54 protein-coding genes, 1 tRNA gene and 1 other RNA gene (2 of these 56 cut by a window edge) are annotated in these 55,950 nt (G+C 65.4%); 24 read left to right on the plus strand and 32 right to left on the minus strand.

Translation table 11 applies throughout. The features are described 5' to 3' along the window. The 3 genes in view from ACCQ07_RS01765 to ACCQ07_RS01775 are tightly spaced (at most 33 nt apart) and all read left to right on the plus strand, a layout consistent with a single transcriptional unit that may run on beyond the window. Nucleotides 1–422: the 3' portion of a SphA family protein gene (locus tag ACCQ07_RS01765; protein WP_218559961.1), read on the plus strand. The gene continues 571 nt to the left of window position 1, outside the view; the window shows 422 of its 993 coding nt (coding positions 572–993); its start codon lies off the left edge, out of view; the stop codon is at nt 420–422. A gap of 33 nt (nt 423–455) precedes the next feature. Then, nucleotides 456–1,223, plus strand: coding sequence for a coniferyl-alcohol dehydrogenase (locus ACCQ07_RS01770; RefSeq protein ID WP_014089098.1), 768 nt, complete (start codon nt 456–458; stop codon nt 1,221–1,223). Between the two features lie 31 nt (nt 1,224–1,254). Next, nucleotides 1,255–2,736, plus strand: a complete 1,482-nt coding sequence (locus tag ACCQ07_RS01775; RefSeq protein ID WP_372165014.1) for a benzaldehyde dehydrogenase — start codon at nt 1,255–1,257, stop codon at nt 2,734–2,736. 270 nt (nt 2,737–3,006) lie between these two features. On the opposite strand, the gene ACCQ07_RS01780 is transcribed toward ACCQ07_RS01775, so the two are convergent. Then, on the minus strand, nt 3,007–3,894 hold the full coding sequence (locus tag ACCQ07_RS01780; RefSeq protein WP_372165016.1) for a helix-turn-helix domain-containing protein: 888 nt from the start codon (nt 3,892–3,894) through the stop codon (nt 3,007–3,009). 96 nt (nt 3,895–3,990) lie between these two features. On the opposite strand from ACCQ07_RS01780, the gene pobA reads away from it, so the two are divergent. Continuing rightward, the gene (gene pobA / locus ACCQ07_RS01785) at nt 3,991–5,175 is read left to right on the plus strand and encodes a 4-hydroxybenzoate 3-monooxygenase (protein ID WP_218533840.1); all 1,185 of its coding nucleotides are present in this window, start codon (nt 3,991–3,993) and stop codon (nt 5,173–5,175) included. Nucleotides 5,176–5,614: 439 nt separating this feature from the next. Then, nucleotides 5,615–6,127, plus strand: coding sequence for a nuclear transport factor 2 family protein (locus tag ACCQ07_RS01790; RefSeq protein WP_372364110.1), 513 nt, complete (start codon nt 5,615–5,617; stop codon nt 6,125–6,127). 116 nt (nt 6,128–6,243) lie between these two features. Here the strand turns inward: ACCQ07_RS01790 and glpK are convergent, their stop codons facing one another. From glpK to ACCQ07_RS01820, 6 genes are all read right to left on the minus strand, one after another. Continuing rightward, on the minus strand, nt 6,244–7,743 hold the full coding sequence (gene glpK / locus ACCQ07_RS01795; RefSeq protein WP_057682097.1) for a glycerol kinase GlpK: 1,500 nt from the start codon (nt 7,741–7,743) through the stop codon (nt 6,244–6,246). 139 nt (nt 7,744–7,882) lie between these two features. Beyond that, entirely contained in the window at nt 7,883–8,704 is an 822-nt protein-coding gene (locus ACCQ07_RS01800; RefSeq protein WP_008577967.1) for an MIP/aquaporin family protein, read from the minus strand. Between the two features lie 174 nt (nt 8,705–8,878). Continuing rightward, nucleotides 8,879–10,393: a glycerol-3-phosphate dehydrogenase gene (gene glpD / locus ACCQ07_RS01805; protein ID WP_338334686.1), complete on the minus strand. Its 1,515-nt coding sequence runs from the start codon at nt 10,391–10,393 to the stop codon at nt 8,879–8,881. Nucleotides 10,394–10,616: 223 nt separating this feature from the next. Then, entirely contained in the window at nt 10,617–11,444 is an 828-nt protein-coding gene (locus ACCQ07_RS01810; protein WP_008577964.1) for a DeoR/GlpR family DNA-binding transcription regulator, read from the minus strand. 341 nt (nt 11,445–11,785) lie between these two features. Continuing rightward, nucleotides 11,786–12,769, minus strand: a complete 984-nt coding sequence (locus tag ACCQ07_RS01815; protein WP_008577963.1) for a PDR/VanB family oxidoreductase — start codon at nt 12,767–12,769, stop codon at nt 11,786–11,788. A 100-nt stretch (nt 12,770–12,869) separates the two neighbouring features. Further along, complete coding sequence (locus ACCQ07_RS01820; protein WP_372363724.1) at nt 12,870–13,946, minus strand: aromatic ring-hydroxylating dioxygenase subunit alpha; 1,077 nt, start codon at nt 13,944–13,946, stop codon at nt 12,870–12,872. 251 nt (nt 13,947–14,197) lie between these two features. Between ACCQ07_RS01820 and ACCQ07_RS01825 the strand changes: the two genes are divergently transcribed. From ACCQ07_RS01825 to ACCQ07_RS01870, 10 genes are all read left to right on the plus strand, one after another. Beyond that, on the plus strand, nt 14,198–15,061 hold the full coding sequence (locus tag ACCQ07_RS01825) for a CoA transferase subunit A (protein ID WP_029818387.1): 864 nt from the start codon (nt 14,198–14,200) through the stop codon (nt 15,059–15,061). Beyond that, a complete protein-coding gene (locus ACCQ07_RS01830) occupies nt 15,058–15,846 on the plus strand; it encodes a CoA-transferase subunit beta (RefSeq protein ID WP_014089108.1) in 789 nt (262 codons plus the stop codon). The genes ACCQ07_RS01825 and ACCQ07_RS01830 overlap by 4 nt, the downstream gene beginning before the upstream one ends. Next, nucleotides 15,843–17,051: a 3-oxoadipyl-CoA thiolase gene (gene pcaF / locus ACCQ07_RS01835; protein WP_372165024.1), complete on the plus strand. Its 1,209-nt coding sequence runs from the start codon at nt 15,843–15,845 to the stop codon at nt 17,049–17,051. The genes ACCQ07_RS01830 and pcaF overlap by 4 nt, the downstream gene beginning before the upstream one ends. Before the next feature lie 78 nt (nt 17,052–17,129). Further along, nucleotides 17,130–17,864 (plus strand): protocatechuate 3,4-dioxygenase subunit beta, encoded by a 735-nt coding sequence (gene pcaH, locus ACCQ07_RS01840; RefSeq protein ID WP_008577958.1) that lies wholly within the window; start codon nt 17,130–17,132, stop codon nt 17,862–17,864. A gap of 4 nt (nt 17,865–17,868) precedes the next feature. Continuing rightward, nucleotides 17,869–18,432, plus strand: coding sequence for a protocatechuate 3,4-dioxygenase subunit alpha (gene pcaG, locus ACCQ07_RS01845; RefSeq protein ID WP_008577957.1), 564 nt, complete (start codon nt 17,869–17,871; stop codon nt 18,430–18,432). Between the two features lie 357 nt (nt 18,433–18,789). After that, a complete protein-coding gene (locus ACCQ07_RS01850) occupies nt 18,790–20,142 on the plus strand; it encodes a 3-carboxy-cis,cis-muconate cycloisomerase (RefSeq protein ID WP_014089112.1) in 1,353 nt (450 codons plus the stop codon). 10 nt (nt 20,143–20,152) lie between these two features. Then, on the plus strand, nt 20,153–20,935 hold the full coding sequence (gene pcaD, locus ACCQ07_RS01855; RefSeq protein WP_029818393.1) for a 3-oxoadipate enol-lactonase: 783 nt from the start codon (nt 20,153–20,155) through the stop codon (nt 20,933–20,935). Nucleotides 20,936–20,961: 26 nt separating this feature from the next. Continuing rightward, nucleotides 20,962–21,375 (plus strand): 4-carboxymuconolactone decarboxylase, encoded by a 414-nt coding sequence (pcaC, locus tag ACCQ07_RS01860; RefSeq protein ID WP_008578104.1) that lies wholly within the window; start codon nt 20,962–20,964, stop codon nt 21,373–21,375. Nucleotides 21,376–21,554: 179 nt separating this feature from the next. Beyond that, nucleotides 21,555–22,481 carry an alpha/beta hydrolase gene (locus tag ACCQ07_RS01865; RefSeq protein ID WP_127171875.1) on the plus strand — a complete coding sequence of 309 codons (927 nt, stop codon included), beginning with the start codon at nt 21,555–21,557 and terminating at the stop codon, nt 22,479–22,481. Nucleotides 22,482–22,541: 60 nt separating this feature from the next. Then, a non-coding RNA gene (locus ACCQ07_RS01870) (sX9 sRNA) lies at nt 22,542–22,616 on the plus strand. A gap of 224 nt (nt 22,617–22,840) precedes the next feature. Here ACCQ07_RS01870 and ACCQ07_RS01875 read toward each other — a convergent pair. Then, nucleotides 22,841–23,701, minus strand: a complete 861-nt coding sequence (locus ACCQ07_RS01875; protein ID WP_014089115.1) for an IclR family transcriptional regulator domain-containing protein — start codon at nt 23,699–23,701, stop codon at nt 22,841–22,843. Nucleotides 23,702–23,849: 148 nt separating this feature from the next. Here ACCQ07_RS01875 and ACCQ07_RS01880 point away from each other — a divergent pair, with 148 nt between their 5' ends. Continuing rightward, a complete protein-coding gene (locus ACCQ07_RS01880) occupies nt 23,850–24,710 on the plus strand; it encodes a PA4780 family RIO1-like protein kinase (RefSeq protein ID WP_008578107.1) in 861 nt (286 codons plus the stop codon). 253 nt (nt 24,711–24,963) lie between these two features. Continuing rightward, nucleotides 24,964–25,932, plus strand: a complete 969-nt coding sequence (locus tag ACCQ07_RS01885) for an alpha/beta hydrolase (protein ID WP_136733343.1) — start codon at nt 24,964–24,966, stop codon at nt 25,930–25,932. Between the two features lie 298 nt (nt 25,933–26,230). Here ACCQ07_RS01885 and ACCQ07_RS01890 read toward each other — a convergent pair whose 3' ends face one another. The 3 genes from ACCQ07_RS01890 to ACCQ07_RS01900 all read right to left on the minus strand — a co-directional run bounded on the left by ACCQ07_RS01890 (nt 26,231) and on the right by ACCQ07_RS01900 (nt 30,099). Next, nucleotides 26,231–26,911, minus strand: coding sequence for a DUF2490 domain-containing protein (locus ACCQ07_RS01890; protein ID WP_008578109.1), 681 nt, complete (start codon nt 26,909–26,911; stop codon nt 26,231–26,233). 238 nt (nt 26,912–27,149) lie between these two features. Further along, nucleotides 27,150–29,054, minus strand: a complete 1,905-nt coding sequence (mnmG, locus tag ACCQ07_RS01895; RefSeq protein ID WP_372363725.1) for a tRNA uridine-5-carboxymethylaminomethyl(34) synthesis enzyme MnmG — start codon at nt 29,052–29,054, stop codon at nt 27,150–27,152. 571 nt (nt 29,055–29,625) lie between these two features. Next, complete coding sequence (locus ACCQ07_RS01900; protein WP_005912746.1) at nt 29,626–30,099, minus strand: hypothetical protein; 474 nt, start codon at nt 30,097–30,099, stop codon at nt 29,626–29,628. Nucleotides 30,100–30,256: 157 nt separating this feature from the next. On the opposite strand from ACCQ07_RS01900, the gene ACCQ07_RS01905 reads away from it, so the two are divergent. The 3 genes from ACCQ07_RS01905 to ACCQ07_RS01915 are packed head-to-tail and all read left to right on the plus strand — an operon-like array spanning nt 30,257 to nt 32,281. Continuing rightward, a complete protein-coding gene (locus ACCQ07_RS01905) occupies nt 30,257–31,216 on the plus strand; it encodes a pyridoxal-phosphate dependent enzyme (protein WP_011346082.1) in 960 nt (319 codons plus the stop codon). Then, on the plus strand, nt 31,201–31,818 hold the full coding sequence (locus ACCQ07_RS01910; protein ID WP_005912742.1) for a YdcF family protein: 618 nt from the start codon (nt 31,201–31,203) through the stop codon (nt 31,816–31,818). Before ACCQ07_RS01905 ends, ACCQ07_RS01910 begins: the two co-directional genes overlap by 16 nt. 43 nt (nt 31,819–31,861) lie before the next feature. Further along, nucleotides 31,862–32,281, plus strand: coding sequence for a ketosteroid isomerase-related protein (locus tag ACCQ07_RS01915; protein WP_005912741.1), 420 nt, complete (start codon nt 31,862–31,864; stop codon nt 32,279–32,281). Nucleotides 32,282–32,382: 101 nt separating this feature from the next. Here the strand turns inward: ACCQ07_RS01915 and lpxO are convergent, their stop codons facing one another. From lpxO to bioB, 7 genes are all read right to left on the minus strand, one after another. Beyond that, nucleotides 32,383–33,288, minus strand: coding sequence for a lipid A hydroxylase LpxO (gene lpxO / locus ACCQ07_RS01920; RefSeq protein ID WP_008578114.1), 906 nt, complete (start codon nt 33,286–33,288; stop codon nt 32,383–32,385). A 249-nt stretch (nt 33,289–33,537) separates the two neighbouring features. After that, on the minus strand, nt 33,538–34,422 hold the full coding sequence (bioC, locus tag ACCQ07_RS01925) for a malonyl-ACP O-methyltransferase BioC (protein ID WP_280294048.1): 885 nt from the start codon (nt 34,420–34,422) through the stop codon (nt 33,538–33,540). A 63-nt stretch (nt 34,423–34,485) separates the two neighbouring features. Continuing rightward, nucleotides 34,486–35,268, minus strand: a complete 783-nt coding sequence (locus tag ACCQ07_RS01930; RefSeq protein WP_218496766.1) for an SDR family oxidoreductase — start codon at nt 35,266–35,268, stop codon at nt 34,486–34,488. A gap of 44 nt (nt 35,269–35,312) precedes the next feature. Next, nucleotides 35,313–36,074 (minus strand): pimeloyl-ACP methyl ester esterase BioH, encoded by a 762-nt coding sequence (gene bioH, locus ACCQ07_RS01935; protein WP_014089124.1) that lies wholly within the window; start codon nt 36,072–36,074, stop codon nt 35,313–35,315. A 100-nt stretch (nt 36,075–36,174) separates the two neighbouring features. Further along, nucleotides 36,175–36,549: a DUF7079 family protein gene (locus ACCQ07_RS01940; RefSeq protein WP_209261076.1), complete on the minus strand. Its 375-nt coding sequence runs from the start codon at nt 36,547–36,549 to the stop codon at nt 36,175–36,177. 191 nt (nt 36,550–36,740) lie between these two features. Beyond that, nucleotides 36,741–38,114, minus strand: a complete 1,374-nt coding sequence (gene bioF, locus ACCQ07_RS01945; protein ID WP_031420792.1) for an 8-amino-7-oxononanoate synthase — start codon at nt 38,112–38,114, stop codon at nt 36,741–36,743. Further along, nucleotides 38,038–39,072, minus strand: coding sequence for a biotin synthase BioB (gene bioB / locus ACCQ07_RS01950; protein WP_005912728.1), 1,035 nt, complete (start codon nt 39,070–39,072; stop codon nt 38,038–38,040). The genes bioF and bioB overlap by 77 nt, the downstream gene beginning before the upstream one ends. Before the next feature lie 49 nt (nt 39,073–39,121). Between bioB and ACCQ07_RS01955 the strand changes: the two genes are divergently transcribed. After that, entirely contained in the window at nt 39,122–39,847 is a 726-nt protein-coding gene (locus ACCQ07_RS01955) for a ComF family protein (RefSeq protein ID WP_011346085.1), read from the plus strand. 331 nt (nt 39,848–40,178) lie between these two features. On the opposite strand, the gene ubiA is transcribed toward ACCQ07_RS01955, so the two are convergent. Beyond that, nucleotides 40,179–41,084: a 4-hydroxybenzoate octaprenyltransferase gene (ubiA, locus tag ACCQ07_RS01960; RefSeq protein ID WP_372363726.1), complete on the minus strand. Its 906-nt coding sequence runs from the start codon at nt 41,082–41,084 to the stop codon at nt 40,179–40,181. Nucleotides 41,085–41,561: 477 nt separating this feature from the next. On the opposite strand from ubiA, the gene ACCQ07_RS01965 reads away from it, so the two are divergent. Continuing rightward, nucleotides 41,562–41,638 (plus strand) — tRNA-Arg (locus ACCQ07_RS01965). A 173-nt stretch (nt 41,639–41,811) separates the two neighbouring features. Here the strand turns inward: ACCQ07_RS01965 and ACCQ07_RS01970 are convergent. From ACCQ07_RS01970 to ACCQ07_RS01985, 4 genes are all read right to left on the minus strand, one after another. After that, nucleotides 41,812–42,000 (minus strand): hypothetical protein, encoded by a 189-nt coding sequence (locus ACCQ07_RS01970; RefSeq protein ID WP_162470870.1) that lies wholly within the window; start codon nt 41,998–42,000, stop codon nt 41,812–41,814. 47 nt (nt 42,001–42,047) lie between these two features. Beyond that, nucleotides 42,048–43,499 carry a type III secretion system effector XopAE gene (gene xopAE, locus ACCQ07_RS01975; protein WP_372364111.1) on the minus strand — a complete coding sequence of 484 codons (1,452 nt, stop codon included), beginning with the start codon at nt 43,497–43,499 and terminating at the stop codon, nt 42,048–42,050. 550 nt (nt 43,500–44,049) lie between these two features. After that, the gene (locus ACCQ07_RS01980) at nt 44,050–44,283 is read right to left on the minus strand and encodes a hypothetical protein (protein ID WP_372165035.1); all 234 of its coding nucleotides are present in this window, start codon (nt 44,281–44,283) and stop codon (nt 44,050–44,052) included. A 258-nt stretch (nt 44,284–44,541) separates the two neighbouring features. Next, entirely contained in the window at nt 44,542–46,974 is a 2,433-nt protein-coding gene (locus tag ACCQ07_RS01985) for an HrpF/NolX family T3SS translocon protein (RefSeq protein ID WP_372363727.1), read from the minus strand. An 888-nt stretch (nt 46,975–47,862) separates the two neighbouring features. On the opposite strand from ACCQ07_RS01985, the gene hap3 reads away from it, so the two are divergent. Continuing rightward, complete coding sequence (gene hap3 / locus ACCQ07_RS01990) at nt 47,863–48,309, plus strand: Hpa3 family type III secretion system protein (protein WP_081711028.1); 447 nt, start codon at nt 47,863–47,865, stop codon at nt 48,307–48,309. Continuing rightward, the gene (gene xopF1 / locus ACCQ07_RS01995; protein WP_372363728.1) at nt 48,306–50,318 is read left to right on the plus strand and encodes a type III secretion system effector XopF1; all 2,013 of its coding nucleotides are present in this window, start codon (nt 48,306–48,308) and stop codon (nt 50,316–50,318) included. The genes hap3 and xopF1 overlap by 4 nt, the downstream gene beginning before the upstream one ends. A 619-nt stretch (nt 50,319–50,937) precedes the next feature. On the opposite strand, the gene ACCQ07_RS02000 is transcribed toward xopF1, so the two are convergent. From ACCQ07_RS02000 to sctP, 9 genes are all read right to left on the minus strand, one after another. Beyond that, nucleotides 50,938–51,408 carry a CesT family type III secretion system chaperone gene (locus ACCQ07_RS02000; protein ID WP_008575425.1) on the minus strand — a complete coding sequence of 157 codons (471 nt, stop codon included), beginning with the start codon at nt 51,406–51,408 and terminating at the stop codon, nt 50,938–50,940. A 54-nt stretch (nt 51,409–51,462) separates the two neighbouring features. Further along, on the minus strand, nt 51,463–51,744 hold the full coding sequence (hrpE, locus tag ACCQ07_RS02005; RefSeq protein WP_136733337.1) for an HrpE family protein: 282 nt from the start codon (nt 51,742–51,744) through the stop codon (nt 51,463–51,465). Between the two features lie 80 nt (nt 51,745–51,824). Continuing rightward, nucleotides 51,825–52,067: an Hrp regulator HrpD6 gene (gene hrpD6, locus ACCQ07_RS02010; protein ID WP_031420799.1), complete on the minus strand. Its 243-nt coding sequence runs from the start codon at nt 52,065–52,067 to the stop codon at nt 51,825–51,827. Nucleotides 52,068–52,078: 11 nt separating this feature from the next. Next, nucleotides 52,079–53,017 carry an HrpD5 family protein gene (gene hrpD5 / locus ACCQ07_RS02015; protein ID WP_209261074.1) on the minus strand — a complete coding sequence of 313 codons (939 nt, stop codon included), beginning with the start codon at nt 53,015–53,017 and terminating at the stop codon, nt 52,079–52,081. After that, nucleotides 53,014–53,841, minus strand: coding sequence for a 4-hydroxyphenylacetate catabolism regulator HpaA (locus tag ACCQ07_RS02020; protein WP_372363729.1), 828 nt, complete (start codon nt 53,839–53,841; stop codon nt 53,014–53,016). The genes hrpD5 and ACCQ07_RS02020 overlap by 4 nt, the downstream gene beginning before the upstream one ends. Next, a complete protein-coding gene (gene sctS, locus ACCQ07_RS02025; RefSeq protein ID WP_008575435.1) occupies nt 53,838–54,098 on the minus strand; it encodes a type III secretion system export apparatus subunit SctS in 261 nt (86 codons plus the stop codon). The genes ACCQ07_RS02020 and sctS overlap by 4 nt, the downstream gene beginning before the upstream one ends. Before the next feature lie 4 nt (nt 54,099–54,102). Next, on the minus strand, nt 54,103–54,747 hold the full coding sequence (gene sctR / locus ACCQ07_RS02030; RefSeq protein WP_003485742.1) for a type III secretion system export apparatus subunit SctR: 645 nt from the start codon (nt 54,745–54,747) through the stop codon (nt 54,103–54,105). Further along, nucleotides 54,734–55,687, minus strand: coding sequence for a type III secretion system cytoplasmic ring protein SctQ (gene sctQ / locus ACCQ07_RS02035; RefSeq protein WP_372364112.1), 954 nt, complete (start codon nt 55,685–55,687; stop codon nt 54,734–54,736). The genes sctR and sctQ overlap by 14 nt, the downstream gene beginning before the upstream one ends. Nucleotides 55,688–55,779: 92 nt before the next feature. Then, on the minus strand, nt 55,780–55,950 hold the 3' end of the coding sequence (sctP, locus tag ACCQ07_RS02040) for a type III secretion system protein SctP (RefSeq protein WP_372363730.1). The gene runs 468 nt beyond the window's last position; the window shows 171 of its 639 coding nt (coding positions 469–639); its start codon lies off the right edge, out of view; its stop codon occupies nt 55,780–55,782.

Below are 55,950 nucleotides of genomic sequence, written 5' to 3' on the forward strand. Positions count from 1 at the left end.
ACTGGTCGCTCATTCCAAGCTACGCATTCACGGTACTGCCCACGCCCAATTGGGAACTTAGCGCACGCATCAACTACATCTATAACTTTCGCAGCGAGCGCCGTCCGAACTTGCCGCCAGGCTTCGACTTCCGCAATGGTCAGGCCGGCGATGCGGGATGGATCAATTTCGCCACCTCCTGGGAAGTGGCATCGAAGCTGCGGCTGGGCATCAATGCGTATTACCTGACCCAGTTCCGCGACAACCGCACCAACGACCAGCGCGTGCCGGACAGCCGTCAACGCGCGTTCTATGCAGGGCCGGGTGGCGTGTGGCGCTTTGATGCAAACAACATCCTGTTCGCCAACGTCTATCTACCGGTGGAGGTGCGCAATGCCGCGTCCGGCAACAATGTCAATTTCGAGTATGTCCATGTGTTCTAGCGCCGGCACGGCTGGCTCCTTTGGAGGATGGCGATGAATTTGCAGAACAAGACGATCGTGGTGACCGGCGTGGCGTCGGGCATTGGCGCGGAGGTCGCACGGCTGGCGCGGTTTCATGGTGCCAAGGTGATCGGGGTCGATCGCACGCCCGTGCAGATGACCCTGCACGGCTTTCACCAGGCCGATCTCGGCGACCCGGCATCCATCGATGCCCTGGTGAAGGCGTTGCCGGACCACATCGATGCCCTGGCGAACATTGCCGGCGTGCCGGGCACCGCGCCGCTGGATGTGGTGGCGCGGGTGAACTATCTGGGCTTGCGCCATCTGACCCAGGGGTTGCTGCCACGCATCGTGCCGGGCGGTTCCATCATCAATGTCGCCTCGATCCTGGGCGCCGAATGGCCGCAGCGTCTGGACCTGCACAAGCAGCTGGCGGCAACCGACAGCTTCGAAAGCGGCCGCGCGTGGCTGGCGGCGCATCCGGTGGCGCACGACACCTGCTACCAATACTTCAAAGAGGCCTTGATCGTGTGGACCTTGCTGCAATCGCGGCCCTGGTTCGCCGACCACGGCGTGCGCGTGAACAACGTCTCTCCGGGCCCGGTGTTCACCCCGATCCTGGGCGATTTTGCTGCCATGCTCGGCGAGGAACGCGTCAAGGCAGACGCCAAGCGCATGACCCGCCCGGCCTATGCCGATGAAGTGGCCGAGGGCATCGTGTTTCTGGCATCCGACGCAGCCCGCTGGATCAACGGCATCACCCTGCCGATCGATGGCGGGCTGGCTTCCACCACGCTGTAATCCCCACACGTTTTTAGCAGGAGGCTAGACCATGAATGCCCTTACCAGCGCAACCGCCGCTGCGACCGACACGCCCGCGTGGCATGGCTGCATCTTCAATGGCGACTGGGTGCCCGGTCGCGGTGGCAGCGTGCCCATCCATGAGCCGGCAACCGGCGCCTTGCTGCATGAAGTGGGCAAGGCCGACCTGACCGATGTCGCCGCTGCCATCGCACAGGCCAAGCAGGCGCAGCGTGCCTGGGCTGCAACACCGCCGCGCGAACGCGCAGCCGTCTTTCATCGTGCTGCGCAGGCGATGCAGGCACGCAGTGCCGAAGCCACGTTGCTGATTGCGCGCGAAACCGGCGGCATCCTGCCCAAGGCCCAGCGCGAGGTGGACGAATCGGTGGTGTTCTACCAGCAGGCTGCCGCAATGCCGTTGCAGGCCAGCGGCCAGATGTTGCCGACCGCATCCGGTCAACTCAGCCTTGCGCGTCGCCTGCCGTTGGGCGTGATTGGGGTGATTTCGCCGTTCAATTTCCCGTTGATTCTGTCGCTGCGCTCGGTGGCGCCGGCGCTGGCGATGGGCAACGCGGTCATTCTGAAACCCGACCCGCGCACGCCCTACACCGGCGGCGTGATCATCGCCCAGGTGTTCGAAGAAGCCGGCCTGCCCAAGGGCCTGCTGCACGTGTTGCATGGCGATGCGCAGATTGGCCAGGCGCTGGTGGAATCACCGGATGTCCCGATGATTGCGTTCACCGGCTCCACGGCCGCCGGCCGCCGCATCGGCGAAATTGCCGGCCGCCATCTGAAGAAAGTCTCGCTGGAACTGGGTGGCAACAACGCAGTGATCGTGCTCGACGACGCGGATCTGGACAAGGCTGCCTCGGCGGTCGCGTTCGGCGCCTACATGCACCAGGGCCAGATCTGCATGGCGACCGGGCGTGTGCTGGTGCACCGCAGCGTGGCGCAGGCACTGACCCAACGGCTGGCCGAAAAAGCGCGCCATTTGCCGGTAGGCGACCCGGTCAGCGGCACCGTGGCATTGGGCCCGATTATCGATCAACGCCAGCTGCAGCGCGTCGTCGACATCGTCAACGATAGCGTTGCAGCCGGCGCGGTCGTGGAGGCCGGCGCCACCCATGAAGGCCTGTTCTATGCGCCGACCGTATTGTCCAACGTGCGTCCTGGCATGCGCGCGTTCGACGAAGAAGTGTTCGGCCCGGTGATCAACATCACCGTGTTCGACACCGACGACGACGCTGCCGAGTTGGCCAACCAGGGCGAGTACGGGCTGGCGGCCGGCATCCTGTCGGCATCGGTCTCGCGCGCGCTGGCCCTGGGCGAGAAGTTGCACACCGGCCTGCTGCATATCAACGACCAGACGGTGGCCGACGAAGTCGTCAATCCATTCGGCGGCACCGGTGCGTCGGGCAACGGCACCAGCGTCGGCGGCCCCGCCGATTGGGAGCAGTACACGCACTGGCAATGGCTGACGATCAAGAGCGAAGTACCGCAGTATCCGTTCTGATCGCAACGGCTTGGGGATGGGGCGGCTGGCTCGGCCTCTCCATCGCTGTATGGATGGCGGTCACGTGCCCGGCCATTGCCTTGGATTTTTGGTGCGGTGTTGCATCAGTTCTGGATGCAGGCAAAGGCTTCACTGGTCGAGCGCGCGGTGCCCTCGCCACGTGCAGCGTGTCCTGCGATGGTGGGTGGGCAAGGACCCTGCAGCTGGTCTGCAGAACGTTCTCCCTGCTACGCGCGCAGCGAGTGAGCGAAGTCGTTCTGCTGGTCGCTCCTACTGACCGGCCCGAAAGCGCGTCGGCGAGCAACCGGCGTGCCGTGCGAAGTAGCGACTGAAATAGGCGGCGTCGAAAAATCCAAGGCTGGCGGCAATCTGTTGCACGCTCAGGCTGGTGTAACGCAGGGTGCGGCGTGCTTCCAGCATGATCCTGCGCTGCAACAACTGCAGTGCGGAGGCGCCAGCCAGGCGCTGGCATAACGCGTTTAGGTGACCGGGCGTCAACCCGAGTTGATCGGCGTAGCGGGAAATCGGCCAGTGGGCGCGGTAGTGCTGGTCGATCAAGCCTTGATAGGCGCGCAGGTGGCGCAGCGCCGGGTCTGCCTGCGGGCTGATCGCTGCGGCATGCCGGGCCCGCTCCAGTGCCGTACGCGCCATCCAGATGACCAGCTGCGCCGCTGCGGCCTGCGCTGCGAGGTCATCGCCGATCGACCGGCGTGCGTGTTCCTGCGCAATGCTGCCAAACAACACATCCAGCCATTTGCGCGCATGCTGGGCGTGCACAACGGCTGGCGCGGCCATGACCTGTTGCAGTAACGGCGCAGCGTTCAGCGCCGTCCTGACCAGCGGCATGCACATGGTGATGACGTGGCCACGCACTGCCGGGTCGAAGGCAAAGCCATGCACGCAGAGCGGCGGAAGCCACACCACGCTGGCACCGCGCAGGCGTTGGGTGCGCCCATCCAGCTGCAGGGTGGCCGGTCCGCGCTGCACATAGACCAGTTGCGCCAAATCCTCGTGTCGGTGCGGCACGATCTGCCAGTCGTGCAGCCGGCTGCGTGCGGCAATCGATTCCCAATGCAGCAATTCGGCGGCATCGGCGTGTTGCTCGCCGTACAAGCCGAAGGCAGGGACTGCGGCAGTGTCGGGCACGGATGTGGCCATCGTCGAAAAGTCCAAGGACTGCACGCAATCATCCCTTCAACGCAGTGCTTTGGCTACCGACACTGCACGCATCGCCATCCAGGCCAGGAGCAGTGCATGCGAACGCAGGTTGCGATCATCGGCGCCGGGCCATCGGGCCTGTTGCTGGGAGAACTGTTGCGGCTCGCCGGCATCGATTGCGTCATCGTCGAGCGGCAGACGCCCCAGCATGTGCTGGCGCGCATCCGCGCCGGGGTATTGGAGCAGGGCAGCGTGGAACTGCTGCAGCGCGCCGGCGTCGGCGAGCGGTTGCAGCGCGAAGGCTTGCTGCATCACGGCTTCGAATTGTCCCTGGACGGTCAGCGCGAGCGCATCGATCTGCTGCGCGGCTGCGGCCGCGGCGTCACCGTTTATGGGCAGACCGAGGTCACCGCCGATCTGATGCATGCGCGCCAGCGCAGCGGGGCACCTACCCATTACAACGCGCAGGACGTGGCCCTGTGCGATGTGGAAGGCACCACGCCTGCAGTGGAGTTCACGCAAGACGGCCAGCGCAGGCGTCTTGACTGCGACTACATCGTCGGCTGCGATGGGTATCACGGCGTCAGCCGTGCCAGCATCCCCGCCGAGCGGCTGCGCCTGTTCGAGCGCGTGTACCCGTTCGGTTGGCTCGGGGTGCTGGCCGATACGCCACCCGTGCACGAAGAACTGGTCTACGCACGTCACCGGCGCGGGTTTGCACTATGTTCGATGCGCTCGCCCACCCGTACGCGCTATTACATCCAGGTGCCGGCCAGCGCGCAGGTGGAGGCCTGGAGCGATCAGGCGTTCTGGGACGAGTTGCGTGCACGGCTCCCGCCTGCGTTGGCGGCGCAACTGGTCACCGGCGCATCGATCGAGAAGAGCATCGCACCGCTGCGCAGTTTCGTCGCCGAGCCGATGCAGTATGGCCGCTTGTTCCTGGCTGGCGATGCTGCACATATCGTGCCGCCCACCGGCGCCAAGGGGCTGAATCTGGCGCTTGGCGATGTCGGCTTGTTGGCGCAGCTGTTCGAGCGTTGGGAGACAAGCGGCGATGCCGGTGTGCTGGAACAGTATTCGACCTTGGCCTTGCAGCGTGTGTGGAAGGCCGAACGGTTCTCGTGGTGGATGACCACCCTGTTGCACCGCTTCGATGACGAAGACGCATTCACTGCGCGGCTGCACGGAGCGGAGCTGGACTATCTGCTCGGTAGCGAGGCGGGCCGCGCGACGCTGGCGGAAAATTATGCAGGTCTCCCGTTGGCCGCGCTATCGGACTGATGGCGCATTGGTGATTGCGAACTAGCAGACGCCGCGGAGCGGATTTCTAGGTGGACATCCTGGTTCGATGTCGCCTCGGCTGCGCAAGTGCGATGCGTGCGCACAACAGCGCTTCCCCAAACCGGCTTGAATGATGCGCGTCAGCGCACATGCATTGCTTCCATTGCGGTCATCGCCTGCTCGACCGCCACACCCCGGGTCCATTCTGTACACGGTGCAGCAGCACGCTGGCGCTCACCACATGGTGATGTTTTTCTCACCAACGGTTGCACAAGTGCCCAGGTGCATGCTCAGGCGGCTAGCGGGCCGGTGAACGGCACCGGTAGGGTGGCGATGACGCGTTAATGCAGCTGTGCGCACGCGCGTCTTCCCCCGCTCAACGGACACGTTGCTGGCATCCCCGATGAGCGCACTGCCACTCTCCACCCAGGAGTACTCCATGAAGAAATTGCTCTCCCGTGCCTTGTTGCTGGTCATGCTGGTTGCGCCAATGGCTGCGTTTGCGCAGACCGCGGTAACGGCCAATCCCGATCATCAGAAGATGCTGCTCGGCAGCACCTGGTATGAAACTGCAAACAAGCGGCTGGTCTACGATTTCTGGCGCACCGTGTTCGAGGCTGGCCAGGTGCAGTACGCGCCGATGTACATGGACAAGAACTACATCCAGCACAATCCGAACGTGGCCAATGGGCGCGATGCGTTTATCGCCTTCCTGACGGCATTCGTGAAGCCGACGCCAGTGCAGCCGCGGGTGCGATTGCCCTTGGTCGCCCTCACCGCCGATGGCGATCTGGTCACCCTGGTGTCGGTGCGCACCTTACCCAACCCCAATAAGCCCGGCACCACGTACACCACCACCTGGTTCGACATGTTCCGGATCGAGAAGGGCCTGATCAAGGAACATTGGGACCCGGACACCATCGCCGGACGTGCCAGCACCGGCAGCCAGTAACCACCGCTGCACACCAGGCTGCGTTGCGTGGCCCTGCGTGTGTCCTCGACGCTCGAAGATGAGCTCATCACAGCGCCCACCTCACGGTGGGCGCTGCCGTGTTGGCGGCCCCAGTGTCAGCTGATGCGGAATCCCATCGTCGCTTCCACTGCTTGCTGCCAGCCGGCGTAGAGCGCTTGGCGCTTGTCGTCGGCCATGGCCGGCTCGAAGCGACGATCCACGGCCCACTGTTTGGCGATTTCTTCGCGGCTGCCCCAGAATCCAGTTGCCAGCCCTGCCAGATACGCCGCACCCAGCGCAGTGGTTTCCGCAACTTCCGGGCGGAGTACCGGCACATTGAGAATGTCACTCTGGAACTGCGCCATGAAGTCGTTGGCGATGGCGCCGCCGTCGGCACGCAGTTCTTTCAGCTCGATGCCGGAATCGCTTTGCATCGCGGTGAGCACGTCGCGGGTCTGGTAGGCCATCGATTCGACTGCTGCACGCACGAAGTGTTCCTTGGTGGTACCACGCGTCAGCCCGAACACCGCGCCGCGGATGTCGCTGCGCCAGTACGGCGCGCCCAGGCCGACGAAGGCCGGCACGATGTACACGCCATCGTTGTCGCCGGCACGCTCGGCATAGGCTTGCGAGTCGCTGGCCTTGCCCAGCATGCGCAAGCCATCGCGCAGCCACTGCACCACCGAGCCGGCAACGAAGATCGCGCCTTCCAGCGCGTATTCGACCTTGCCGTCGATGCCCCAGGCAATCGTGGTCAGCAAACCGGCCTTGGACGCCACCGCCTTGTCGCCGGTATTCATCAGCATGAAACAGCCGGTGCCATAGGTGTTTTTCGCCATGCCCGGTTCGAAGCAGGCCTGGCCGAACAACGCGGCCTGCTGGTCGCCGGCGATGCCGGCGATGGGCACCTGTTCGCCGTAGAAGTACTGGGTCTGGGTCATGCCATAGATCTCGCTGGACGAACGCACGTCCGGCAGCATCTGCGCAGGCACGTCCAACATGGCCAGCAGTTCAGCATCCCACTCAAGCGTGTGGATGTTGAACATCATGGTGCGCGAGGCATTGGTGTAGTCGGTGACGTGCACCTTGCCGCCGGTGAGATTCCAGATCAGCCAACTGTCGATGGTGCCGAACGCCAGTTCGCCTTTCTGCGCGCGTTCGCGCGCGCCTTCGACGTGGTCGAGAATCCACTTGACCTTGGTTCCGGAAAAATACGCATCGATCAGCAGGCCGGTCTTCTCGCGCACCATCTGCTCATGCCCGGCCTCCTTGAGCTGGGTGCAGATGTCCTTGGTCTGCCGCGATTGCCACACGATGGCGTTGTAGATCGGCTGGCCGGTGGCCTTGTCCCACACCACCGCGGTCTCGCGCTGGTTGGTGATGCCGATCCCGGCGATCGCGCGCGCATCGATCTGCGCGTTGTTGAGCAGTTCGGTGATGGTGGTATAGACGCTGGTCATGATCTCGCGCGGGTTGTGTTCCACCCAGCCCGGCTGCGGAAAGATCTGGCCGAATTCGCGCTGCGCCACGCCGGCCACCTTGCCCTGGCGGTCGAACAACATCGCGCGTGAGCTGGTGGTGCCTTGATCGATCGCAAGGACGTACTGCTTTTCCATCGAAAATTCCTCGAACAATGCCGGCATTGGCGCACGGCGAGAAAGGTCGGTGCAGGCGATGACGCCGCGTGGCCATCAGGGTTTGGCCACAGGTAACTTCACGCGTCGTCAGCGTGATTGTTGGCTTGGCGCAGCACCATCACAGTGGATCGAGCGGTTTGCTGCCGCCTTGCAGATGGCGCACCCGCGCCGGCAGGAATGGCAGGATCAGCCACTGATAGGCCAGCGCGCCGATCGGCCCGCCGATCAACGGGCCAACGATCGGGATCCACCAATAGTTGTCCTTGGCCGGCAACGCGGCCTCGCCCCAGCCGGCGAAATACGCGAACAGGCGCGGGCCGAAGTCGCGCGCCGGGTTCATCGCCCAGGCCTCCAGATAGCCCATCGACGCGCCCAGCGTGGCGACCAGCAAGCCGATCATCAACGCGCCGGAGTTGGCAGTGGGTGCGGCCTCGTTGAACTGCTCGGTGATGGCGAAGATGCCGAAGATCAGGAACGCCGTGATGATGATCTGGTCGACCAGTGCATGCATCGGCGTGACCGCCAGCCCCGGTGCGGTGAAGAACACCCCGGCTGCGCCGCCGGCTTCGCGGGTGAGCTGCTGCACCTGGTTGAAGTGATCGATCACCGGCCCGTACAACTGATAGACGATGGCCGCGCCCAGGAATGCGCCGACCACCTGCGCAAACCAGTAGGGCAATACCTTCTTCCAGGAAAAACCGCGGAACAGTGCCAGCGCCAGCGTGACCGCCGGATTGGCGTGCGTACCGGACACCGAGCCGGTCACGTAGATCGCCAGTGTCACCGCCAGGCCCCAGGCGATACACACGCCCCAATAGGCGTTTTGATAAGGGCTGGGGTCGTACAGGATGTACATCGCCGCCACCGAATCGCCGAGCGCGATGATGATGAACATCGCGACCGCCTCGGAGATCAACTCACCTACGAGTTGCCGGCTCATGCGTGCATGCCCGCAAGGTCGAAGATGCAGAAAACAGCGTGCAGCGCGCTTGCTCGCGCGCAGCGGTGGTCGGTGATGCTCATCTGGGGTGCCCTCCACGTGACTTGGGTGACGCTGGCTGAAGCGCCGGAATACGTTGCCGGGCGACCCGTCCTCGCCGGCAACGCGGTGTGTTCAAGCAGAAACGGCATCGCGTTGCCGGATCGGCTGCGTCTGCAGATAGTCTTCAAGGCGCTGCCGCCCGGCCGCATCGATCCGCAGGCCGAGCTTGCTGCGCCGCCACAGGATATCGTCGGCAGCCACCGCCCATTCGTGTTGGCGCAGGTAATCCACCTCGGCCTGGTACAGGTCCGCACCGAAGTGCGTGCCCAGATCGGCCAGGCTCTGCGCATCGCCAAGCAGTTGTTCGGCGCAGGTGCCGTAGTTGCGCACCAGCCGCTGCGCAGTCGCCGCCGGCAGCCAGGGGCGCGCGCGGCCGACGCGTTCCAGCAGGCTGGCGATATCGCGCTGCTCGCCGCCTGGTAATGCCTCCCCATGTGCGGTCCACGCCGGCTTGCGTGCGCCCAGCGCGTGGGTGAGCCGGTCCACTGCCTCTTCGGCGAGCTTGCGATAGGTGGTCAGCTTGCCGCCGAACACGTTGAGCAACGGCGCACCCTCGGTGACCACTTCCAGCTGGTAATCGCGGGTCACTTCGGCTGCGTTGTCTTCGGCGTCGTCCAGCAACGGGCGCACGCCGCTGTAGTTCCACACCACATCGGCGGGGGAGATCTGCTGCTGGAAATACAGGTTCACCGCATCGCACAGGTACTGCACCTCGGCAGCATCGATCTTCGGCGCGGCGGGGTCGGCTTCGTAGTCCACGTCGGTGGTGCCGATCAAGGTGAAGTCGTGCTCGTAGGGGATGGCGAACACGATGCGCCGGTCCGGTTGCTGGAAGATGTACGCATGGTCGTGATCGAACAGCTTGGGCACCACGATATGGCTGCCCTTGACCAGCCGCAATGCGTGTTCGTGCGGCACCGAGGCCACGGTGTCCAGGAACGCCACTGCCCAGGGGCCGGCCGCATTGGCGAGCGCGCGCGCCTGCACCGTGCGGCGGCGGCCCTCGCGGTCTTCGAGCTCGGCATACCAGAAGCCGGCATCGCGCCAGGCGCCGACACAGCGCGTGCGCGTGTGGATCTTGGCGCCGCGCCTGGCGGCGTCCATCGCGTTGAGCACCACCAGCCGCGCGTCCTGCACCCAGGCGTCCGAATACACGAAGCCGGTGCGCAACGATTCCTGCAGCGGCGCACCGACCGGGTGCGTCCGCAGCGACAGCCGCCGCGAGCGTGGCAGGCTGCGCTTGCTGCCGCCCAGATGGTCGTACAGGAACAGCCCGGCGCGGATCATCCATGCCGGGCGCAGGTGCGGTTGGTGGGGCAGCAGGAAGCGCAACGGCCAGATGATGTGCGGGGCCAGCCGCAGCAACACTTCGCGCTCGGCCAGTGCCTTGCCGACCAGCGCGAATTCGTACTGCTCCAGATAGCGCAGGCCGCCGTGAATGAGTTTGGTACTGGCGCTGCTGGTATGCGCGGCCAGGTCGTCCTGCTCGCACAGGCACACCGACAGACCGCGCCCGGCCGCATCACGGGCAATGCCGACCCCGTTGATGCCGCCGCCGATTACCAGAAGATCGTACATCTCGCCCATCGGTGCCTCCGTCCGGGCGCGCTGATGAGCGAACCCAAGTTGTCATGTTCGAACATATTCGAACATCGAACCTTGCGGGGGCGTGAAGATGGACAGCTTTAGTATCAGCGGTGACGTACGCGCGAATCGGCGATGAAAGAGCAGATTAAGAGATGGCGTACCTAGCTGGCCCGATGGTTTTCGGCGGCTATCGCGTAAAAACGCTCAAAAACGAACATCGAACTCAGGCGGTTCCGTCCGCGTCCGCCAGGTGCACCCGGGTACCGGCCTCGGCCAGGACGCTCGCCAACTCCTGCGGCGGCGGCCGGTCGGTAAACCAGTCGTGCACCTGGGCGAGGGCGCCCAGCCGCACCATGGCGTTGCGACCGAATTTGCTGTGATCGGCGGCCAGCAGCACGTGCCGCGAGTGCTCGATGATGGCCTGCGCCACGCGCACTTCCTGGTAATCGAAATCCAGCAGGGTGCCGTCCAGATCGATACCGGAAATGCCGATCACCCCGAAGTCCACCTTGAACTGGCGGATCAGCTCCACCGTCGCCTCGCCGGTCACGCCCTGGTCGCGCCCGCGCACCACACCGCCGGCCACGATCACCTCGAAACTGGGGTTGGCGCTGAGCATCACCGCCACGTTGAGGTTATTGGTGATCACGCGCAGCCCGCGGTGCTGCAGCAACGCGCGTGCGACTTCTTCGTTGGTGGTCCCCAGGTTGATGAACAGCGAGGCATCGTCGGGAATGAAACGCGCCACACGTGCGGCGATGTGCTGCTTTTCGCGGGCCTGCAGCGCTTTGCGTGCGGTGTAGGCCAGATTCTCCACGCTGGAGGGCATGCTGACGCCGCCGTGATAGCGGCGCAGCACGCCGGCATCGCAGAGCAAGGTCAGATCGCGGCGGATGGTCTGCGGCGTCACCTCGAAGCGTGTGGCCAAACCTTCGACCTCGGCAAAGCCCTGCTGCCGCACCAGCGCCACCAATTGCTCCTGGCGCGGGTTCAACGCCGGCGCCGGGACCGTCCTGTAGTGAGTCGACTCCATGCGCAGATGATCGCGCATACGCGTGAGGATGCAAACACGGCGGGGTGCACGCTGAGCGCGACAGGGGCTTGCCGGCGAACATCGGCCTGAAGCGGTGCACGCGTGGCGACATGCCGGACGCGCTGCGCTGAGGCTGCACGGTTCTGGAGGCATACGATTACCCGGCAGGCTCGGCCAGGGCTCGGTAAAGATCGCCGCCTTCGGTGTGTGCGTGCTGAAGCGCCAACGAGAAGGTGGGCAGCAACGCGTGGACACGCAGTGGGTCGTGCCGATGAAACGCGGGCGCCGCAAACGCGTTGCTCGCTGAAGCCGGTATCGACCGCAACCGCCGGACGATGCGCAGCCGGCCGGATGCCGGCTCAGCCCAGCTCGCTGCGATAGCCGGTGTCGATGCTGATGCTGCCGCCCACCGCACGCGACACGCAGGCACAGAGCTTGCGATTCTCCCGGCGCTGCTCGTCGCTGAAGAACACGTCGCGGTGATCGATATCGGCGGAGCTGTCCAGCACGTCCACCGCGCACAGGCCGCATTCGCCACGGCGGCACTCGGCGATCAGCTCCACCCCGGCGTCGGCCAGTGCGTCCAGCATCGATTCGTTTTCAGCGACCGGCACTTCCAGGCCCAGCCCCGGCAATTTCACCACGAACGCCTGCGCCGGCACCCGCCCGCTATTGCCGAAGGTTTCGAAGTGCAGGCGCGCACGCGGCCGGCCGGCGGCGTGCCAGTGCTGGCGTACCGCCTCGAGCATGCCCAGCGGCCCGCACACATACACCTCGGCATTGGGCGACAGGCGCGCCAGTTCGGCAGCCAGATCCGGCGGGCCGGCGCTGTCGTCGCATTGCAGTTGCAAACGTTCGCCTAGCAGTGCTTCCAGCGTGTCGACATACGCCATTGCGCTGCGCGAGCGGCCGGCGTACAGCAGACGGAACGCGCGGTGGCCACGCGCCAGCCGCTGCGCCATGCCGACGATCGGGGTGATGCCGATACCGCCGGCAATCAGCAGGATTTCCTCGCCGCTTTCATCCAGCGCGAAGTTGTTGCTGGGCGGCGACATCTCCACCACATCGCCCGGGGCAAGCGTCCACATATGCAGCGAGCCGCCACGGCTGTCGGGCATTTGCCGCACTGCGATCTGGTAGTACCCGTCGGCACGCGGTTCGCCCACCAGCGAATACGAGCGCACATCGTCGCGACCATGCAGCTGCACACGAAAATCCACATGGCTGCCCACCTCGAAGCTGCGCGCAGCGGTGCCGGGATCGAGCACGATTTCGCGCACGCCCGGGCAGGCGTCGGCAATGCTGACGACGCGGGCGCGATGCCACTGGGTGTCTTTACGCATGAAGGGCTCCAGGCAATGAGGTCTGCCGGCCGGCGCCGGCTGTGATGGCGCCGCAATGCGGCGCTGTGAGCGATGACATGGCTGGCCGCATGCGAAGTGCTTAGCCCACCATGCGCAGCGACAGATCCTGCGCGCGTTGTTCCTGTGCGATCAGGCGGTCGATCACGCGTCGCGCCCACATCCCGCCGGCATCGACGTTGAGGTTGTAGAAGGTGTGATCCGGATGCGCATCGATGGCGCGTTGCTGCGCCTCCAGCACCACTTCGTCCTCGCCGAAGATGCCGGCGATGGTGTTAGTGTGCGTGGTGGTGGTCGATTGATCGTGCAGCGCATAGTTGCGCATGAAGGCCCAGAAATAATGACACGTGCGATCAGTTTCCGGGGTCACGGTATTGAGCACATAGGCGTTGACGCCCTGGCTGCGATCGCCTTCCGGCGCGCCGGTGCCGGCGATGGCCACGCCGACATCGATGGCGATGGTGGCGGGTGCTTCGAAGCGAATGATCTGCCAGCGATCGACCTTGCCGTGGTAGTCCAGATGGCGGGCGATCTGGCCGCCCCAGAAGGGCGGTGGGTCGATGTTGCGCATCCAGCGCGACACGACAACGCTGCGATCGCCATGCACTACATCGAAGGGCGTTTCGGCCACCTCGTCCTGGCCGATGCTGGAGCCGTGCACGAAGGTCTCGTGGGTCAGGTCCATCAGGTTGTCCAGCACCAGCCGATAGTCGCACTTGGCATGGATGGTGCGGCCATCGCCGGCCCAGGCCGGATCGTGCGCCCAGTGCAGGTCGGGAATCAGGCGCGTATCGGCCTTGGCCGGGTCGCCCGGCCAGATCCATACGTAGCGGTGTTTTTCGGCCACCGGAAAGCTGCGCACGCAGGCCGAGGGATTGATGGTGTCCTGCGAGGGCATGTCCACGCAGCGCCCCTGCGTGTTGTAGACCAGCCCGTGATAGCCGCAGACCACGTCGTCGCCGCGCAGCTTGCCCATCGACAAGGGCACCAGCCGATGCCAGCAGGCGTCTTCGAGCGCAACGACCGTACCGGCGGTGGTGCGGTAGACCACCACGTCCAGGTTGCAGAGCTTGCGCGGGCTGAGCACGTGCTTGATCTCATGGTCCCAGGCAACTGCGTACCACGCATTGAGGGGAAACAGCGGCTTGGACTGGGACATGACCGTGACTCCTGGGTGTGTAGGCAACCTGGATGCGACGCGGCGTGCGCCGGCCTGCAGCTAGTTGGCGCGCATCGCAACGCTGGCGTCTGCTTGTGAGCGAAGTTATGTATACACCGGAGACAATGTGGGCGCGTTACGGCTCTGCCGAAATTGTGCGAATATCGATTTGAATCACCGATTATCGGATTGACCACCCTGCCGGCTGCGCCTACCGTGACCCCACGCTCGCTGTGCTGGAAGGGAACGCAATGGCCGAAATCGTCGCTCTCGCGGAAGCGGTGTCGCAGCTGATCGCCGATGGCGATTGCGTGGCGATGGAAGGCTTCACCCATCTGATTCCGCATGCGGCCGGGCACGAGGTGATCCGTCAGCACAAGCGCGCGCTGCGTCTGGTGCGCATGACCCCCGACCTGATCTACGACCAGCTGATCGGCGCCGGTTGCGCGGCAGCGCTGCGGTTTTCCTGGGGCGGCAATCCCGGCGTCGGTTCGTTGCACCGGCTGCGCGATGCAGTGGAACACGCCTGGCCGCAGCCGCTGCAGATTCGCGAACACAGCCACGCCGATATGGCCAATGCCTATGTGGCCGGTGCGTCGGGGCTGCCGTTTGCAGTGCTGCGCGGGTATGTCGGTTCGGATCTGCCGCGCGTCAACGACAGCATCAAGTTCCTGCAGTGCCCGTATACCGGCCAAACGCTGGCCACCTCGCCGGCCGTCAACCCCGATGTCACAGTGATCCACGCCCAGCGGGCCGACCGCCGCGGCAACGTGTTGCTCTGGGGCATTCTGGGCGTGCAGAAGGAAGCGGTGCTGGCAGCGCGCAAGGTGATCGTGACGGTGGAAGAGATCGTCGACAGCCTGGACGCGCCGCCCAATGCCTGCATCCTGCCGCGTTGGGTTGTCGATGCGGTCTGCGTTGTCCCTGGTGGCGCGGCGCCCTCGTATGCGCATGGCTACTACGCGCGCGACAATCGGTTCTATCTGGCCTGGGATGCGATCGCGCGCGACCGTGCGAAGTTCCAGGCCTGGATCCAGACGCATATTCTCGACACCGACGATTTCGCCGGTTTTCAGCGCGTGTATGCACAGTCCCAGCAGCAGGTGGCCGCATGAGCGCCTACAGCACCAACGAGATGATGACGGTGGCTGCCGCGCGCCGCCTGCCCGATGGCGCAGTGTGTTTTGTCGGTATCGGCTTGCCGTCCACTGCCGCCAACCTGGCTCGGCTTACGCATGCACCGGACGTCACCTTGATTTACGAATCCGGCCCGATCGGTGCGCGCCCGCAGGTGTTGCCACTCTCGATCGGCGACGGCGAGCTGGCCGAAACCGCCGACACCGTGGTCTCCACGCCGGAGATCTTCCGCTACTGGCTGCAGGGCGGGCGCGTGGATGTGGGCTTTCTGGGGGCGGCGCAGATCGATCGGTACGCCAACCTCAACACCACCGTGATTGGCTCCTACGCTGCGCCGAAAACGCGCCTGCCCGGCGCCGGTGGCGCGCCGGAAATTGCCGCCAGCGCCAAGCGGGTGTTCATCATCATGCGCCAATCCGAACGCAGCTTCGTGTCGCGGTTGGACTTCATCACCACGGTCGGGCATCTGGACGGTGGCGATGCGCGCGCGCGCGCCGGCCTCCCCGGCGCCGGCCCGACCGTGGTCGTCACCGACCTGTGCGTGATGGAACCCGACCCCGTGACCCGCGAACTCACCGTGACCTCGCTGCATCCCGGCGCCACGCGCGAGCAGGTCAGCGCGGCGACCGGGTGGCCGATCCGGTTCGCCGCCGACCTTGCACAAACCACGCCGCCCAGTACCGCCGAGCTGGATGCCTTGCGCGCGCTGCAGGCACGCACCGATGCAGCGCATGGTGTGCAGGCAATGGGAGCCCAGGCATGAGTGAGGTGTACCTGATCGATGGCATCCGCACGCCGATCGGCCGTTACGGTGGCGCCTTGTCCAGCGTGCGCGCCGACGATCTAGGCGCAGTGCCCATCGCCGCATTGCTGGCGCGGCAGTCGCAGCTGGAGCCGGCCGCAATCGACGATGTGTACCTGGGCTGCGCCAACCAGGCCGGCGAAGACAATCGCAATGTCGCGCGTATGAGTCTGTTGCTGGCCGGCCTGCCGTCTTCGGTGCCGGGCAGCACGCTCAATCGCCTGTGCGGCTCGGGCCTGGACGCGATCGGCACGGTAGCGCGCGGCATCCGTGCCGGCGAACTGGATCTTGCCATTGCCGGCGGCGTCGAATCGATGTCGCGCGCGCCGTGGGTGATGGGCAAGGCCGACAGCGCCTTCGCCCGCACCCAGCAGCTGGAAGACACCACCATGGGCTGGCGCTTCATCAATCCGCGCCTGCAGGCGGTCTATGGCACCGAACTGATGGGTGAAACGGCGGAAAACGTGGCGCAGCGGTACGCCATCGCGCGCGAAGACCAGGATGCGTTCGCACTGCGCAGCCAGCAACGCGTGGCGGCGGCGCAGGCAGCCGGTTTCTTCGATGCGGAAATCACCCCGGTGGCCGTGGCAGCACGCAAGGGCGGCGATGCCTCCACGGTCGAACACGATGAAGCGCCGCGGCCCACCACCACGGCCGAGATGCTGGCCAAGCTCAAACCGGTGTTTCGCCAGCCCGGCACCGTGACGGCCGGCAATGCCTCCGGTCTCAACGATGGCGCCGCTGCCTTGCTGCTGGCCTCGGCGCAGGCGGTACAGGCGCATCGGTTGACGCCGCGCGCGCGGGTGCTGGGGTTTGCATCGGCAGGTGTGGAGCCGGCATACATGGGCATCGGCCCGGTGCCGGCCACGCAGCGCCTGCTGGCGCGCTTGCACCTGCGCATCGCGCAGTTCGATGCGATCGAACTCAATGAAGCCTTCGCTGCGCAGGCGCTGGCCTGCACGCGCGCATTGGGCCTGGCCGACGATGCCGCACACGTCAATGCCAACGGTGGCGCCATTGCGCTCGGGCATCCGCTCGGCATGAGCGGCGCGCGGCTGGCGCTGACCTTGCTGCGGCAGCTGGAGGCGGGCAACGGGCGACTCGGGCTGGCCAGCATGTGCATCGGAGTGGGGCAGGGCGTGGCGTTGGCGATCGAGCGCCTGTGAACCGGCTGTTGCAACCTCCCTCGTCCTTCCCTTGCACTCATGTCGTTCTGGTCGTCTTGTTGCCGACGGAGATTCAAGATGCGCGATCCCACCGCTGACCAACCTGCCATCGCCGACCCGCTGCTCGGCTACCGCCGCAGCCGGCCCGGGACACAGCCGGCCTACCTGCATCCGGCATACGCTTCCACCACGTTGCGAGGGCCTACGCGTGATCCGATCGACCTGCCGGTCACGCTGTCGGAAGTCACCGGCCCGCGGCTGGATCGGCTCACGCTGGGCGCGCACGCGGCCGATCTCACTGCAGGGTTCAGTGGCGCGCCGCTGGGCGAGCGCATCATCGTCTCCGGCCGCGTGCTCGACGAAAACGGCAGGCCGGTCCGTAACAGCGTGGTGGAAGTGTGGCAATGCAACGCGGCTGGTCGCTACCAGCACGCTGGCGATCGGCACGATGCACCGCTGGACCCCAACTTCCGCGGCACCGGCCAGGTGCTGACCGATGAGCACGGCCGCTACAGTTTCAAGACCATCAAGCCGGGCGCGTATCCGTGGCGCAATCACTACAACGCCTGGCGGCCTGCGCACATCCATTTTTCGTTGCACGGCGATGGCATCGGGCAGCGGCTGGTCACCCAGATGTATTTCCCCGGCGACCCGCTGCTGGCGCACGACCCCATCTTCAACTGTGTCGACGATGCGCTGGCGCGCGAACGCATGGTGTCCAGTTTCGACTGGGAAAACGCGGTCAGCGAGTACGCGTTGGCCTACCGCTTCGACATCGTCTTGCGCGGTCGCAAGCAAACTGTCTGGGAGTGACACAATGAGCCTGCATGCAACGCCGTCGCAGACCGTCGGGCCGTATTACCGGCTGGGATTGGAGCCGCTGTATCGCCAACAGATCGCACCTGCGCAGGCCGCGGGCACGCATGTGCAGATCAGCGGTTGCATCTTCGATGGCGCCGGCGCGCCAGTGGCCGATGCGGTGCTGGAAGTGTGGCAAGCCGATGCTGCGGGCATCTATGCGCATGTGGCCGACGGTCGCTGCGAGGCCCACGACCCCAGCTTCGACGGCTGGGGCCGCGTGCCCACCGATGCCAACGGGCGTTTTACCTTCAGCACCATCAAGCCGGGCAGGGTGGCGGGCCCGGACGGCAAGCAGCAGGCGGCGCATCTGACGGTGCTGGTCTTCATGCGCGGCCTCTTGCGCGGGGTGTCGACGCGGCTGTATTTCGCCGACGACCCACACCTAGGCAGCGACCCGATCCTGGCGCTGGTGCCGGCCGAGCGGCGCGCCACCTTGCTGGCCCAGCCGCATCCAGGCGGTGCGTACACGTGGGACATCCACATGCAGGGCGACGCGGAAACGGTGTTCTTCCGCTATTGATCCGCATGCCGATGTTGAAACGCCGTATGCGTACAGGGACAGCGCTGCATCCTGCCGGCACGCGGCCACGTCCACAGGGCCACAGGCGCCGCTGCACGAGCGCCTGCTGCCGAAACATCGCCAGGGTATCTCCGGCGACAAGCAGTGCGCCGTGACGCCTCACGCACATGCATCCGGGGCAGCGCGCATCGTGGCAGGCAGGCGCACACGTGCACTCGCGTGCACGCAGCGCAAGCACGCATGGCCTCATCCACATCATCCCGGCAGTGCCAGGCGCGCCCGATGCATTGCCCTTTGGTCTAGTTGGCACCTTGGTACATCGGTGCGATGCTGCCGGCTCGCCTAGAGATGCAATGCATGAGTGCGACATCTTCGTTGTTGGGATCCTTGTTCGGCGAGCCTGCGTGCGAGGCCTTGTTCGACGATGCCGCGCGCGTGCAGGCGATGCTGCAGTTCGAATCGGCGCTGGCGCGCGCCCAGGCGCAGTGCGGGGTGATTCCCGCCGAGGCCGCGCAGGCCATTGCCGCTGCCTGCGATGTGCAGCACTACGATCTGGCCGCGCTGGCGCAGGCCACGGCGCTGGCCGGCAATCCCGCCATTCCGCTGGTCAAGGCGCTGACCGCGCAGGTGGCCGCGCACGACAACGCCGCCGCGCGCTGGGTGCACTGGGGCGCCACCAGCCAGGACGTCATCGATACGGGCACGGTGCTGCAGCTGCGCGCCGCACTGGATCTGCTGCTGCCGCGTCTGCACGCCCTGTGCGCCGATCTGGCGGTGCTGGCCGAACGCGAGCGCAACACCGGCCTGCCCGGTCGCACCCTGCTGCAGCAGGCCGTGCCGGTCACCTTCGGGCTCAAGGTCGCCGGTTGGCTGGACGCCCTGCAGCGTGCGCAGCGGCGCCTGCACGCCTTGCGGCACGATGCCTTGGTGCTGCAGTTCGGCGGCGCGGCCGGCACCCTGGCCTCGTTGCAGGGCCGTGGCCTGGAAGTGGCGCAGGCGCTGGCGAGCGCCCTGGCGTTGCCGCTGCCCGCGCTGCCCTGGCATACCGCGCGCGACCGCATCGTCGAGGTCGGCTGCGCCTTCGGTCTGCTGGCCGGCACGCTGGGCAAGATCGGCGGCGATGTGGTGTTGCTGATGCAAACGGAGGTGGGCGAAGCGTTCGAGCCGGCCGCCGCCGGCAAAGGTGGCTCCTCGGCGATGCCGCACAAGCGCAATCCGGTCTCCAGCGTGGCAGCCGTGGCTGCGGCCACACGCGTACCGGGCCTGGTCGCCACCTTGTTCAGCGCCATGGCGCAGCCGCACGAGCGCGCAGCCGGGCAATGGCATGCCGAGTGGGACACCTTGCCGCAGATCGTCTGCCTCACCGCCGGTAGCCTGGCGCAGATGCAGCTGTGCCTGTCGGGTCTGGAACTGGATCGCCCACGCATGCAGGCGCATCTGGACAGCCACGGCGGGCTGCTCTACGCCGAGGCGGCCGTGTTCGCGCTTGCGCCACACCTGGGCAAGCCGCAGGCGCACGCCCTGGTGGAACAGGCAGCGCTGCGCGCGCAGGCGCAGCAACGGCATTTGCGCGAGGTGCTTGGCGAGCACGCGCAGGTGAGCGCGGTGCTCACGCACGCGCAACTGCAGGCAGTGTTCGATAGCGCAAGTTGGCGCGGCATGTCCTCGGTGTGGATCGACCGCGTGCTGGCTGGATCTTCTTCCTGTTGACGGTGCCTCGATGGCTTATCTCCAGTTGCCCACGCATCGCCTGCACTACCGCCTGGACGGCACCGAAGGACGCCCCTGGCTGACTTTCTGCAATTCGCTGGGCACCGATCTGCACATGTGGGACGTGCAGCTCGAAGCCTTCGCTCCGCACTACCGCATCCTGCGCTACGACCGCCGCGGCCATGGGTATTCGGAGACGCCGCCCGGCCCGTACAGCGTCGCCGACCTGGGTCAGGACGTGCTGGCACTGTGGGACGCCCTGGAGATCGCGCAAAGCGATTTCTGCGGCCTGTCGATCGGCGGGCTCACCGGCCAGTGGCTGGGCCTGCATGCACCGCAGCGCTTGCGCCGGCTGGTGGTGTGCGCCACCGCGCAGAAGATCGGCAGTGCCGCCACCTGGGAAACCCGCATCGAACAGGTGCGCAGCGAAGGCCTTCCGACGCTGATCGATGCCACGCTGCAGCGCTGGTTTACCCCCGAATTTGCCATCAGCCATGCGCAGCGCCTGGACATGATCGCTGCTGCCTTCGTGTCCACTTCGCCTGCCGGCTACATCGCCTGCTGCCAGGCGGTGGCCGATGCGGACTTCCGCGGCGCATTGGACGGGCTAAGCCTGCCGCTGCTGGCGCTGGCCGGCGACGACGACCCGGTGTGCCCGCCGCCTGACCTGCGCGAGATCGCCTATGCCGCGCCGGACGGGCATTACGCCCAGGTGCCCGGCCGCCACATCTGCAACCTGGAATCGCCGGCCGCGTTCAACCAGGCGGTGCTCGGCTTTCTTCAGGGCCAGTGAGCTTTCCCACCTTGCAAGGACACCCCATGCACGAAGACGAACGTTATCAAGCCGGCATGCGCGAACGCCGACGCGTCCTTGGCGATGCGCACGTCGACCGTGCGCTGGCCGCGCGTAGCGAATTCACCGAAGAATTTCAGGACCTGATCACCCGCTACGCCTGGGGCAGCATCTGGACCCGCGACGGCCTGCCGGCCCACACCCGTTCGCTGATCACCCTGTCGATGATGATCGCGCTAGGCCACGATGAAGAATTCAAGCTGCACGTGCGTGCGGCGCGCAACAACGGCGTCACGCCTGCGCAGATCAAGGAAGTGCTGCTGCAGGCGGCGATCTACTGCGGCGTGCCGGCCGCCAACCACGCGTTCGCGCTGGCCAGGCCGATCCTGGAAGAACAAGCGGCCGACGCCGGCGCAGCCTCGGCGGCGCAACCGCGGTAAGAGTGGTCTCCGGGCGGCGGGCAACCGACTGCGCTCAGCGCCCGGCGCGTGTGGTCGGCATTCGGTGCGGCGGGAACCACTCGTACACTGTGGTGCCTGGCGCGCCGTCCAGAATCGCCTGCCGACTGCGCGCACACGCGTATTGGCGGCGCTCAACCCACCGCAACCGGAGACATTGCATGCTGCATCGATTGGTCTGCCTGCTGGTGGTGTCATTGGCAACCGCGGCGCTGCACGCACAACCGCAGCCCGGCCCCGGCACCGTGTCGGCGCGGGTGCGTACCGACGATGGCCAGACGCTGACCGTGTGGTCGCGCGTGCCCGCGCAGCCACGTGGCACGATCGTGCTGGTGCACGGCCGCACCTGGAGCGCATTGCCCAACTTCGATTTGCAGGTGCCTGGCGAGCCGCGTGACGCGCGCTCTGTCCTTGCAGCGCTCGCGCAAGCCGGGTTTGCCGCGTATGCGGTGGATCTGCGCGGCTACGGCGGCAGCCCACGCGACCGCACGGGCTGGAATACGCCCGCCCGTGCAGTGGCCGATGTCCGCAATGTGCTGGCCTGGGTCGCGCAGACCCATCCCGGCCTGCCGCCGCCGGCATTGCTGGGCTATTCCAACGGCGCGCGGGTGGCGTTGCTGCTCGCGCAGCAGCAACCGCAGGCGATGTCTGCCCTGGTGTTGTTTGGCTTCCCCGATGACGTGGATGCAGCGCCCGCGCCGGCGGTTCCGGCAGATCGGCCCTTGCGCGCACCCACCACGGCCGCTGCGGCCGGTGAGGACTTCATCACCGCCAATGCGGCACCACCGGGCGTGCGTGCGGCTTACGTCGCCCAGGCGCTGGCAGCGGACCCGGTGCGCACCGACTGGCGCGCCATGGAGCAGTTCGCCTTCCACCCCGAGCAAGTCGCGACGGTGCCGGTCTTGCTGTTGCGCGGCGTCGACGACCCGATCGCCACCCAGGCAGACAACGCGCATCTCTACGCACGCCTGCGCAGCGAAGATCGCAGCTGGGTGACCCTACCGCACGCCGACCACGTGGCCCAGGTCGAAGACAGCCACGCGGCGTGGGTGGATGCGGTAGTGAGCTTTCTGCGCCGGCCGCGCTAGGAGCCGTCAACAAAAGACTGCGCGGCCGTCAGGCGGGCGTGGTCGGTGCCCGGTGCGGCATTGCAACCTCGTGCATTGCGGTTCCTGTGCGTCATCCGCATCCATCTGCCGACTGCTCGCTACGTCTTGTTTGCCGCCTGGGTCGGGACGCGTGCAACAGCAAGTGGCGATCAATTCGAACAGGCCTGGCCTGGCGCTTTGCGATGTGCAGCCTCGCATGCACGTCGGGCACGCGCGCAATGCGTGGACGCGATTGCTTTTGACCTCTGCCAGCCACCACTGCGCCACTAGCGCTTATGCAGCACAGCGGCAGGTCAGATGCATCGCGGGCGACGCCCGCGCCAACGCAAGGTGCTGCACTAACTCAGCAAGGTTCCCAGCCGCTGCGCCGCCTGCTTCAGCGGTTCCAGCAACTGCGTTTGCATCGTCTGCAGGCTCACCCGCCCGGCCTGGGCGCCGATGTTGAGCGCGGCGATCACCTCGCCGCGCAGGTTGCGCACCGGCACGGCGATCGAGCGCAGGCCGATTTCCAGTTCCTGATCGGTCAGGCACATGCCTTCGCGGCGCGTGCGCGCCAGCACCTCCAGCAGCGCCGAGGCCTGGGTCACCGTGCGGTCGGTCCGCGGACGCAAGGTGGTGCGTTCCAGATACGCCTGCAAGGTGTCGCCGGGCAGGGCGGCCAGCAACACCCGCCCCATCGAGGTGCAGTAGGCCGGCAGCCGCGTCCCCGGGCGCAGCCCGATCGACATGATGCGCACCGTTTCCGAGCGCGCCACGTACAGCAGATCGTCGCCATCCAGCACGCCCAGCGAACACGATTCGTGCAGTTGGTCGCGCAGCCCGTCCAGGACCGGCTGTGCGGCCGCGGTCATCGATGAAGACGCCGCGTACGCGCCGCCGATGCCCAGCACGCGCGGCAGCAACACGTAGCCACGTCCCTGCTCGCCCACATAGCCCAGCTTGGCCAGCGTATGCAGCACGCGCCGGACGGCTGCGCGCGAGATACCGGTTTCCAGGCTGATCTGCGACATCGTCACTTCGCGCGCGTGCTGCGCGAACACGCTCAGCACCACCAGCCCGCGCCCCAGCGAGGTCATGAAGTCCGGATCGCCCTGGGCGGCGGCGATCTGCTGCATCAGCTCATGCGGCAGGCCGCGATCGCTGCCGGCCGCAACCACGGTGGCGGGACGTTTGCGGCGGCTGGAGGCGGGCTCGGGCATAGGAGTGCGGCAGCGGACAGGTCCGTGCATGGTAAGCGCTCGCGCCATGGCATGCCCCGGCTCACACTCTGTGCGTGGGCATGTAAGCGCTTCACCCTGCTTGCCGCATAATCGCCGCTGGTTTGTGACGGATCGGTGCTCTTAGTCCATGAAAACCCCCAACGGCCTGCAGCCGCTGATCGACGACGGCGTCATCGACGAAGTGCTGCGACCACTGAAGAGCGGCAAGGAAGCATCCGTCTACGTCGTGAGCGCAGGCGCCGAGATCCTGTGCGCCAAGGTCTACAAGGACATGGCGCAACGCAGTTTCCAGGCGCGCGTGCAGTACCAGGAAGGCCGCAAGGTGCGTGGCAGCCGTCAGGCCCGCGCGATGGGCAAGGCCACCAAGTTCGGCCGCAAGGAAGCTGAAACCGCCTGGAAGAACACCGAAGCCGACGCGCTCTATCAACTGGTGGATGCCGGGGTGCATGTGCCCAAACCGCGCGGTTACTTCCACGGCGTGCTGCTGATGGATCTGGTCACCGATGACGCCGGTCACAGCGCACCGCGGCTGGGCGAGGTGGACCTGGAACCCGAGCAGGCGCGCGCCTTCCACACCAGCCTGATCGGCGATGTGGTCAAGATGCTGTCGCTGGGCCTGGTGCACGGCGATCTGTCCGAATACAACGTGCTGGTTTCGCCCGATGGCCCGGTGGTGATCGACTTTCCGCAGGTGGTCAGTGCCGCTGGCAACAATGCCGCGCGCGACATGCTGCTGCGCGATGTGCACAACCTGCGCGACTGCCTGGGCCGTTTCGCGCCCGAGCTGCTGGACACCCATTACGGCGAAGAGATGTGGGCGCTGTTCGAAAAGGGCGAACTGCGCCCGGACAGCGTGCTCACCGGGCGGTTCAAATTCGACACCCGCCGCGCCGATGTACGCGCCGTCCGTGCCTCGATCGAAGATGCGCGCCAGGAAAACCTCATTCGCCAGCAAGGCCGCGAAGCGGCTGCCGAAGACAACGACTAGGAAGCGCCAACAGGCCGCAGCAGCAGCGCATTGGTTGCGATGCAGCGCAGCAAATTCAGCGCGCACGCTGCAGTCATTGCGACATCGCCGAGCGGCCAATCTGCGCGTGTGCGGCCACTTTTTCAGCAATTTTGGGCTTTTTTGCGTACGTGCCCGGACCACCGGCCTTTTTGTCGGTACTGATTAACGATTTGAATAGTGATGGTTCATAACAATCTGGCAAGCTCGACCATCGCTTATCGGAGAGTTCGTCATGTCGTTTGATCCTGATGTCGTGCGTCTGTTCGCCCAGCTTCAAGAGGCGGCGCAGCCGCCCATGGAAACCCTGCCGATCGAAGGCGCGCGCGCGATGATGCGCGCGGTGGGCGCGCAGTTCGGTTTCCCGCGCATCGAGATGGCCGAGGTACGCGATCTGCAGGCCGACGCCGCCACCGGTGCAGTGCCTTTGCGCTTGTACCGCCCCACGGGGCTCGCGGCCGGCCCAGCCCCGACCTGCCTGTTCGTGCACGGCGGCGGCGGTCTGGTGGGCGATCTGGAATCGCATGACGATGTGTGCCGGCAACTGGCGGCGCGTGCTGGCTGTCAGGTGTTGGCGATCCATTACCGTCTGGCCCCCGAGCATCCGGCGCCGGCCGGCGTGGAAGATGTCATCGCGACGTTGCATTGGCTGGTTGCGCACCCGGACACGGTCGGCGCCGATGTGCAGCGCCTTGCCGTCTGCGGCGACAGTATCGGCGGCGCCATGGCCGCGGTTGCCGCATTGGCCGCGCGCGATGCCGGCATCGCCTTGCGTTGCCAGCTGCTGGTCTATCCGCTGACCGACGCGCGCCAGGACAGCGGCGTGTATCCATCGCGCTCGCTCAATGCCGGCCTGCCACCGTTGACTGCGGCAGCGGTGGAATTCTTCAACCGCCATCTGCTGCCGGATATGGCGGTGGCCAATGACTGGCGTGTCTCGCCGATGCTGGCGCCGGATGTCGCCGGCGTTGCGCCTGCGCTGGTCGTGGTCTGCGACCGCGACATGCTGTACGACGAAGGCCGCGCCTATGCCGAGCGCCTGCGTGCGGCGGGAGTGGAGGTCACCCTGCATAGTTTCCCGGGCATGATCCACGGCTTCATCAACATGGGCAGCGTCTTGCGTGCCGCCGGTGAAACGCTGGACCTGGCGGCGTTGACGCTACGCCAGCGCCTGCTGCCCGCGATCGAACGCAGGGCCGCCTGACAGCCTGCGGCAGCCGTGCCGAGGCACGCGCTGCCGCACCTGTGGCGGTGTCACTGCAGCGTCGGGGCGTGTGTCACCGCGTGCGGGCTCGCCTCGCAAAAAGAACACCTGGGTGCAGCCGTGCGCCGGCAGCTGTGTGGGCGCCAAGGGCGCTGTGCACCACGCGAACCGTCACGGTCGTCATCGGTGGCTCGTCGGCAACCCGCAGGTCCTGTCGAAACTAGTCAGCATGGCGCCGGGGTCGATTGAACGCAGCGCTTTCAACTTCGCCCTGCATTGGCCCACGCGCACGTGATGCTCAAAAATTGAAGCGGAACGTGGTCATCAGGACGTGGTTTTCCCGATCCACCGTACGCGTGTTGACGAACTGATTCAGGTAACCGACATCGGCGTTGGCAATGGCATTGAATTTCCAGTTGATGCCGACAAACACCCGGTTCTGATCGAGACCGCGTTGTGCGCCCCATCGGGTCTGATCCAGATTGACGAACACTTCGTTGAACGCCACCCACGACAATTGCGGACTGAACCCGCTGGGGCGCACCGCGCGGATCATCTGCCGCACGCGATACCCTTCATCGCTGAAGCCTTCGCGGTGACGCTGTTCCAGGCGCGTGCGGCTGGTAACGGTGATCTCGGCGATCGGATCGAATTGATATTGAAATTGCCCCCACCAGCGATTCTCGCGGTTGGATGGCTGCCCGGCCGGATGGCTGATGATGGTGTCGTAACCCATCCAGACACTGGCCTTGGGATTGAGCCGATAGAACACGGCAGGGCGCAAGATCAGTTGATCGAACTGTTCGCCTTCCTCGCGCCAGCGCGGATGCACATCCATGCTCCAGTACAGGTTTTCGACCGGCAGCTTGCCTTGCGCGTAGACGCTCAGCCAGTAACGCCCGTCTTCTTCGGTCCTGGCATGCGCCGGCCAACTGCATGCCAGGGTCAACAGCAGGAGGGCGCAGGCGCTGCGAAACATCGCCGGCAGTAACGTGCGAGATGCGTTCATGTGTCGAAATGTGTCGTCGTTGGCAAATCATAGCAATAACGCTTGAGTCCGCTTCGACCGTTCGGTCGGCTCAGGTCGCCTTTGCTCGCCCGCATGTTCGCTAATCGGCACACGCCATCGTTTCGCGATGACTGGCGCGCTCACTGCTGCCTTCAGAGGGATGGATGGCCCGGCGATCGCTGCCGACGGGCAGCGATCGTCGCGTCGATCACGCCACCTGGCTGCGCCGCGCGCGCTCTAGATGCACCAGCAGCAGCGAGATCGCTGCCGGCGTCATGCCGGGAATCCGTTGTGCCTGGCCGATGTGCTGGGGACGCACGCGCTCGAGTTTCTGTTGCACTTCGATCGACAGGCCGCGCACGCTGGCGTAATCGAAACCTTCCGGGATCGGCGTGGTTTCGTGACGTTGCTGACGCGCGATATCGTCGCGCTGGCGATCCAGATAACCGGCGTACTTGACGCTGATCTCGACCTGCTCGGCCACCTGCGCATCGTCCACGCCCGGGCCCAGGGTCGGCACCCGCATCAAGGTGGCGTAGTTGAGTTCGGGGCGCTTGATCAGATCCAGCACATTGGTTTCGCGGCTGACCGTCACGCCCAGCGCGTCGGCCACCTCGCGGCCCAGCGCATTGCCCGGTGTGGCCCACAGCGTCGACAACCGCGCGGTTTCGCGTTGCACGGCCTCCTGCTTGGCCGCAAAGCGCGCCCAGCGCGCGTCGTCCACCAGGCCCATCGCACGGCCGACGCCGGTCAGCCGCGCATCGGCATTGTCCTCGCGCAGCTGCAAGCGGTATTCGGCGCGGCTGGTGAACATGCGATACGGCTCGGTGGTGCCGTGGGTAATGAGATCGTCCACCAGCACGCCCAGGTAGGCCTCGTCGCGGCGCGGCGACCACGCCGGCAGCCCCTGCACGTGGCGCGCTGCGTTGAGTCCGGCCAGCAGACCCTGGGCGGCGGCCTCTTCGTAACCGGTGGTGCCGTTGATCTGCCCGGCGAAGAACAGCCCGCCCACCGTCTTGGTCTCCAGCGAGGCCTTGAGCCCGCGCGGGTCGAAGAAGTCGTACTCGATGGCGTAGCCGGGGCGGGTGATGTGCGCGTTCGCAAAGCCGTGGATCGAGCGCACCAGCGCCAGCTGCACATCGAACGGCAGCGAGGTGGAAATACCGTTGGGATAGATCTCGGCCACCTCCAGCCCTTCGGGTTCGACGAAGATCTGGTGGCTGGTCTTCTCGGCAAAACGCACCACCTTGTCTTCGATCGACGGGCAGTAGCGCGGGCCGATGCCTTCGATCTGCCCCGAATACAGCGGCGAGCGGTGCAGCGCGTTGCGAATGATCTCGTGGGTCTGTTCGGTGGTCTGGGTGATCCAGCAGCTGACCTGGCGCGGATGGTCGCTGACCTGGCCCATGAACGACATCACCGGCAATGGGTCGTCGCCGGGTTGCTCGGCCATCACGCCGTAATCGAGGGTGCGCCCGTCGATCCGCGGCGGGGTGCCGGTCTTGAGCCGGTCGATCGCGAACGGGCGCTCGCGCAGGCGCGCGGCCAGCGTGGTGGCCGGCGGATCGCCCATGCGCCCGGCCGCGTACTGCGTTTGGCCGACATGGATCTTGCCGGCCAGGAACGTCCCGGCGGTCAGCACCACCGAAGGCGCTTGGAAACGTAGCCCGGTCTGGGTGATGACGCCGCGCACGCTGTCGGCTTCGGACGTGCCGTTGTGGACGATCAGATCGTCCACTGCCGCCTGGAACACGGTCAGGTTGGGCTGGGCCTCGACGATGCAGCGGATCGCAGCGCGGTACAGGTTGCGATCGGCCTGGCAGCGCGTGGCACGCACTGCCGGCCCCTTGGAGGCGTTGAGCGTGCGCCACTGGATGCCGGCCAGATCCGCGGCGCGTGCCATCGCCCCGCCGAGTGCGTCGATCTCCTTGACCAGGTGGCCCTTGCCGATCCCGCCGATGGCCGGGTTACAGCTCATCGCGCCCACCGTCTCGATGTTGTGGGTAAGCAACAAGGTGCGCGCCCCTGTGCGTGCAGATGCCAGGGCGGCCTCGGTGCCGGCATGACCGCCACCGATCACGATGACGTCGTAGCGATAGAAGGAGTCGGACATGGGCGTGGACCAGGAGCGGGAAAAGGAAAACGGCCGCGAAGTATCGGCTGAAGGGCGGGCGAGGTCACTCGTTCGCTAGAAAATGTGATGAAAATCACAATTTACGTACGTGACCCTCAAGTTGGCATGTTTCGTGCGGATATCCCTACTGCACCCGTCGTGGCATTGCGACATGGGCGCAAAGGCTGGAATTGGAACAGGGGCCAGCCGCGCGTGCGATGGGGTAGCGTAAGGGTCGGTAGTCGGGGGACTGCCGACCCTTATTTTTTTTAAGGTTTCTGCGAAATGGCGCACGCGCCCGTTCCGCTGCAGCCTGCTTGGCAACCGTCGAAACAAAAACAGAAAGCCCCGGCATGCCGGGGCTTTCTGTGTTGTAGGCGCCGATATCCGACAGGGCCGGAACAGGGGGGATCCAGATTTCCCTGTCGGACATCGACATAAGTCGTCAGTGGGGCTGGCCCGGTCAAAAAATGACGTGGCGGGTCACACAGAGCACCTAGCTTGCGGCCAATCGTTAGCTGAACGCAAGCCCCCAATGTCGCCAAGTGTGGGCCAGGTCGCAGTCAGCCTCTCACGGAATCTGTTCGCGTGTGTTGCGCGGCGCGGTTTGCCGTTGGATCTCGCGAATGACGCGCGGCGGCGCGCCGATACGCGGTGGCGGCCGCGACGGCGGCGCGCCGGTTGCCGGCGGGCGATTGGGTTGCTGCGGCCGCGAGCCGCCGGGGCGCTGCCCGTTGTTGAACGAGCCGTTCGGCCGCGGCGGACGGTACTGCGGACGGCGATCGTACTGCCGGTAGTAGTAGCCGCCACCACCGCGATAGACCGGATACACAGGGTAGTCGTACAGGCCGATCGACCCGGCGCCATACCCATATGGCAAACCATACGGGTTGCCGTAGAAGTACGGGGAGTAGCCGGGCGGATAGCGATACTGCACGGCAGGCGCACCACGGTAATAGCCGCCCGACCCACCGCCGGTGTAGTCGTAGGTTGCGCAGCCGCCCAGGGCCAACAGCCCGGCGGCGAAGATCAGACGGAATTTCATGGATGGTGCCCTCCTGCAACCATGGTGCCACTGTCGAACCGATGCATTGAATCGGTCCTTAATTGTGCGGCATTGCGACGCTTTGTCATCGATCCAGCATGCGCGGCGGCGCTGCGTGCGACCCGTGAAGAGGAGGCGATACGTTAATCTTGCAGGCATGATCGAGACGGTCCCCCTTGCCCATTCCGACGTCCTGCAGGCCGCTGCGCGGATTGCGCCGCACTGCGCGCCGACACCGTTGCTGACATCGCACAGTCTGGACGCGCTCAGCAGTGCGCAGTTGTTCTTCAAGGCCGAGCATTTGCAGCGCAGCGGCGCATTCAAGTTCCGCGGTGCCTGCAATGCCGTGTGGTCGCTGCCGGATGAGCTGGCTGCGCATGGTGTGGTCACGCATTCCTCCGGCAACCACGGCGCGGCGCTGGCGCTTGCCGCACGCACGCGCGGCATTGGTTGCCATGTGGTGGTGCCCGAGGGCGCGGTGGCGGCCAAGCTGGCCAATATCTCCCGGAACGGCGCCACGTTGTGGCGTTGCGCGCCGACCATCGCGGCGCGGGAACAGATGTGCGCCGAGGTGCAGGCCGGCAGCGGCGCCAAACTGGTGCACCCGTATACCGACCGTGCAGTGATCGCCGGGCAGGGCACCGCCACGCTGGAGCTGTTGCACCAAAGCGGCGGGCTGGATGTGCTGGTGGCGCCGGTCGGCGGCGGTGGGCTGGCGGCCGGCGCCGCACTGGCGCTGCAATCCTCGCCGGACTGCGAGCTGGTACTGGCCGAGCCGGCCGGCGCAGCCGACACCGCGCGTTCGCTGGCGGCCGGGCAGCGGCTGGTCGATTTCGTGCCGGACACCATTTGCGATGGCCTGCGCGGCACCTTGGGCGCGCCCAACTTCGCAGTGCTGCAGCGCGCCGGGGCACAGGTGATCACGGTGGACGATGCGGCGGTCGTCCAGGCGATGCGGCTGGTCTGGCAGTTGCTCAAGCAAGTGGTCGAGCCGTCTTCGGCGATCGCCCTGGCCGCGGTCCTGGCCCAGCCGGCACGGTTTGCCGGGCGGCGGGTGGGGCTGATCCTGTCCGGCGGCAATGTCGATCTGGATGCCTTGCCTTGGGCCGCGGCGTGAGCAGGCGCTCACGCGGGCTCGGCCTGTGGGGCTGGGGCTGGCGGTTGTGCATGCTGGCGCTGATCTGGCTGGTGGCCGTGGCAGGCTGGATCGTGTGGATCGGCGACCGCGATCAGGCCGCACCGGCCGATGTGATCATCGTGCTGGGTGCGGCCGCCTACGATGCGCGCCCTTCGCCGGTGTTCGAAGAACGCATCCGGCACGCATTGGACCTGTACGCGCAGGGCTATGCGCCGCGGCTGCTGTTCACCGGCGGCTTCGGCAACGGCGCACGCTTTGCCGAATCGCAGGTGGCCCGACGCTACGCGCTGCGCCACGGCATTCCGCCGGAAGCCATCGTGATCGAAACCACCTCGCGCACCACCCGGCAGAACCTGGAACAGGCACGCACGCTGATGGAGCGGCACGGCCTGCATCGGGCGATCATCGTCAGCGACCCACTGCACATGGCGCGCGCGCTGCGGCTGAGCCAGGAACTGGGTATCGACGCGCTGGCTTCGTCCACGCCGAGCACGCGGTTTCGCAGCTTCCACACCAGCTGGCGCTTCCTGTTGCAGGAGGTGTATTACTTCCACCGCGATCTGGTGGTGCAAGGGCCGTGACCGCAGGCCTATGATGCGGCTTTCCCAGCGGGCAGGTTCGAGCATGAGCGAGACCCATCGGCAACACGCCATTGGCCTGGTGCAGGCCTACTACGCAGCCTTCAACCGTGGCGATTGGGACGGCATGTTGGCGTTTCTGGCCGAGGACGTCGCCCACGACCTCAACCAAGGTCCGCGCGAAATCGGCCGCAACGCATTTGCCGCGTTCCTGCAGCGCATGAACGACAGCTACCGCGAGCAATTGCGCGATGTGGTCGTCATCGCCAACGACGATGGCACCCGGGTCGGTGCCGAGTACGTGGTGCATGGCGTCTATCACACCACCGACGAAGGCCTGCCGGAGGCCAACGGGCAGACCTATGTGCTGGTGGGCGGTGCGTTCTTCGACGTGCGCGGCGACACGATCACCCGCGTGACCAACTACTACAACCTGCAGGAATGGATTGCGCAGGTATCGCGCTGAGTGCATCGACCAGCGCTGCGTAGCAGCGCACCTGGGCGCGATGAGGCGTTATCGACGACGACGCTCGCGCCCGGGTGCGCTTCTACGCGGGTAGGCGGGGATTACAGCAACACGATCCCGACCACCACCAGGATGAAGATGCTCCACTTGAGCACCTGGTACAGCGGGTTGTTGCGTTCCTTCAGCGCCTTGGCCTTGAGGCGGGCGGCGTAGAAATAGCGGAACACGCGATTGATGCCGCCGGTCTTGTCGCCTTCCTGATTGGGCGAGGCGCCGGCCGAGAGCAGGCTGCGGCCGACGAAGCGGTTCACCGCCGCCGCCCAGCGCCAACGCATCGGGCGTTCGATATCGCAGAACAGGATGATGCGGTCCTGGTCGGTGTCGTTGCGCGCGTAATGGATATAGGTCTCGTCGAACATGGTCCACTCGCCATCGCGCCAGCTGTGGCGCTGGCCGTCGACGTCGATGAAGCAACGGTCGTCGTTCGGTGTGGCAAGGCCCAGGTGCAGGCGCATGGAGCCGGCGAACGGGTCGCGGTGCGGGCGAAGTTCGCTGCCCGGCGGCAGCTCGGCGAACATCGCGGCCTTGACCGTGGGAATGGATTTCAGCAGGGCGGTGGTCTGCGGACACAATTCGGCGGCAGACGGATGCGCGGTGCCGTACCACTTCAGATAGAAGCGCTTCCAGCCACGCCGGAAGAACGAATTGAAGCCGATGTCGGTATAGCCTTCGGCAGCGCGGATCTTCTGCATCTGTTGCAATGCCACCGCTTCGTCGCGGATCAGTGGCCAGCTCGCGCGCAGCGGCGCCAGCTCGGGAAATTCCTTGCCCGGGTCGATGAACGGGGTGGTCGGCACCCGCGAACACAGGTACATCAGTGTGTTGATGGGGGCCATGAAGGTGGAATGGTCCAGCAACTGCCGGCTGAGCCGGTGCCGCACGCGACCGCGATAATGGATGTAGAGCGCCGATGCGATGAACAGCGCGATGAGGAGCCACTTCAACATGAGGGAGGCCGATTGGGGGCGGGGGGCCGCAAACGTGAGAGTGGCTGCCAAGAAACGCACGCAGCACTGCTGCGTCGTGTCGGTAGCCACCATCGAACAAGGTGAGCCGCAACGAAGGAAGTGCGGCCGGTCACTTCAGAATTCTAGCAAGTGTCACCGCCGAGCCTGACCGCGGAGCAGTGGCATGGGCGCAATACGCTGTGTCTCACCGGCAGTGGATGCGCGCGGACCGGCGTTCTGTACCGCCGTTCAGTTGTTGCGGCGGCGGATCGGGATGGCGCTGACCGGCACGCTGGCGACGTCGTGCCCGTGTTCGCGGATGGGCGCGCCCGGCGCCGGTGCCCAGGCATGGGCGTAGATCACTTCCCAGGAGCTGGGCAGGGTGCCGTCCGGTCGCCGTAGCGGTTCGTAGGCAGCGCTGGCGGCCGCGAAGCGACCGCGTCCGGTCAGGGTGGCGCGGCGGTTGCTGAGCGCATTGGTTGCCCCCATCGCACGCAGCTCGCGCATCAGTGCGGGCAGATCGTTGTAGGTCAGGGTGAATAGGTCGCGGTCCAGCACCGGGTCGCGGAACCCGGACATCAGCAGGGCATCGCCGAATTGGGCGATCGGCGGAAAGCGGCTGACGTGCGGGGCCGGGTCGGTCTGCGCAAAGGCCTCGCGCAATTCGATCAGCGTTTCCGGGCCGAAGGTGGAGCACAGCAGCAACCCGCCCGGGCGCAGCGCGCGGCGGAAACCGGCGAACACGGCCGGCAGGTCTTCCACCCACTGCAGGCACAGATTGCTGAAGATCACATCCACGCTGCCGTCGGCAACCGGTAGCGCGCGCGCATCGGCGCATACCTGCGTGAACGGCTTCCACCAGCCTGCGGCCTTGCGCGCCTGGCGCAGCATCGGCATGGCCTGATCCAGCGCGATCACCTGTGCCTTGGGCCAGCGCTTCTTGATTGCAGCGCTAGCATGGCCGGGGCCGGCGCCGACATCCAGCACCACCTTGGGCACCTGCTCGCCCAGGTAGTCGAGCGATTCGAGCAGGCGGGCTTCCGCTTCGCGTTGAAGCGCGGCGGCGGCGGTATAGGTGCTGGCGGCACGCGCAAAGGCGCGCCGGACGTGGCGGGGATCGAAAGTACTGGTCATGGCAAGGCTATTGTCGCCCCTGGCAGGGGCGGAGGGAATCGATCGGGCGTGCAAGGCGCCGCGCTAGAACGTGCCGGGATAGCTGCCGCCATCGATCAACAGATTCTGTCCGGTGATATAGCCGGCCTGCGCGCTGCACAGAAAGGCGCAGGCCGCGCCGAACTCGTCCGGCTCGCCAAAACGCGCCGCCGGAATGCCCGCGCGCTTGCGTTCGGCGACCTCGTCGGCACTGCTGCCCTGTTGCTGCGCGATGGCGGCGAAGTTGCCGCGCAAGCGGTCGGTGGCGAACTGCCCAGGCAGCAGGTTGTTGATGGTGACGTTGTCGGCCACGGTGCTGCGCGCGAGCCCGGCGACGAAACCGGTCAGGCCGGCGCGCGCGCCATTGGACAGGCCGAGGATGTCGATCGGCGCCTTCACCGCGCTAGAGGTGATGTTGACGATGCGGCCGAAGCGGCGTGCGCGCATGCCATCGACGGTGGCGCGGATCAGTTCGATCGGCGCCAGCATGTTGGCGTCCAGCGCGCGCAACCAGTCGGCGCGTTCCCACTGGCGGAAATCGCCCGGCGGCGGGCCGCCCGCGTTGTTGATCAGGATGTCGACCTGCGGACAGGCCGCAAGTGCGGCGCTGCGTCCTTCCGGCGTGGCGATATCGGCAACCACGCTGCGCACCTGGCCAGCGCCGGGCAGTGCGCGCAAGGCGTCGGCGGCGTGCTCCAGTGCCTCACGGCCGCGCGCGGCGATCACCACATTGGCGCCTTCGCCGGCCAATGCACGTGCGCAGCCCAAACCCAGCCCTTTGCTTGCGGCGCAGACCAACGCCCAGCGGCCAGCGATTCCCAGATCCATGCGAGATGTCCTCGATCAGCGATGTCGCATGATCGACGATCGGCTCATGGCACGGACGCAACGAAGCGTTGCAGCGCCTCGCTCACCTGATCTGCATGACCCAGAAACGGCGCGTGACCACCGCCGGCAATGGTGAGCGCCTGCGCGTGTGGGCTGAGCGCGGCGGCGGCATGCATGCCGGCTGCAGGCACCAGGCGATCGCGTTGCCCGGCGATCCACAGGCTGGGGCGTGCGAGCTGCGGCACGGCGCGGCGCAGATCGGTGCGTTCGAGCAGGGCGAGCCCTTGCTGCAACGCCTCCGGTGCCGGTTCGCCACGCGCGGTGAGCGTCTCGCGCAGGCTGCGCAGTTCGCTGCGTGCATGCGCCGAGCCCAGCGTGTCCAGCGCAAGAAAACGCTCCAGCGTGCCGCGGTAGTCGCGCGACAACTCGATCCCGAATTGCACGAACACCTCGCGCTGGACGGCACTGGGCCAATCGTTGCCACGCACGAAACGCGGCGTGGCGGCAATCATCGCCAACCCACGCACCTGCGGCAGGGTGGCGGCCGCATGCAGCGCAAACAGCCCGCCCAGCGACCAGCCGAGCCAGACCGCCGGCGGTGTGGCGGCCGCAATTTCTGCAACCACATAGGGCAATGCCAGCGGCGTGCTGTCGTCGCGACTGAAGCCGTGCCCGGGCAGGTCGACCAGATGCAATTGATAGTGCGGCGCCAGGCGCTCCACCAGCGGTGCGAACACGCCGCCGTGCAGTGCCCAACCGTGCAGGAGAACCAGCGCAGGCCCGTGGCCGATGACATCGATATGCATGCGCGCATTGTCGCCGATTGTGGCGTGCCGGCACGCATGGTGGGATGCGCGCTGGCGATTGGAGGCACGCAGATCCGATGGTGGGTGCAGCGCCCAGGCGTCAATGCGTGGCGGCTGCACGCAGTGCGACGATCTTTGGAGCCAGCAGTGCCCATTGCGCGCGCGCATGGCCGCACCAGTGCCAGCGCGCCGGCCAGTGTCGGCGCCGTGCGCGCCGCGCCTGGATCGCCGCAGCCAGCCAGTCGGGATCGAAGCCGTCCCAGACGCCGGCCACGCTGCGCAGATTGCCGATCAGCACCGGGTGCACTTCGTACAACAACATCGTGCGCAACTGGTCCAGGGTGAAGGGCGAGGCAGCCAGGACGCGCGCGATGCCGTCGTCGTCGCAACTGTCGCTGTCCAGGTACAGCCGCGACAACGCTTCCCACACGCGACGTTGCGCCGCCGTATCCGTGCCAGGTGTCGCCAGTGGCATGTCAGTGGCCGGGTGCGATTGGATGCAGGCGCGCACCGGTTGCACGGCGGGTCCAATTCAGGCGATCCATCCCGCAATGCACGGTCAGCGCGCCGTTGTCGCCTGCCATGCAGCTGCGTCGTGCAATCGCTGCATTGGCTGAGTGGCCAACGCGTGCTCGCATGCAGGCCAGCCACGCACTGCCGCGTGTCTCAGGCAGAGGCACGCAGCGGCTGCCGACTGACCACGTCGCGCGCCTGCACGATGGCCTCGATCAATGCCTGCACCTGCTGCGGCGTATGCAGCGCAGACAAGGTGACGCGCAAGCGCGCCTTGCCTTCGGGCACGGTGGGCGGACGAATGGCGCCAACCATGAAACCTGCGTGTTCGAGCGCAGCCGACATCGCCATCACGGTTGCTTCCTCGCCGCATAGCAGCGGCTGGATCGGCGTGTCGGAGGCCATCAGTTCGAAGCCGTGCTTGCGCGCGCCATCGCGGAACGCACCGATCAATTCGACCAGGCGCGTACGCCGCCAATCGTCGCGACGCGCCAGGCGCACGGCCGCCAGGGTGGCCGCCACTTGCGCCGGCGGCAGTGCAGTGGTGTAGATGTAGGGGCGCGCAGTTTCGGCCAGATGGCGCACCAACGCCTCTTCGCCCACCACCACCGCGCCGTAGCCACCGAGCGCCTTGCCCAGGGTGACCAACTGCAACGGCACTTCGGCCACGCCCAACCCGGCATCGGCCACGCAACCGCGCCCCTGCGGACCGAGCACGCCGACACCGTGCGCGTCGTCCACATAGAACAGCGCGTGCTGCATGCGTGCCACCAGGCTCAAGGCGCGCAGCGGCGCGACATCGCCATCCATGCTGAAAACGCCGTCGGTGGCCAGCATCGCCGCGCCTTCGGGCGCGCCCTTGAGCTGGCGCATCGCGCCTTCCACGTCCAGGTGCGGATAGCGCCGCAGCCGGCAACCGGCCAGCCGCGTGGCATCGAGCAGGCTGGCGTGATTGAGCCGGTCCTGCACGCAGACGTCGTCTTCTTCGCTGAGTAACGCTTGCTGCACGGCCAGATTGGCGATGAAGCCGCTGCCGAACAGCAACGCCGACGGATAACCCAACCAGTCGGCGATTTCGCGTTCGAGCGTTTCGTGCGCGGTGTGGTGGCCGCAGATCAGATGCGAGGCGGTGGCGCCGGCACCATCGCGGGCAGCGGCATCCTGCAGCGCGGCGACCACTTCGAACTGTTGCGACAGACCCAGGTAGTCGTTGGAACAGAAACCGGTCAGCCAACGGCCATCGATCTCCAGCCGCACGCCATCGCGCCGCCCCACCTGTCGCCGCACCCGCACCCGTTCCTGGGCCACACGCAATTTACGCAGCGACGAAATCCGTTCGTGCAGATCGGGGCGAGCCATGGGGGCGTTCAACGGCAGGGAAGGCCCGCTAGCGTAGCGTGCCGGGCTCGGGGCGCCCAGCCGCCACCGACGACCGGCGCCCGGCGCCGGGTCAGGCGGCGTGCTCGCAGGCCGCGCTGCGGGTGATCTCCGCATGGACGGTGCCGGGATGATCGTGCTCGGCCGCATCCACGGTGATCTGCATCGGGCGCAGGCCCAGGCGCTGGAACAGGGCCTGGTCGCGCTCGGTGTCCGGGTTGCCGGTGGTGAGCAGTTTTTCGCCGTAGAAAATCGAGTTGGCACCGGCCAGGAAGCACAGTGCCTGCAGTTCGTCGCTCATCGCCTCGCGGCCGGCGGACAGGCGCACCATCGATTTCGGCATGGCGATCCGGGCGACGGCGATCATGCGCACGAACTCGAACGGATCCAGCTGCTGGGTGCCGTGCAGCGGCGTACCGGGGACCTGCACCAGTTGGTTGATCGGCACCGAATCCGGATGCGCCGGCAGCGTGGCCAGCGCCAGCAGCAGGCCGACGCGGTGTTCGCGGGTTTCGCCCATGCCGACGATGCCGCCGCAGCAGGTCTTCAGGCCGACATCGCGCACATGCTCCAGCGTGTTCAGGCGGTCCTGGTACTGGCGGGTGTGGATGATCGAGTCGTAATAATCCGGCGCGGTGTCCAGATTGTGGTTGTAGTAGTCCAGCCCGGCATCCTTGAGCGCACGCGCCTGGCCGGCGTCGAGCATGCCGAGCGTGGCGCAGGTTTCCAGGCCCATGGCCTTGACCTCGCGGATCATCGCCGCGACCTTGGGGATGTCGCGCTCCTTGGGCGAGCGCCAGGCCGCGCCCATGCAGAAGCGCGAGGCGCCGGCGGCCTTGGCCTGGCGTGCCTTGGCCACGACCTCTTCGGTCTCCATGAGCTTCTGCGCGCTCACGCCGGTGTCGTAACGCTGCGCCTGCGGGCAGTACGCGCAGTCTTCCGGGCAACCGCCGGTCTTGACCGAGAGCAAGGTAGACACCTGCACTTGCGCCGGGTCGAAGTGCGCGCGATGCACGCTGGCCGCGCGGTGCAGCAGCTCCGGGAACGGCAAATCGAACAGCGCCTGCAGCTCTTTGCGATCCCAGTCATGGCGGACGACAACAGACATCGGAGTTTCCTGACAGTCAGCGGCTTGTAAGCCAGGCAGTCTGGTGAGCATGGAAGAGGCTGTCAACTTCAATCAGGTTCGATCGGTTTACAGATGGCCGCAGCGGGTGCTGCGGCTGTTGCTGCCGAGCCTGTGCCTGGTCTGCGCGGAGGCCGGCACGCCCGATGGCGATCTATGCCCCGCATGCCGCGCCGCCTTGCCCGATCACGGCCATGCCTGCCTGTGCTGCGCCACGCAACTGTTCGTCTCCGACGCGGTGGCGCTATGCGGGCAGTGCCTGCAGCACCCATCACCGCTGCAGCGGGTGCATGCCTGTTTTACCTATCGCTGGCCGGTGGATGGGCTGCTGCGGCGGTTCAAGTTCCATCAGGACCTGGCGGCAGGCCGCCTGCTCAGCGAACTGATGGCCCGGCGCTGCGTGGGGCTGCCGCGCCCGCAGGCGTTGGTGCCGGTAAGCCTGCACCGGCAGCGCCTGCGCCAGCGCGGTTACGACCAGGCGCTGGAGCTGGCCCGACCGCTGGGCCGCGCGCTGCAGCTGCCGTGCCTGCCGTTGCTGCGGCGCGTTCGCGCAACCGCACCGCAATCCGAACTGGACGCGGTCGAGCGGCAGCGCAATCTGCGCGATGCGTTCGAGGCCCGCGGCGCCTTGCCGGCGCATGTGGCCCTGGTGGACGACGTGATGACGACCGGCGCGACACTCCACGCCGCGGCGAAGGCCTTGCGCAAGGCGGGTGTTCAACGGGTGGATGCCTGGGTCTGCGCGCGGGTGCCGTGATCTGGCCTACCGGCGTCGGGTGCGCGAGGCTTCGCCCTTACCCTCACCCCAACCCCCGCTCTGCGCCCCGGCCCACGCTTGCGGCGCGGGCGCTCCAAGACACGCGCGCCAGTGGCGCGCAAGCCGTGTCTTTTCGCCCCGCAGGAGAGGGGCTCTTTGTCTGACAGCAGAGCGCGCCGAATGGCGATGCGGCTTCGGCGGGTGGACGGCGGAGGACGAGACGAGGAGTAGAGCCATCAAAGATGCGCGCATGCTTCGAACCCTCACCCGTAATCCCAACATCTGGTCTGTAATCGACGGATTCCCGACTCCCGAATCCCGAATCCCGAACCTAACGCCCCGCTACCGCCACGGCGATGCCGACGAAGATCGCCAGGCCGACCCAGTTGTTGTGCAGGAAAGCGCGGAAGCAGGGGCCACGCTCGCGGTGGCGGGCGATGCGGAATTCGTAGGCGACCAGCAGCGCCGCAACGGCCAGACCGGCCCAGTACGCCACACCGAGATCGGCGCGCAGGCCGACCAGCACCAGCGTCGCGGCCATCAGCGCATACAAGATGCCTTGTGCGATCAGATCGAATCTGCCGAACAGGATGGCGGTGGATTTGCTGCCCATGCGGATATCGTCGTCGCGGTCGACCATGGCGTACCAGGTGTCGTAGGCGGTGGCCCACAGGATGTTGGCGGCATACAGCAGCCAGCCCAGCAACGGCACGCGGCCTTGCACGGCGGCGAAGGCCATCGGGATGCCCCAGCCGAACGCCATGCCCAGATAGACCTGCGGCAGGTGGGTATGGCGCTTGAGATAGGGGTAGCTGGCGGCCAGGAACACGCCGGGCACGCTCAGCGCCACGGTGAGCCAGTTGAGCGTGAGCACCAGCGCGAAGGCCACCAGCATCAGCACCACGAAGACCCACAGCGCCTCGCGCCCGGAGACCGCGCCGGTGGCCAGCGGACGCGATTTGGTGCGCTCCACGTGCGGATCCAGCCAGCGGTCGGCGTAATCGTTGATCACGCAGCCGGCCGAGCGGGTCAGCCACACCCCGGCGGTGAACACCAACAGCGTCCACAGCGGCGGCAGGCCATCGGCAGCCAGCCACAACGCCCACCAGGTTGGCCAGAGCAGCAGCAGGCTCCCGATCGGGCGGTCGCCACGGACCAGCTTCCAGTACTGGCCCAATCGCTGCGGCCACGTCAGCGTGCGCGCTGCGGGCAGTTGTTCGACACCATGCTTGCTCATGCGGCAAAGGGTAGCAGCGCGGCTCGGCCGTGGTCATGTGGGCGCGGGGTGGGCGCTGTGCGGGCGGCAATCCTGGCAATGCCCTGCCATCCATGATGGCCGGCTGTCATGGGGTGCGGCTGGCCGCAGCGATCAAGGTTGCGAGCGGCCAGGGCCGGGCGTTGGCGCGGGTGGGCTGCGGCAGGTGGTGCGGTTGCCACGCAGGCTCGGCAGTGACCGCGCTCAGGCGCGTGCCCAAGCTGACGGTCAGGTGGGGACGTTGAGCAGGCTGCCTCTGGCGACGGCCGCTTGAGATGGCCACACCGCTGCACGTCTGGACCCTGTGCGCTTGAACCTGGGCGTCCGGTGTCGCCCGACGACTGCCCGGGCCGAGAGGCCGGTGTCGTTGCATCTGGAGTGACGCCGTGGCTGGCCAGGTCGCGTGTCGCCCGGCCCCATCACGCGCACGCCGGCTGTTCTGGCATAATGCGCGGCCAGGCGCTCGTAGCTCAGCCGGATAGAGTAGTGGCTTCCGAAGCCATTGGTCGGGGGTTCGAATCCCTCCGGGCGCACCAGTTCAGTTCCAGAGCTTGTGCTGGGATTTAAAAAAACCCTCGAGAGATCGGGGGTTTTTTGTTGCCTGTACAGCGAACGGTCCACCCGGAGCCATTGGCATCCAGGCTGATCGGGCATAGATGGGCGCACCTGCCCTCAACGCAGAAGCGCAGAAGATGGATGCCCCATGCAGTCAAGCGGCTTCATGGAACGCTGCAACGGCAGCGACCAACGCGGCGTCCTGGATATGCGTGGCTTCCGCAGTTTGAGCGACGCGAGCAAACAGACCGCTGCCGCTTGGCTGGTTGCCTGCAGCCGATAACGACTGCATGGACGCGGCGGGCAAACACCCGCCGGGTTCTGCGATCAACATCATCAGCATGCCTGTCCATTCTCAACTGCGGGAGTGGCATCGCCGGGCGCCAGGGTCTAATGGATGTGCCATTCCTGGAGCAGTACACGCGCCCGCCGCTCGATGAAGCGGTTCGCGTTGGCCTGCGCCTGCTCGGACTCCTGCTTGGCCTCCGCTTCCCCGATGACACCCTCATGCGCTTCGTCAAGCTGGGCCATCGCCCACGTGATCGCCGCATCCTGCGCCGCTTTTCCTTCCACATCGTGCATGGAGATGTAGGCCTTCAGTGGCGGCCACATTTCCACACGCCCGGTGAGTTCATTCCTGCTGCGCAGCAGCGTCTGCCTGGACAGCCCCAGGTCGGAATTCCTCAGGGCTTCCAGCAGCAGGCCCAGTGCGGTCTGGTGGTCCTGCGTGTGCATGAGCTTGTGCTTGAGCATCTCGGCAAACGCGGTTTTGGCGTCTCCTCGCACGGCGGGCCCGCGCCCACCCACTTGCGTCATGCCATCCAGGTTGAGCGTCTTGATGGTGTGGTCGCTCAAGAATTGGCCGAAGCTGCTGCGGAATTCGGGTGACCGAATGGCCTCGGCTACCACCTGGTCCAGCAGGGGCATGTCGGCCGATGTGATGGAGGCGCCGAAGATCCTGGCATTTTGCATCAGGCCTTGCGTCCATTTCTCGAAACGCTCGCCCAGGTCGGCATCGACACTGCGCAACACGCGCGTGAACTCGGGGACGCGGTTCCACGACGACCCGGCCTGTTGCGCCGCCGGCACGGGCGCGCGTCGTCTCCGCTCGGCCAGCCGCTGTGCCGCGCGCTGTGCCTGGCGCTGCGCGCGCTCCGGGTCGCGGATCTGCAGCAATTGGTCTGCCAGATGCTCCGGTACCTTGATATCGCATTGAGCGGGCAGTCGGGCCAGCGACTGTGGAAGGGTCTGCAGGCCCGTGTCGCGCAGGTCCAGCAGTTGCAGCTGGGCCAGATCCCCCACGCTGTCCGGCAGCTGCTGCAGCGCAGCGCAACTTCTCAGCGACAGTTCCGTCAAGCCGCGCAGTTGACCGATGTCCTCAGGCAAGTGCGCCAGCCGGCGGTTGGATGACAGGTCGAGTTTTTCCAGCCGATGCAGCTGCGTGAGGCTGCCTGGCAGCTGCTCCAGCTTGGAATTCGATGCCACCTCCAGTGACCTGAGCCCCTGCATGAGGCCGATGTTTTCAGGCAACTGGCGAAAATGCGACGAGTGCGACACGCGCAAATCGGTCAACCGGCTCAGTTCGACGATGCTGTCCGGCAGGCGCGCATAGTGCCCGCGACCTAGCGCGAGGCCGCGCAGACCCTGCATGCGCCCAAGGTCTGCGGGTAATTCGTCCAACGGGACCATCGCCAATTGAAGGGTTCTGAGATTGGACAGGCGCGTCAACGAGGGCGGCAGCGTCTTCAGGTCCGGCGCGCCAGTGATCTGCAAATGGCGGAGCTGGCGCAGCTGCCCCAGGCTGTCTGGCAGCGACTGAAGCCCGGTATGGAGCAGCGTCAATTTCTGTAGCGCGTCGAGCCGGCCGATCGCGTCAGGTAGCGTCGTGGCAGGCAGGCAGTCGACGACAAGTTCGGTGCTGCGGCGGCTCGCTGCACGGCGGATGGCGTCTGCGGCGTTTTGCAGTACTTCCCGCGACATATCTCTCGACCCGTCGTGCAGGTTGTAGCCCGTTCGAACCCGCTCTGCCATCGGTAGGCTTTGCGCAAGCCAATCATCGATGTCGTGCTCGATGCTGCGCGGTGGCGCAGAAGAGGCACCCGCAAGTGCAGCCGGCTGGCCCGACGGACGCAGAGGTGAACGGAAAGGGCTCCCGTGCACTGGGTTTCCAGGCGTCGACGTGCCGGCCGCTGACGTGCTTTCGCGCCGTCGCGGCCGCGCAAGCAGGGGGCTCAACAAGCCCTCTGCGTTCGAAGGTTGCCGTGAAGGACTGTCTTGCGCGGGCGCTTGATCGGCGTTGTCCGTTCGCGGGCGAGAGCGCAGTAGGCGATTGACATTGAACATGGAGATCCATCCTGCGTATTCGGCTGGCTGCAGCGTTCAAGCATGCAGGCTACTGCGATGCGACTGCCATCGCCGCATCAACGCGAAGAGGCTGCATCGCCTGGCGAATCAGTTTTTTGTAGAAGCGTGCCTGTGCTGCATCCCTGCTCACCGACAGCGGTGATTGTTCGGCGTTCGATGTCATCGCCTTTCGGCGCGATGTACAAGACGGCAACCGGCGATCGATCTGGTGACGCGCCGCATCGTTCGCGACGCAGTCTCCAAGCGTATCGCCGGTCTTCATTGCCAGGATGTCGATGCTCGCGGGAGAGCTTCCGGTATCCCGCCGACTGTTCGCCAAGGCACATGGCTGCAGCGGCGCCGGAACGTGCCTCCAGGCACCTGGAGGCACGTTCATACGAAGGTCGCCAAGCGATACCGCAACGCATCAGCGCGATGCTGCAGCACGTCGTGGCCCATCGACCGGCGTTGCCTCAACGCCTGCCTTGAGCACCAACGCCGGCGGCCAGAAGCCTAACGAAACCTCGCTGTGGCATGCGCGTTATCTACGACGCATTTTGAAATTCTTCAGATTCTCTCGCAGGTCTGCCTCGAAGTTGTCGGCGATGTTCCTAGGAATGATCTGCTTACCCACCGGGACGCCGCCGGCGTTTTCCATCTTCTGGTGGATTTCTCCGTCCTTCTGCTTGTCCAGTTGATATTCTTCGTAGTGCAAGCCCGCCAGGACGGGCATCTTGAGAATTTCAACCGATCTACTGATGCTAGTGCCGGCGACATACCCTTTTGCGAACTCAGCGGCGCTCGGCCTTTCGGCCGCGGTTTTACCGCCACCTTTGGCGACGCCCTTGGCAGTTCCCTTTGCAGTCCCCTTGGCCGCAACCTCGCCTACTTCCTTGGCCGCGGCTTCGGCGACCCCCTTGGCGACCCCCTTGGCCGCGATTCTGGCCGTGGGTCCACCGATTGCGCCAACGACTGCGCCTGCCATATTGATGCCGGCTATCTTCAACGCAAGCGACATGTCCCCGCCTTGAATCGCGGTATCGACCACCTGCGCCGCCTGCGCCTCGCTCTCCAATGCAATCGACGCCGCATCGGCAATTTCGCCGATGATTGGGATCCCGTTCAATGCGCTGAGCCCGACGGACATCCAGTCCAGGATCTTGCTGTCCCACTTGAGGACCTCGTGCAGGCCGTGTTGGAACGTGCCGACGTCCTTCTTGGGCTTCTTGATCGCCGGCGGATCGGCCTTGCCCACCAGCATGTCTGCGACTGCCTTTTGTTGGTCGGGCGAACTCGCCTCGTGCGTGGCCGGCGTGTCCACGGTCTTGTTGGCTGCACTCATGTGGTCATAGAACTGCCGGAAATCGTTCTGGCTGATCTTGCCAGAGTCGATGACATGGCCGCCGCCGAAGAAATGATGGGGCTTCTTGTAACCGGTGATCGAATTGTTTAACAAGCCGAACAGCAGTGGGTCGGCCAACAACTGCGTCGCGGCCTGCTTGACGGCCGGGTCGGCCTTGTCGTCCTTGGAGATCGCGTCGAGCTTGTCGCGCGTGATTTCCTTGCCGTCGCCGTAGAACGCGTCCTGATGACTGTTGATGGTGTCCAGCGTCTTCTGCTCGTCCGCGGTCAGGTGCATCTCGGAGGTGGATTTCTGCAGGAAGTCCGGCGTGCTCATCGAGCCCGAATCTCCTGCAAATTCCTTCCACTCGTCCGGATGATCGCGAAAATATTGAGCAGCCGCGATCACCTGCGGCGGGCACTTGCCGGTCTTGCTGTCGCCATCGACGATCTTGGCGAGTTCGTCCTCGCTCAGGTTGCCGGGCAGATAGTCGGAATAGCGATACAGCTCGCGCAGGGCATCGCTTTTGGTCATGACCGACGCCTTGGTTTTGTCGGGGCTATCGGAGGCGATGTAGTTCTGGGTGTAGCTCTTCGCCTTCTTGTCGTTGTATTCGGCAATTTGCGGATGGTAATAAGAGAAGTCCGTCAAGTTATTTCCGTTGATCTTGCCGCCGCACTTGCCGTCCTTCTGCGAGCCAATGGCAAAGAACAAACGGGGATCCTTCTGCAATCCGATCAGCGCCTGCTTCAAGTCGGGTTGGGTCGATGGATCATTGATCTTTGCGTCAAGCTGATCGAAGGGCAGGGACCCGATCTGGTCCTTGTGCCGATCCAGAACCGAAACAATCTCCAGTTCGGATTGATTGAGCTGGCCCTCGTTCCAGGTGACCGTCGAGCCCTCCGCCGCCGGCGGCGGGTTGGATCCCTTGATGTTCTTGGGGTTGAACTCGTCGTTCTTCCCGCCCAGTTCCTTGACCTGCGGATGTGAATCAGAGAAATCCCAAAGATCCTGCGCGCTGATCTTGCCGCCGCACTTGCCGTCTCCCTGGGAACCGATCGCAAAGAACAAGCGCGGGTCCTGTTTCAGGCCCTGCAATGCAGCCTTCAGGTCGGCGGGCGTGGAAGGGTCGTTGATCTTGTCGTCGAGATTCTTGTACTCGAGCGGCATCTGGTCCTTGTGCGCATTCAGCGTCGAAACGATCTGAAGCTCCGACTTGGTCAGCGTGCCATCGTTCCAGGTCACCGTCGAACCTTCCAGCGCCGGCGGCGCATCCTTCCCCTTGATGTGCTTGGGATCGAAGTCGTAGCCCAGCGATGGCCAGGAGGTGCGCTTTTCGATCGGTTGGGTGGCCTGCCAGTCCGATGCGGACAGCTGGTTATCGGCATCGCCGCTTGGCGTGTTTGCCGGTGCATCGGCCGACGCATTGCTTGATGTATTCGTTGGCGTGTTGGTTTGGAGGGCTGCCAGCAACTGGTAGATCAGCAGGAAGATGTCGTCCATCGTCGATGGCAGGTCGGAGCCGTCCTTGGACGAATCGGACCCAAGCAGCTCCGATGAAGACGACTCGTTGAAAGAGGTGCCCAGCAGTTGGCTGGGGTTGCTCCCGGTAGAAAGCGTGTTGAGCGACATAGAGGCGGCCTCGCGAATGACAGGATTGGCAGAGCACCTTCGTATAAGTTGATTCTTATACGGCCGCACGGATGCGCCCATGCGGTGTAGACGTATGTTGCCAATCTGCGCAAGCTGCACCCTGGCCGACGAACTATTTTGGCGAAAAAAGCGCAAAAATCGGCCCGCCGATGCGTGGCCTGCCGGTGCTGCTTGGCGCCGATAGTTGAGCGGCGATTGTTCCTGCTGTGGGCCGGCGCACTCATGTACATCGCTACGATACGTGCTTGGAGATGCGGATCATCGCGGTGTTCCGGCGGCGTGTGCAGCGATCACCAGCGTTCCGTCACGCGGCGGCCGAACCCCCCCCCAGTATCGGAATTGAGGGCTGTTCTGACTGCAGCCCTGGATTTGCTGAGAAACCAGGGGATGTCATGGAACCTGGTTGCATGACATTTCTTTTATTGCCCGGCTGGAGCCGTGAATCACGGCCATGAAACGTGTTGCGATCATCTGGGTCGCCAGATAGGGCTTGCACCGAATCAACGCGCTGGCCAACGCTGGAGCTGACACGGATGAAGTGCGCAGGATGAAGTGCGCAGTTAGTTAGTATCTCGGTAATTCACTTGCGTCAGTAGACCGCCTGGACGCGAAATTGCCGGCGGTGCCTGCAGGCGCATTTATCAGTCTTGGTTCCTTCGCCAGGTCAGGGGGCGCTGTCCTTCTGATTGTGTCCGTTTTATTAAGGTGTGGTGCAGGTTTTGGTTGGGCAATTTACCGGCACCCCACTTCGTGTATGGCGCAGGTGGTTCGCCCCGCTTCGCTTGGGCGCGCATTTGTGGGCAAGACAATGTGCCGCGCGCTGCTGGCGCGTCGCAACCCATCGAACTTCCTCACGGAGTACTTCAGATGACGTTGGAATCGCACAATCAACAAACAGCGAATACCGCTTTTTTTATCGGCCTGAGCGCATGCCTTGGGTTACCTGGTGAGCTTGCGCAGCGGCTCGGCGAAGGCGAGACCATTCTGGGCCCTGCCGGCATGCTGTGCCGCGTCCACACGCAGGGGCAGCCAGACGCATTGATGGCCTTCCCGGAAGTGATCTTGCCCCTGGCGGCACGCGAGCTTGGAGGCGAGGAGGTGGTGATGCTGCTGTCGCTGCAGGAGCAACTGCTGACCGAGTATGGCTGGCGGCTCACGCTGTCGGATCTCGGCCTGCTCTGCGTCTGCCCGCTGTTGCTGGTGCGCACGCCTGAAGAGGTGGCCGCTGCACTGGACCGTGGGCAGGTGGTTGCCCGTGTCGTGCTGGACGCGCTGGCGACGCAGGTCGATACGGCCAAGGAGGTGGCCTCATGAAACTCTCCAGCGATATCGCCACCGCTGCAAGTCGCGGCGCAGCCTCGCACCCTCCCGTCCAACCAACGCAGGCCGAAGACGTTGCTGCCCCGCGGGAAGAACGCGCACCCACTGGCCCGCTTGCGGGCCTGGCCTCTTCCAGCGCGGCGCTGCGTGGTCGTCGCGCATCACTGGCCGGTCGCGCCAGTCCTCATGCAGATGAAGAAGGGGCCATGCTCGGCGGCTCGCATCGGTCCGACTCGTCGGAAGCGTCGGACGCGTCGGACGCAACGTTTTACACCGCGCAGGTCGTGTTCCCAGCCCGGGAAATCGACACACCGGATGTGCCTGCCGCCGCGGCGACCTATGCCGAGCGCAGCACGGCGGCGGCCGCCGAGGTGAAAGCGCAGCTACGTGCCCGCCTGGACGCTCTGCCATTTGCTGCGCCCTCGGAAGAGCAGACGGCCCTGCAGGCCAGCTATCTGGAATGGGCTGACGCGCGCGTGCAGGAACGCATCAATGCCTTTGGGCCGGATGCCGGGTACCAGGCTGTCGGTGACATGAAGACAGCGGGCACGAAAGCGGCATTGCCGATTGCCTACGAATGCCTACGGTCGTTCATTATCGGTGCGATGCGTAATCCGGTCGGTCTGGCCACGGGTGCGGCCTATGCGTCCCGGCGCCCGGCCGACGCGGAGGAGCTGAGTACGGCGATGGTTGCAGGTGTCGCGGCGGGGTCTGCGTCCTATACCAGCGATACGTTGTTGATCCCGGCAATGGACCGGCGCGCGCGCGTTTCCAACCTGCCGAGGTTTCAGGCCATCGACCCCAAGATCCTGGTGCCCGATCCACCACCGGTCATTCTGGAAATCACTGCCGAGGGCAAGCGCTTCACGCGTCCGGGCGAGAACAATGCGCCGACGCTTGCCGACCTCAAGGCGCAGACCTACGACCGCCGCCTGGGCATCACGCAGCGCCAATCGACCCTGGACGACAAGTCACTGGATACCTTGTTGCTCAAGCCAGTGATCAACGCAGGGTTCAACGCCGCGCGCCGGACTGGTGGTGAACCGGGCTTACTGACGCCTGTCGGCCAGTGGGGGTTGAGCGCGCTGGCCATTGGCGGTGCCGGGGTCGTGCAAAAGGCACTGCTGGAAACAGGCAAAGCCGTGGCACGGACCGGCCAAATGCGTGTCCCGGATCTGGTTGGCGGAGAGCAACGGCTGAACCTGTTTGCCTTGGCGTTGCCCGACAAAGCGCGCCGGCCTGCACAATGGTCCGACGCCGTGCATTTCCCGCCTAGCTATTTGCTGGACACCGGAAAGGAAGCGTTGGCGTTGGCAAGGCAGGGCTTCAACAGCGCAAACGCCGTCGCCACCACGGCACGCGACCTGTTGACCCGCCACATGCTGAGCAACGTCATGGCCAGCTTCGGCTCGATGGGGGCCGGGCGCATCATCACAGCGCCGTTGCGTGGGGGGAGCCACATCCGTGTTGCTGGCGAAGCCGTCAATTCCACGGCTGTGGTCGTGCAGCAGGCCGTGCAAACCGTGTTCAACGATACGTTCTGGAATGCGCTCAAGGCCAAGAACGGCGCCAATACCTCCCAGGCGGCGCGCCTGGACAACGAGCGTGCCGCGCTTGCAGCCGAGCATCAACGCACCATCGAACGAACCCTCGAGGCCCTGGCCGAGCCCGTGGACCAGGCGATCGCCAGGCTCTCGGGGCCGACACCTGCCGAGGCAGAGCGTGCCATGGAGGAGGGGATGCGCGCCGCGCCTGGCCCTGGGCCGCTTGGCCAGACACTGCGTACTGCGCTGCAGACATTGCGTACGGAGATCGGCACGCAGTCCGTTTCGATCGCGACCATCGATGCGGTACGCACTGCACTGCGCGAGGGGTGGAGTCAAACCTTTAGCGGCGTCCCCCGCGACGCGGCCACGCAGGCGCTGGATGGCCAGCTGCAAACGCTCAAGCGTGCACTGCATGACAGCGAAGCACTTCGCCAGTGGCAGAGCGGGCGAGCATGAGCGCTCAGCTGCCGCGTTGATACTCAGGAGTGTTGTACACCGCCGCCACAGACGTCGCTGTCGTCGCGTCTGTGGCTTGGTGGTGTCTGGCAGCTTAGCCATTACCAGCAATGATGGAACACCACGGCCTCATGCCTCGACCTGCGCAGGTCGCTCACTGCACGAGGCAGGCATTGCATCTGCGACTCGATGGCGCCGTCGCTCCGGAACGCGTCGACCTTGACGCGCACGTCAAACACCGGAAAGAACTCGCCGGCAAAGTGGTCGTGTCCCTCGTCAGCGCCAACAGCACCGGTGCATCAGCTGCCGTCGCGGATGTGCACGGTGTAGACCATGCGTCTGCGCCTGCCTTTGTTCTGTGCAGTGTCGGCCATCGCGGTGAGCCGGCACGACAGACCTGCGATCTCCCGCCAAACCTATATCGGGGAGCAAGCCAGCGCAGATGCAGGCGTGTCAGGCTTCGACATGGCAAGTGGGTTTCACTCAGCGCCACCGGCGCCATCGGGCAGAGGAGTGCCAGGCCGGTGGAGTTGGCCGGCAAGCTAGGTTGCTGTGCCATGGCGAATGGGCGCCGCTGCGGCCGTGATTGAGGCTTCGGCAAGCTGCCAACAAGCCTGTATCAGGCGCGTAACCACAGATAGTTGCCCGTCGCGATTCCTTCGAACATCTCGTCGTGCGCCACGAAGATATTGTTGTTCCAGTAGCGGCCATGCTCGGCGTAGTGGGCAAGCAGATCGCAGATCCACGCCCCATCCACGTCGTCGTCCAGCGGTACCCGCACAATCAGCACGATAACGCCGTCATCGTTCAGTCCAAGCTGTGCCTGGTCCTGCGCATACACCGAGAGATTGGCTTCGAGCAGAAGCCTGAAAACGGTCAATGTCCGCCCGGCAGGTGGTAACCCGTAGGCGATGCGCAGATACAGTGCTTCTTCCTTTACGTCGTCTTCGGGCTGTGGGGTCGGCAGGTGCAGATAGACCTCAAAGCCCTCCACCCAAAGCACACGCCGATTCAGCACCGACTCCACATCCGGCAAGTCCAGTGCCTCGCACATCTGTCGAACGATGGTTTCGAATCGCGCGCTGCTCATCTGTGGTGAGACATGCACAGGACCCCCTACAAGCCCTGCGCATGTCCGAGCCCATTACTGGCCAACGAGCTGCTTAGCGTTGTCGCCCGCCTTGCCGATGAACTTGTTGAGTGCCACGTTGAAGTCCAGATCGTTTTTGAGCATCGTGATCTTGTTGTTCATGGACTTCTGCGCTTCGTCGGAGGCGGTCATGTCGCTGATCAACGAACCCATCTGTCCGTTCGCACCAGCGAGTGCAGAAGCACCGGAGATTCCACCGGACACACCTCCGGTGAAGCCATCCATGCCTTGGCCAAAACGCGACCTGATCGAGCTTACTTCAGGTAAAATTTGCATACCAGTACTCCTTCGTAGTGAGCATGTAATGGTGCGCCTATCGGCGCGTTTTACTTGGTCCGAGCGACCAAGAAATCGATTTACGGCATGCTTGCGATGTGCGCGACGATGTTGCGCGCGGCCGTGATGCCGTCATACAAGACGTTGAAGTCGTTGCGCGCGACCTGGTCGCTCGCTGCAGACCAGTGCACGCGGATCTGTTGCGCAGTGGCATCGAGCGCTGTCTCCACGTTGCGCAGCCGCTCGCCGGACAGATCCATCGCCTTGGTCTGCAGAATCTTGCTCATATCCTGAGTGACCGCATCGGTCATTGCATCGAACATGGTGTGATCTCTCATTGCGCCGCTTGCTGCGGCAGGGATGTCATGTGCTTGGTGCCATCCGGCGTTTCGACATAGTGCAGGCCATCGGCGAGCAATGCCGCGTCGTAATTGTCCGGTGGTTTGATGGACGGGTCTTGCTGGCTGATCTCCACGTGCAGCGCGCGGACCTCCGGGCCCAGGTCGCTGCGGACGTCGGCAATCCGGCGGCTTGCGCGTTCTGCGTAGTCGCTGCTGCCGGAAACCGAGAAAACGCCATTGCCCTCGTAACGGACGGTGAGGGCGGGGTCGGCCAGGGTGTCGCGCAGCGTCGCCACGACCTCGTCCACCACCGCCACGTTGACGGCAACGCCTGGGTGATAGCGATGCACCTGCGCACGCAAGCGTGCGGCATCGGCGCTGCTGGGGACCAGACCTTCGATCAGCACACGCGTGCCGACCTGTTCTGCGTGCGCTTCGCGGAAGCCCAGCTGCTTCAATAAGGCTTTGGCCTGATTGAGGGCATTTTCCGGATGTTGCCGGGTGGCCGCATCGGACAGAAACGCCGGCTGCAACGAGGGGAGCAACGCTGCGGCGGCAAGCGCTAGCACGGCGCCCACCGCAGTACGCAGGACTTTACGCCTGGACGTGCGCGGCGCCGGCGGCGGTGCTGGGGAAAGCAGCCGCTCCAGCAGCGCCACATCGTCCGGCCAATCGGCAGCAGCATCGCCAACGCATAGCACCAGCGGGCCGAAGCGGACCGGCTGAAATGCAACAAAGAACGTTTCTTGCACCGTGTCGCTGCTATAGCGGATCTGACCATCTTGGTCTACCTCGATAATGAGTGAGCAACCAGGCCAATCGTCTATTCGGATATCGGTTTGTGGATCGCTCCCCAGGGTGTAGCGACCTTGCGCCAAATCTAATCGTGCGCCTGCGTGGGTTCCTGTCAGTACGCGAAGCTGCATGGTCATGGGCGAACCTCCTGAGCCGCCGGTTGTGGTTGCTCAATCAGCAGTGTGTTCAGACGTGTGATGGCATGTGTACGGTCGATGCGTCTGCGCGGTTTTTCCGCATTCAGCAGGATCAGTGGAAGCAGGAGATGAAAATTGCGTAGCGCTGGCACCGGCTCCAACTCCGATGGCATCAACTCCAGTAATCGGGTCCGCAAGGCCAGCAGGTTTTCCGCCGCAGTGGCCTTGTCGTACGCGCGTAGATGCTCGCGCATCAATCTCCAGATCGTTGCGGTCAAGGGGGCGACGGCAGGATGCGAAACGCCGACGGCGCGCAGCTCGACAAGCGCAGCAGCCAGCGCGTGGCGCTTGGCCACTGGATCGGCGTCGCGCCTGGTCACGTAGCGATCGACAATCGCGTCGATGCACGTGCGGATGCTGTCGCTCAATTGCGCTGGAGCGGCGCTGTGCCATGGACCGGCCTGCGGATCGTCGGTATGCGTGCTGCGGTCACCGCCGTGCTGGTCGCCCTGGCCATGCTCCCGGCTCTGGGCCGGCGTGATCGCCACGCTCACCCGTCCGCGCAGTGCGCACTCGCGTTTGGCTTCGATCTCTTCCTGCTCGTTGGCGTCGAATTCATCCTCCTGGCCGTCCAGCGACCGAATCCCGCGGCGTCGCCTGCGCGGTGGAGCAGGGCGCAGACGCGGTGCCCGTGCCGAAATGTCGGTAGGCGACCCCGCGCTGGTGCCTGCCGCATCGGCATGATGATCGCCATGGTGATGCGAGCCGCCATGCTCGATGGAAACCGAGGGCCGCAAGGTGCCGGGCGAGATGCGACGGATCATGGGAACGCCGCCTGCATCAATGCCTGGCCGAACTGCATGATGGCCGAGGCACCCCACGGCGCCGTCACGGCAATGGCGGCCACCACCACCACCAGCTTGAGCGCGAACGAGATCGATGCATCCTGCAGCGACATCACCGCCTGGACGAAGGCGATCAGCAGCCCGGCCAACGCGGCGACACCGACCACCGGCAAGGACACCTTGAGGCAGAGCAGCAAGGCTTCGGAGGTGAATCGCACTAGATCGTCATGGTCCATGGCGTCACCGATAGCTCAGAACCAGGCCGTGAATCAGCATCGACCAGCCGTCCATGGCGACAAACAACAGCAGCTTGAACGGGATCGCCACATTGGTCGGGGTGACCTGTGAAAGGCCCATCGCCATCAGCGCGTTGGCCACCACCAGGTCGATGACGATAAACACCAGATACAACAGAAACCCGATACGGAAGGCTTCGGTCAATTCGCTGAGCGTGAATGCCGGTGCCAAGACCAGCAAGTCGTCCGACTTGAGCGTGGCGGCCTTGTCCTTGGGCCAGATCTGCTGTGCAGAACGCATGAAAAACGCCTTTTCGCGCTCGCGTGTGTGTTTGAGGAGGAACTGCCGAAACGGCTCCCGGCAGGCGTCGAGCAGCACCACCACGCGGCTGTTATCCGACCCGGCGCCGTAGTTCTGTGCGGCCTTGAACGCCTCCATGCCCACCGGGGCCATCACAAAGCACGACACCAGCAATGCAACGCCATTGAGGACCATGTTGGGCGGCACCTGCTGTACCCCGATCGCATTGCGCAGCAGGCCGAGCACGACCACGATCTTGGTGTAGGAGGTGACCACCATCGCTGCGAAGGGCAGCAAGCCCAGCATGATGACCACCAGCAGCAGCGAGCCGACGTCAGGCATCTGCATGCGTGCTCTCCGACATGCTGAGGATCTGCACACCCAGATGTTCGCCAACTGCCAGCAGCCTGCCGGTGCCGATGGTCTGGCCGTAAACGACCAGGCGGATGTCGGCTTGATCGACCGGCACCGACAACTCCAGGATCTGCCCGGGCTGTAAACCCGACAAGGTCGATAGAGACAGCGCAAGTTGATCCACTTCCAGCTGCACCGGCAGTTCCAGTTCTGCCACGTTGCTGGTGGACGGCGCGACTTCCGGCTCAAACGTATCGTGCTGCATGGTGGGGCTGGCCTCCAGGATCATCTGTTGCAGGTTCAAGCGCACCGGCGCGCGCAATACCACGCCTCCGGCGATACCCCAGAGCACATCGCCGCTGGTCACCGCAGCCGAGTCCGTGCAATGCAGCAAGACATCGCCAGGCCGCAGCGACTTCAGCAATGCCGCCGATGCGGTGCGCCCGCCGATGCGCAGGCGCGTATTGACGCGCAGTGCAGCCAGCCAGGCTGGCAGCTGCGCGGGCGGCGCAAGTCCGCCGACTGCGGCCTGCAACGTGGCCAGCAGCGACGCGTTGGCCGTCAGCGCAACGGCATCGAGATCGCCCAGCGTCATGCCGATGCCGTGGCAGTCGTCTGGCTCTGCATCGCGCTCGAAGGCGATCACCTCGGCAGCGCCCAGGCCGAGCGGCGCAAATGCGCCCAGGCGATCGGCCAGCAGCATTCCCGCGATCGAAACGCGTAGTGCGTCGTCGTCCTCGTTCAATAGCAACGCCAGGCCGTCGCGCGCGGCTATTCGCAAATCCATCTGGCCGGCATCCAGCTGCAGGCGCAGGCGGGCCGCATCGTTGGGCCAGATGCGACGGCAATGCGTGGCAAAGCCGCATTGGCGTGCTGCGCGTGGGTCGCCGAACACTCTGCCCAGCTGGGCGCGCTCGGCCGCAACGCGCGTCAACGCCTGAGAGAGTGCACGTGCCGGTGGAGTCTGGCTCTGCTCGGTTAGCAAGATGGAGTTCCTCCAAATGGCTTTCTGTCGCCAGTGCCGCGTTAGACAACCTCGATGCTGATCTGGAGCGTGCTACTCAGCGTGGACGTCAGTGCAGCCTCCAGGCGCTGCCTTCCGCACCAAAGTACCTCGCGCGCATCTGGCGAACTGGTATTGAAGCGAAGCGATAGCTGGTCCGGCGAAAGCCGCAAAAACAACGTCGTCTGTGCGAC

The sequence above is a fragment of the Xanthomonas sp. NCPPB 3583 genome (genome assembly GCF_041475715.2).
In the GTDB taxonomy this organism is placed as follows: Bacteria; Pseudomonadota; Gammaproteobacteria; order Xanthomonadales; family Xanthomonadaceae; genus Xanthomonas; species Xanthomonas euvesicatoria.

Coding starts and splice junctions, on each gene's coding strand:
- ubiA (WP_372363726.1), bottom strand. CDS start 41,084: ATGAGCAAGCATGGTGTCGAACAACTGCCCGCAGCGCGCACGCTGACG.
- ACCQ07_RS02020 (WP_372363729.1), bottom strand. CDS start 53,841: ATGATCCGTCGCATCTCGCCCGGCACCTTGCGGCCCTCGGTTTCCATC.
- ACCQ07_RS01970 (WP_162470870.1), bottom strand. CDS start 42,000: ATGCTGATGATGTTGATCGCAGAACCCGGCGGGTGTTTGCCCGCCGCG.
- bioB (WP_005912728.1), bottom strand. CDS start 39,072: ATGTCTGTTGTCGTCCGCCATGACTGGGATCGCAAAGAGCTGCAGGCG.
- hrpE (WP_136733337.1), bottom strand. CDS start 51,744: ATGCAAATTTTACCTGAAGTAAGCTCGATCAGGTCGCGTTTTGGCCAA.
- glpK (WP_057682097.1), bottom strand. CDS start 7,743: ATGGAAAAGCAGTACGTCCTTGCGATCGATCAAGGCACCACCAGCTCA.
- lpxO (WP_008578114.1), bottom strand. CDS start 33,288: ATGTTGAAGTGGCTCCTCATCGCGCTGTTCATCGCATCGGCGCTCTAC.
- ACCQ07_RS01770 (WP_014089098.1), top strand. CDS start 456: ATGAATTTGCAGAACAAGACGATCGTGGTGACCGGCGTGGCGTCGGGC.
- pcaF (WP_372165024.1), top strand. CDS start 15,843: ATGAGTGAGGTGTACCTGATCGATGGCATCCGCACGCCGATCGGCCGT.
- ACCQ07_RS01830 (WP_014089108.1), top strand. CDS start 15,058: ATGAGCGCCTACAGCACCAACGAGATGATGACGGTGGCTGCCGCGCGC.
- ACCQ07_RS01930 (WP_218496766.1), bottom strand. CDS start 35,268: ATGGATCTGGGAATCGCTGGCCGCTGGGCGTTGGTCTGCGCCGCAAGC.
- ACCQ07_RS01985 (WP_372363727.1), bottom strand. CDS start 46,974: ATGTCGCTCAACACGCTTTCTACCGGGAGCAACCCCAGCCAACTGCTG.
- ACCQ07_RS01940 (WP_209261076.1), bottom strand. CDS start 36,549: ATGCCACTGGCGACACCTGGCACGGATACGGCGGCGCAACGTCGCGTG.
- pcaC (WP_008578104.1), top strand. CDS start 20,962: ATGCACGAAGACGAACGTTATCAAGCCGGCATGCGCGAACGCCGACGC.
- hap3 (WP_081711028.1), top strand. CDS start 47,863: ATGACGTTGGAATCGCACAATCAACAAACAGCGAATACCGCTTTTTTT.
- xopF1 (WP_372363728.1), top strand. CDS start 48,306: ATGAAACTCTCCAGCGATATCGCCACCGCTGCAAGTCGCGGCGCAGCC.
- ACCQ07_RS01820 (WP_372363724.1), bottom strand. CDS start 13,946: ATGTCCCAGTCCAAGCCGCTGTTTCCCCTCAATGCGTGGTACGCAGTT.
- ACCQ07_RS01865 (WP_127171875.1), top strand. CDS start 21,555: ATGCTGCATCGATTGGTCTGCCTGCTGGTGGTGTCATTGGCAACCGCG.
- ACCQ07_RS01875 (WP_014089115.1), bottom strand. CDS start 23,701: ATGCCCGAGCCCGCCTCCAGCCGCCGCAAACGTCCCGCCACCGTGGTT.
- ACCQ07_RS01800 (WP_008577967.1), bottom strand. CDS start 8,704: ATGAGCCGGCAACTCGTAGGTGAGTTGATCTCCGAGGCGGTCGCGATG.
- glpD (WP_338334686.1), bottom strand. CDS start 10,393: ATGGGCGAGATGTACGATCTTCTGGTAATCGGCGGCGGCATCAACGGG.
- ACCQ07_RS01815 (WP_008577963.1), bottom strand. CDS start 12,769: ATGCGTAAAGACACCCAGTGGCATCGCGCCCGCGTCGTCAGCATTGCC.
- pcaH (WP_008577958.1), top strand. CDS start 17,130: ATGCGCGATCCCACCGCTGACCAACCTGCCATCGCCGACCCGCTGCTC.
- sctR (WP_003485742.1), bottom strand. CDS start 54,747: ATGCAGATGCCTGACGTCGGCTCGCTGCTGCTGGTGGTCATCATGCTG.
- ACCQ07_RS01850 (WP_014089112.1), top strand. CDS start 18,790: ATGAGTGCGACATCTTCGTTGTTGGGATCCTTGTTCGGCGAGCCTGCG.
- ACCQ07_RS01780 (WP_372165016.1), bottom strand. CDS start 3,894: ATGGCCACATCCGTGCCCGACACTGCCGCAGTCCCTGCCTTCGGCTTG.
- ACCQ07_RS01980 (WP_372165035.1), bottom strand. CDS start 44,283: ATGAAGACCGGCGATACGCTTGGAGACTGCGTCGCGAACGATGCGGCG.
- bioH (WP_014089124.1), bottom strand. CDS start 36,074: ATGCATATCGATGTCATCGGCCACGGGCCTGCGCTGGTTCTCCTGCAC.
- ACCQ07_RS01900 (WP_005912746.1), bottom strand. CDS start 30,099: ATGAAATTCCGTCTGATCTTCGCCGCCGGGCTGTTGGCCCTGGGCGGC.
- ACCQ07_RS01775 (WP_372165014.1), top strand. CDS start 1,255: ATGAATGCCCTTACCAGCGCAACCGCCGCTGCGACCGACACGCCCGCG.
- ACCQ07_RS01790 (WP_372364110.1), top strand. CDS start 5,615: ATGAAGAAATTGCTCTCCCGTGCCTTGTTGCTGGTCATGCTGGTTGCG.
- ACCQ07_RS01890 (WP_008578109.1), bottom strand. CDS start 26,911: ATGTTTCGCAGCGCCTGCGCCCTCCTGCTGTTGACCCTGGCATGCAGT.
- ACCQ07_RS01825 (WP_029818387.1), top strand. CDS start 14,198: ATGGCCGAAATCGTCGCTCTCGCGGAAGCGGTGTCGCAGCTGATCGCC.
- hrpD6 (WP_031420799.1), bottom strand. CDS start 52,067: ATGTTCGATGCAATGACCGATGCGGTCACTCAGGATATGAGCAAGATT.
- ACCQ07_RS01810 (WP_008577964.1), bottom strand. CDS start 11,444: ATGCGCGATCATCTGCGCATGGAGTCGACTCACTACAGGACGGTCCCG.
- pobA (WP_218533840.1), top strand. CDS start 3,991: ATGCGAACGCAGGTTGCGATCATCGGCGCCGGGCCATCGGGCCTGTTG.
- ACCQ07_RS02000 (WP_008575425.1), bottom strand. CDS start 51,408: ATGAGCAGCGCGCGATTCGAAACCATCGTTCGACAGATGTGCGAGGCA.
- pcaD (WP_029818393.1), top strand. CDS start 20,153: ATGGCTTATCTCCAGTTGCCCACGCATCGCCTGCACTACCGCCTGGAC.
- pcaG (WP_008577957.1), top strand. CDS start 17,869: ATGAGCCTGCATGCAACGCCGTCGCAGACCGTCGGGCCGTATTACCGG.
- hrpD5 (WP_209261074.1), bottom strand. CDS start 53,017: ATGACCATGCAGCTTCGCGTACTGACAGGAACCCACGCAGGCGCACGA.
- ACCQ07_RS01885 (WP_136733343.1), top strand. CDS start 24,964: ATGTCGTTTGATCCTGATGTCGTGCGTCTGTTCGCCCAGCTTCAAGAG.
- ACCQ07_RS01915 (WP_005912741.1), top strand. CDS start 31,862: ATGAGCGAGACCCATCGGCAACACGCCATTGGCCTGGTGCAGGCCTAC.
- ACCQ07_RS01955 (WP_011346085.1), top strand. CDS start 39,122: ATGGAAGAGGCTGTCAACTTCAATCAGGTTCGATCGGTTTACAGATGG.
- ACCQ07_RS01880 (WP_008578107.1), top strand. CDS start 23,850: ATGAAAACCCCCAACGGCCTGCAGCCGCTGATCGACGACGGCGTCATC.
- ACCQ07_RS01905 (WP_011346082.1), top strand. CDS start 30,257: ATGATCGAGACGGTCCCCCTTGCCCATTCCGACGTCCTGCAGGCCGCT.
- sctS (WP_008575435.1), bottom strand. CDS start 54,098: ATGGACCATGACGATCTAGTGCGATTCACCTCCGAAGCCTTGCTGCTC.
- bioF (WP_031420792.1), bottom strand. CDS start 38,114: ATGCGGCCGAGCACGATCATCCCGGCACCGTCCATGCGGAGATCACCC.
- mnmG (WP_372363725.1), bottom strand. CDS start 29,054: ATGTCCGACTCCTTCTATCGCTACGACGTCATCGTGATCGGTGGCGGT.
- bioC (WP_280294048.1), bottom strand. CDS start 34,422: ATGACCAGTACTTTCGATCCCCGCCACGTCCGGCGCGCCTTTGCGCGT.